Annotated in this window: 49 protein-coding genes and 2 pseudogenes (2 of these 51 running past the window's edge); 28 read left to right on the plus strand and 23 right to left on the minus strand. The window is 73.9% G+C overall.

Annotated elements, in window-relative coordinates:
• The 4 genes from CCE02nite_RS20860 to CCE02nite_RS02100 form a co-directional block, all read left to right on the plus strand.
• Window positions 1-615, plus strand: partial view of a hypothetical protein gene (locus CCE02nite_RS20860; RefSeq protein WP_170227181.1) — the 3' portion only. The gene continues 63 nt to the left of window position 1, outside the view; only the last 615 of its 678 coding nucleotides appear in the window; its start codon lies beyond the left edge, outside the window; it ends in the stop codon at window positions 613-615.
• Window positions 510-773, plus strand: coding sequence for a DUF1918 domain-containing protein (locus CCE02nite_RS20720; RefSeq protein ID WP_255318579.1), 264 nt, complete (start codon window positions 510-512; stop codon window positions 771-773). The genes CCE02nite_RS20860 and CCE02nite_RS20720 overlap by 106 nt, the downstream gene beginning before the upstream one ends.
• Window positions 774-844: 71 nt before the next feature.
• Complete coding sequence (locus CCE02nite_RS02095) at window positions 845-1519, plus strand: response regulator transcription factor (RefSeq protein WP_304363319.1); 675 nt, start codon at window positions 845-847, stop codon at window positions 1517-1519.
• Window positions 1516-2745 carry a sensor histidine kinase gene (locus CCE02nite_RS02100; protein ID WP_141387730.1) on the plus strand — a complete coding sequence of 410 codons (1230 nt, stop codon included), beginning with the start codon at window positions 1516-1518 and terminating at the stop codon, window positions 2743-2745. The genes CCE02nite_RS02095 and CCE02nite_RS02100 overlap by 4 nt, the downstream gene beginning before the upstream one ends.
• Here CCE02nite_RS02100 and CCE02nite_RS02105 read toward each other — a convergent pair.
• The 4 genes from CCE02nite_RS02105 to CCE02nite_RS02120 all read right to left on the minus strand — a co-directional run bounded on the left by CCE02nite_RS02105 (window position 2711) and on the right by CCE02nite_RS02120 (window position 7329).
• Window positions 2711-3430 (minus strand): FAD:protein FMN transferase, encoded by a 720-nt coding sequence (locus CCE02nite_RS02105; protein WP_141387732.1) that lies wholly within the window; start codon window positions 3428-3430, stop codon window positions 2711-2713. The two genes, CCE02nite_RS02100 and CCE02nite_RS02105, sit on opposite strands and share 35 nt — an antisense overlap.
• Before the next feature lie 23 nt (window positions 3431-3453).
• Window positions 3454-3978, minus strand: coding sequence for an FMN-binding protein (locus CCE02nite_RS02110; protein ID WP_141387734.1), 525 nt, complete (start codon window positions 3976-3978; stop codon window positions 3454-3456).
• Entirely contained in the window at window positions 3975-5366 is a 1392-nt protein-coding gene (locus tag CCE02nite_RS02115) for a ferredoxin reductase family protein (protein ID WP_141387736.1), read from the minus strand. Before CCE02nite_RS02115 ends, CCE02nite_RS02110 begins: the two co-directional genes overlap by 4 nt.
• Before the next feature lie 97 nt (window positions 5367-5463).
• Entirely contained in the window at window positions 5464-7329 is a 1866-nt protein-coding gene (locus tag CCE02nite_RS02120; protein WP_255318580.1) for a heavy metal translocating P-type ATPase, read from the minus strand.
• A 248-nt stretch (window positions 7330-7577) separates the two neighbouring features.
• Here CCE02nite_RS02120 and CCE02nite_RS02125 point away from each other — a divergent pair, with 248 nt between their 5' ends.
• Entirely contained in the window at window positions 7578-8651 is a 1074-nt protein-coding gene (locus CCE02nite_RS02125) for a universal stress protein (protein WP_141387740.1), read from the plus strand.
• Here CCE02nite_RS02125 and CCE02nite_RS02130 read toward each other — a convergent pair.
• Genes CCE02nite_RS02130 through CCE02nite_RS02140 form a run of 3 tightly spaced genes read right to left on the minus strand, consistent with a single transcriptional unit; the run spans window position 8567 to window position 11344 of the window.
• Window positions 8567-9556: a zinc-dependent alcohol dehydrogenase family protein gene (locus CCE02nite_RS02130; protein ID WP_141387742.1), complete on the minus strand. Its 990-nt coding sequence runs from the start codon at window positions 9554-9556 to the stop codon at window positions 8567-8569. The two genes, CCE02nite_RS02125 and CCE02nite_RS02130, sit on opposite strands and share 85 nt — an antisense overlap.
• Window positions 9557-9565: 9 nt before the next feature.
• On the minus strand, window positions 9566-10441 hold the full coding sequence (locus tag CCE02nite_RS02135; RefSeq protein WP_141387744.1) for a universal stress protein: 876 nt from the start codon (window positions 10439-10441) through the stop codon (window positions 9566-9568).
• A 12-nt stretch (window positions 10442-10453) separates the two neighbouring features.
• Complete coding sequence (locus CCE02nite_RS02140; RefSeq protein ID WP_141387746.1) at window positions 10454-11344, minus strand: universal stress protein; 891 nt, start codon at window positions 11342-11344, stop codon at window positions 10454-10456.
• Between the two features lie 170 nt (window positions 11345-11514).
• Here CCE02nite_RS02140 and CCE02nite_RS02145 point away from each other — a divergent pair, with 170 nt between their 5' ends.
• Window positions 11515-14151 (plus strand): cation-translocating P-type ATPase, encoded by a 2637-nt coding sequence (locus CCE02nite_RS02145; protein WP_141387748.1) that lies wholly within the window; start codon window positions 11515-11517, stop codon window positions 14149-14151.
• 40 nt (window positions 14152-14191) lie between these two features.
• Here CCE02nite_RS02145 and CCE02nite_RS02150 read toward each other — a convergent pair whose 3' ends face one another.
• A complete protein-coding gene (locus CCE02nite_RS02150; protein ID WP_443092599.1) occupies window positions 14192-15160 on the minus strand; it encodes an Acg family FMN-binding oxidoreductase in 969 nt (322 codons plus the stop codon).
• Window positions 15161-15469: 309 nt separating this feature from the next.
• Here CCE02nite_RS02150 and CCE02nite_RS02155 point away from each other — a divergent pair, with 309 nt between their 5' ends.
• Window positions 15470-16447: an Acg family FMN-binding oxidoreductase gene (locus CCE02nite_RS02155; RefSeq protein ID WP_141387752.1), complete on the plus strand. Its 978-nt coding sequence runs from the start codon at window positions 15470-15472 to the stop codon at window positions 16445-16447.
• 155 nt (window positions 16448-16602) lie between these two features.
• Here CCE02nite_RS02155 and CCE02nite_RS02160 read toward each other — a convergent pair whose 3' ends face one another.
• Window positions 16603-17685, minus strand: coding sequence for a zinc-dependent alcohol dehydrogenase family protein (locus CCE02nite_RS02160; RefSeq protein ID WP_371861892.1), 1083 nt, complete (start codon window positions 17683-17685; stop codon window positions 16603-16605).
• Between the two features lie 208 nt (window positions 17686-17893).
• On the opposite strand from CCE02nite_RS02160, the gene CCE02nite_RS02165 reads away from it, so the two are divergent.
• The 4 genes from CCE02nite_RS02165 (at window position 17894) to CCE02nite_RS02180 (ending at window position 21696) form a co-directional block, all read left to right on the plus strand.
• Window positions 17894-18859: a universal stress protein gene (locus CCE02nite_RS02165; RefSeq protein ID WP_170227182.1), complete on the plus strand. Its 966-nt coding sequence runs from the start codon at window positions 17894-17896 to the stop codon at window positions 18857-18859.
• A gap of 50 nt (window positions 18860-18909) precedes the next feature.
• On the plus strand, window positions 18910-19503 hold the full coding sequence (locus tag CCE02nite_RS02170) for a DoxX family membrane protein (RefSeq protein ID WP_141387756.1): 594 nt from the start codon (window positions 18910-18912) through the stop codon (window positions 19501-19503).
• 130 nt (window positions 19504-19633) lie between these two features.
• Window positions 19634-21211: a GAF domain-containing sensor histidine kinase gene (locus CCE02nite_RS02175; RefSeq protein ID WP_170227183.1), complete on the plus strand. Its 1578-nt coding sequence runs from the start codon at window positions 19634-19636 to the stop codon at window positions 21209-21211.
• The gene (locus tag CCE02nite_RS02180) at window positions 21208-21696 is read left to right on the plus strand and encodes a hypothetical protein (protein WP_141387760.1); all 489 of its coding nucleotides are present in this window, start codon (window positions 21208-21210) and stop codon (window positions 21694-21696) included. The genes CCE02nite_RS02175 and CCE02nite_RS02180 overlap by 4 nt, the downstream gene beginning before the upstream one ends.
• A 60-nt stretch (window positions 21697-21756) precedes the next feature.
• On the opposite strand, the gene CCE02nite_RS02185 is transcribed toward CCE02nite_RS02180, so the two are convergent.
• Window positions 21757-22392 (minus strand): response regulator, encoded by a 636-nt coding sequence (locus CCE02nite_RS02185; protein ID WP_141387762.1) that lies wholly within the window; start codon window positions 22390-22392, stop codon window positions 21757-21759.
• Window positions 22393-22629: 237 nt separating this feature from the next.
• Between CCE02nite_RS02185 and CCE02nite_RS02190 the strand changes: the two genes are divergently transcribed.
• Genes CCE02nite_RS02190 through CCE02nite_RS02200 form a run of 3 tightly spaced genes read left to right on the plus strand, consistent with a single transcriptional unit; the run spans window position 22630 to window position 23776 of the window.
• Window positions 22630-22911, plus strand: a complete 282-nt coding sequence (locus CCE02nite_RS02190) for a dsRBD fold-containing protein (RefSeq protein WP_141387764.1) — start codon at window positions 22630-22632, stop codon at window positions 22909-22911.
• A 30-nt stretch (window positions 22912-22941) separates the two neighbouring features.
• The gene (locus tag CCE02nite_RS02195; protein ID WP_047233320.1) at window positions 22942-23241 is read left to right on the plus strand and encodes a hypothetical protein; all 300 of its coding nucleotides are present in this window, start codon (window positions 22942-22944) and stop codon (window positions 23239-23241) included.
• A 43-nt stretch (window positions 23242-23284) separates the two neighbouring features.
• Window positions 23285-23776 carry a GyrI-like domain-containing protein gene (locus tag CCE02nite_RS02200; protein WP_141387766.1) on the plus strand — a complete coding sequence of 164 codons (492 nt, stop codon included), beginning with the start codon at window positions 23285-23287 and terminating at the stop codon, window positions 23774-23776.
• A gap of 112 nt (window positions 23777-23888) precedes the next feature.
• Here CCE02nite_RS02200 and CCE02nite_RS02205 read toward each other — a convergent pair whose 3' ends face one another.
• Window positions 23889-24902, minus strand: a complete 1014-nt coding sequence (locus CCE02nite_RS02205) for a lysylphosphatidylglycerol synthase transmembrane domain-containing protein (protein ID WP_170227184.1) — start codon at window positions 24900-24902, stop codon at window positions 23889-23891.
• 348 nt (window positions 24903-25250) lie between these two features.
• On the opposite strand from CCE02nite_RS02205, the gene CCE02nite_RS02210 reads away from it, so the two are divergent.
• Window positions 25251-26039, plus strand: coding sequence for an MHYT domain-containing protein (locus tag CCE02nite_RS02210; protein ID WP_170227185.1), 789 nt, complete (start codon window positions 25251-25253; stop codon window positions 26037-26039).
• A gap of 23 nt (window positions 26040-26062) precedes the next feature.
• Here CCE02nite_RS02210 and CCE02nite_RS02215 read toward each other — a convergent pair whose 3' ends face one another.
• Together CCE02nite_RS02215 and CCE02nite_RS02220 are read right to left on the minus strand one after the other, a co-directional pair.
• A complete protein-coding gene (locus CCE02nite_RS02215; RefSeq protein ID WP_170227186.1) occupies window positions 26063-26509 on the minus strand; it encodes an SRPBCC family protein in 447 nt (148 codons plus the stop codon).
• 36 nt (window positions 26510-26545) lie between these two features.
• The gene (locus CCE02nite_RS02220; RefSeq protein ID WP_141387774.1) at window positions 26546-27280 is read right to left on the minus strand and encodes a hemerythrin domain-containing protein; all 735 of its coding nucleotides are present in this window, start codon (window positions 27278-27280) and stop codon (window positions 26546-26548) included.
• Window positions 27281-27497: 217 nt separating this feature from the next.
• Here CCE02nite_RS02220 and CCE02nite_RS02225 point away from each other — a divergent pair, with 217 nt between their 5' ends.
• The 7 genes and pseudogenes from CCE02nite_RS02225 to CCE02nite_RS02255 all read left to right on the plus strand — a co-directional run bounded on the left by CCE02nite_RS02225 (window position 27498) and on the right by CCE02nite_RS02255 (window position 33300).
• Window positions 27498-28109 (plus strand): hypothetical protein, encoded by a 612-nt coding sequence (locus CCE02nite_RS02225; RefSeq protein ID WP_141387776.1) that lies wholly within the window; start codon window positions 27498-27500, stop codon window positions 28107-28109.
• 176 nt (window positions 28110-28285) lie between these two features.
• The gene (locus CCE02nite_RS02230) at window positions 28286-29044 is read left to right on the plus strand and encodes an ABC transporter ATP-binding protein (RefSeq protein ID WP_141387778.1); all 759 of its coding nucleotides are present in this window, start codon (window positions 28286-28288) and stop codon (window positions 29042-29044) included.
• Window positions 29041-29910 carry an ABC transporter permease subunit gene (locus CCE02nite_RS02235; RefSeq protein WP_141387780.1) on the plus strand — a complete coding sequence of 290 codons (870 nt, stop codon included), beginning with the start codon at window positions 29041-29043 and terminating at the stop codon, window positions 29908-29910. Before CCE02nite_RS02230 ends, CCE02nite_RS02235 begins: the two co-directional genes overlap by 4 nt.
• A gap of 1 nt (window position 29911) precedes the next feature.
• Window positions 29912-30736: a hypothetical protein gene (locus tag CCE02nite_RS02240; protein ID WP_141387782.1), complete on the plus strand. Its 825-nt coding sequence runs from the start codon at window positions 29912-29914 to the stop codon at window positions 30734-30736.
• Window positions 30737-30767: 31 nt separating this feature from the next.
• Window positions 30768-32228: a sensor histidine kinase gene (locus CCE02nite_RS02245; protein WP_170227187.1), complete on the plus strand. Its 1461-nt coding sequence runs from the start codon at window positions 30768-30770 to the stop codon at window positions 32226-32228.
• Window positions 32225-32899: pseudogene (locus tag CCE02nite_RS02250) on the plus strand (response regulator). Before CCE02nite_RS02245 ends, CCE02nite_RS02250 begins: the two are co-directional and overlap by 4 nt.
• A gap of 77 nt (window positions 32900-32976) precedes the next feature.
• Entirely contained in the window at window positions 32977-33300 is a 324-nt protein-coding gene (locus tag CCE02nite_RS02255) for a P-type ATPase actuator domain-containing protein (protein WP_141387786.1), read from the plus strand.
• Here CCE02nite_RS02255 and CCE02nite_RS02260 read toward each other — a convergent pair.
• The 3 genes from CCE02nite_RS02260 to CCE02nite_RS02275 form a co-directional block, all read right to left on the minus strand.
• On the minus strand, window positions 33228-35891 hold the full coding sequence (locus tag CCE02nite_RS02260; protein ID WP_141387788.1) for a winged helix-turn-helix domain-containing protein: 2664 nt from the start codon (window positions 35889-35891) through the stop codon (window positions 33228-33230). The genes CCE02nite_RS02255 and CCE02nite_RS02260 overlap by 73 nt on opposite strands.
• A gap of 61 nt (window positions 35892-35952) precedes the next feature.
• Window positions 35953-37395, minus strand: a complete 1443-nt coding sequence (locus tag CCE02nite_RS02265; RefSeq protein WP_170227188.1) for a hypothetical protein — start codon at window positions 37393-37395, stop codon at window positions 35953-35955.
• A gap of 10 nt (window positions 37396-37405) precedes the next feature.
• Window positions 37406-37789 (minus strand): SHOCT domain-containing protein, encoded by a 384-nt coding sequence (locus CCE02nite_RS02275; RefSeq protein WP_141387988.1) that lies wholly within the window; start codon window positions 37787-37789, stop codon window positions 37406-37408.
• A 185-nt stretch (window positions 37790-37974) separates the two neighbouring features.
• Between CCE02nite_RS02275 and CCE02nite_RS20865 the strand changes: the two genes are divergently transcribed.
• Window positions 37975-38529 carry an SHOCT domain-containing protein gene (locus CCE02nite_RS20865; protein WP_255318581.1) on the plus strand — a complete coding sequence of 185 codons (555 nt, stop codon included), beginning with the start codon at window positions 37975-37977 and terminating at the stop codon, window positions 38527-38529.
• A gap of 316 nt (window positions 38530-38845) precedes the next feature.
• Window positions 38846-42742, plus strand: coding sequence for a PQQ-dependent sugar dehydrogenase (locus tag CCE02nite_RS02285; protein WP_255318582.1), 3897 nt, complete (start codon window positions 38846-38848; stop codon window positions 42740-42742).
• A gap of 141 nt (window positions 42743-42883) precedes the next feature.
• Here the strand turns inward: CCE02nite_RS02285 and CCE02nite_RS02290 are convergent, their stop codons facing one another.
• Complete coding sequence (locus CCE02nite_RS02290; RefSeq protein ID WP_141387794.1) at window positions 42884-44011, minus strand: FUSC family protein; 1128 nt, start codon at window positions 44009-44011, stop codon at window positions 42884-42886.
• A 320-nt stretch (window positions 44012-44331) separates the two neighbouring features.
• On the opposite strand from CCE02nite_RS02290, the gene CCE02nite_RS02295 reads away from it, so the two are divergent.
• A complete protein-coding gene (locus CCE02nite_RS02295) occupies window positions 44332-45525 on the plus strand; it encodes a zinc-dependent alcohol dehydrogenase (protein ID WP_141387796.1) in 1194 nt (397 codons plus the stop codon).
• A gap of 167 nt (window positions 45526-45692) precedes the next feature.
• Here CCE02nite_RS02295 and CCE02nite_RS02300 read toward each other — a convergent pair whose 3' ends face one another.
• The 6 genes and pseudogenes from CCE02nite_RS02300 to CCE02nite_RS21265 all read right to left on the minus strand — a co-directional run.
• Complete coding sequence (locus CCE02nite_RS02300) at window positions 45693-46130, minus strand: SRPBCC family protein (RefSeq protein WP_141387798.1); 438 nt, start codon at window positions 46128-46130, stop codon at window positions 45693-45695.
• 701 nt (window positions 46131-46831) lie between these two features.
• Window positions 46832-47053, minus strand: coding sequence for a CDGSH iron-sulfur domain-containing protein (locus CCE02nite_RS02305; protein ID WP_308463673.1), 222 nt, complete (start codon window positions 47051-47053; stop codon window positions 46832-46834).
• Window positions 47054-47168: 115 nt separating this feature from the next.
• Complete coding sequence (locus CCE02nite_RS02310) at window positions 47169-48338, minus strand: iron-containing redox enzyme family protein (RefSeq protein WP_141387802.1); 1170 nt, start codon at window positions 48336-48338, stop codon at window positions 47169-47171.
• Between the two features lie 329 nt (window positions 48339-48667).
• Window positions 48668-53233 (minus strand): TIM barrel protein, encoded by a 4566-nt coding sequence (locus CCE02nite_RS02315; protein WP_141387804.1) that lies wholly within the window; start codon window positions 53231-53233, stop codon window positions 48668-48670.
• A 324-nt stretch (window positions 53234-53557) separates the two neighbouring features.
• A complete protein-coding gene (locus CCE02nite_RS02320) occupies window positions 53558-54466 on the minus strand; it encodes a LacI family DNA-binding transcriptional regulator (RefSeq protein WP_371861893.1) in 909 nt (302 codons plus the stop codon).
• Window positions 54458-54583 (minus strand): annotated as a pseudogene (locus CCE02nite_RS21265) (LacI family DNA-binding transcriptional regulator); the annotation flags it as partial. The pseudogene CCE02nite_RS21265 and the gene CCE02nite_RS02320, both read right to left, overlap by 9 nt.
• Window positions 54584-54756: 173 nt before the next feature.
• Here CCE02nite_RS21265 and CCE02nite_RS02325 point away from each other — a divergent pair.
• The 3 genes in view from CCE02nite_RS02325 to CCE02nite_RS02335 are tightly spaced (at most 36 nt apart) and all read left to right on the plus strand, a layout consistent with a single transcriptional unit that may run on beyond the window.
• Window positions 54757-55500 (plus strand): glutamine amidotransferase, encoded by a 744-nt coding sequence (locus CCE02nite_RS02325; RefSeq protein ID WP_141387807.1) that lies wholly within the window; start codon window positions 54757-54759, stop codon window positions 55498-55500.
• Window positions 55500-56420: a ribokinase gene (locus CCE02nite_RS02330; protein WP_141387809.1), complete on the plus strand. Its 921-nt coding sequence runs from the start codon at window positions 55500-55502 to the stop codon at window positions 56418-56420. The genes CCE02nite_RS02325 and CCE02nite_RS02330 overlap by 1 nt, the downstream gene beginning before the upstream one ends.
• A 36-nt stretch (window positions 56421-56456) precedes the next feature.
• Window positions 56457-56984, plus strand: the start of a protein-coding gene (locus tag CCE02nite_RS02335; RefSeq protein WP_141387811.1) for a DMT family transporter. The gene runs 579 nt beyond the window's last position; 528 of the gene's 1107 nt are visible here — the first part of the coding sequence; the start codon lies at window positions 56457-56459; its stop codon lies beyond the right edge, outside the window.

Below are 56984 nucleotides of genomic sequence, written 5' to 3' on the forward strand. Positions count from 1 at the left end.
GCCGCACGCGCCGCCACGGCGCTCGTCACGGCGGGCAGGAGCAGCGTGCTGGCGTGGACGGTCGTGGTTCTCGGAGGGCTCCTCGAAGGCACCGCTCTGGGACTCGCCCAGCGAGCCGCGCTCACCTCTGTCGCGCCCACGCTGAACCGGCACCGGTGGCTCCTGGTGACCGTCGTCGTCGCGGGGCTCGGGTGGGCGGCCGGCTCCGCGCCCTCGGTCCTCGCCACGGACGACGGCGCGACCGCACCGGGACCTGTCGCCGCGCTGGGTGGTGCCGCCGCTCTCGGCCTCGTCATGGGTGCGGTCCTCGGCGCGGCTCAGGCCTGGGTGATACGACCGGCCGCCCAGCACCCGTGGCGCTGGGTCGGGATCAGCGCGGCGGCGTGGACCCCCGCGATGGCCGTGATCTTCACCGGTGCGAGCATCGCCCCGGCCGACTGGCCATGGGGGGCGGTCGCGCTCTTCGGGACGGCGACCGGCGCGGTCGCCGGTGCCGTGCTCGGCGCGGTGTGCGGCGCCCTCGCTCCCGCGCTGACGGCGCCGCAGCCGTCCCCCGCCGTCATCCGGACGGAGCCGAAGGGCTCTACCGGACCCCGGCGCACCCGCTCACCCTGAGAGGACGACGACCCACGACAGAGAGCAGCCCGCCGTTCCTCGTGCGGTGGTCCGACGACGGCTACGTGACGCTCTTCTTCCCCGGGCCTGACACGGTCGTCCACGACGGGACCGGCGACGACGTGGCGGCAGACACCACCGCGCGCACTCCCGCGTGAGACCCTGGCGACGTGATCAGGCGTGGCAGCCTCACGGCGTCAGCACCGCCGCGGCACGGACGGAGTCTGGTGTGAAGGACGACACGCGGGTCTTGATCGTCGAGGACGACCGCCAGCTTGCGCGGATGCTCGCGGAGATCCTCGTCGGCGAGGGCTACGTGGTCGACGTCGCGCACGACGGACAGCGCGGCCTGCACCTGGGGCTGACCCAGGAGTACGACCTGCTCGTGCTCGACCGTGGCCTGCCCGCGATCGAGGGTCTCGACCTGTTGTCGCGGCTGCGCTCGCGCGGCGTCCTGACCCCGGTGCTCGTCCTGTCGGCGCTGGGCAATCCTGCCGACCGGGTGGTGGGCCTGGACGCCGGGGCGGAGGACTACGTGGGCAAACCGTTCGACGTCGAGGAGCTCTTGGCTCGTCTCCGCGCCCTGCGCCGCCGCACCGAGGCCTCCCCGTCCGGCTCGGGTGTCGTGCGCCTGCCCGGTGGCACGTTCGACGCGGCGTCTCGGCGGGTGACGACCGACGACGGGACCACGGTCGACCTCTCGTCCCGTGAGTCGGTGCTCGCTGAGCTCCTGGCTCGGCATCCCCGCCAGGTCTTCCGTCGCGAGGATCTGCTGCACCGGGTGTTCCCCGACGCGACCGACCCCGGGGTGGTGGACACCTACGTCTACTACCTGCGCCGCAAGCTCGGGCGTCAGGTGGTCGAGACCGTGCGGGGCCTCGGGTACCGGTGGGGCGAGCTGTGATCACGGGCGCCGAGCGCGACCTCCTGCGGCGCACGAGCAGGCGACTCGCGATCCAGACGGGCCTCCTCGTGCTCGTGAGCCTGCTCGTGGTGGCGGCCGTCGTGCTGGTCGTCGTGACGCGCGCGCTCGGCGAGGCGGACGACCGGCGGCTGGAGTCGGCCGCGGCGTCGATCGACGACGTCGCCGACGCGGGCCGGGGGGTCTGGGTCGCCGTGGCCTCGCCGCGCGGAGTCGAGGTCTCGCCCGGGATGCCGTCCGGCCTCCCCGACCTCGACCTCGTCGAGCAGGTGGCCCGCACCGGGACGAGCACGCACGAGCGGGTCACGACGTCCGCAGGCACGTTCGAGGTGCTCACGGTGGGCCGGAGGGAGGGCGTGGTCCAAGCGGTCCTCGACCCGTCCGAGACGCGCGAGGAGCTCGCGCGACTCCTCGCCGCGCTCGGCGTCGCGACGGCCGTCGGCGTCGTGCTCGCCACGGTGGGGGGCTGGTGGCTCGGGCGCCGCGCGGTCCTCCCGACGGCGCAGGCCCTCGCGATGCAGCGGCGCTTCGTGGCCGACGCGAGCCACGAGCTGCGGACCCCTCTGACCCTGCTCTCGACGCGCGCGCAGCTCCTGCGCCGTCGGCTCGAGCGACCGGGCCCAGGGATGCCGGAGCAGGTGGCGCGCGACGTCGAGGGGCTCCTCGAGGACACGGCCGCGCTGAGCGACGTGCTCGACGACCTGCTGACGGCCGCGGACACGCGGTCCGTGGACCTCGTCCCCGTCGACCTCCCCGCGCTGGCCGACGCCGTCGTGCGCTCCGCCGAGGCGCGCGCGGCGGCGCGCTCCGTCGCGCTGCGGCGCACGGGGACGGACGACCTCACGGTCGCGGGGGCGCCAGCCGCGCTGCGCCGCGCGCTCGTCGCGCTCGTGGACAACGCGGTCGACCACGCGGCGCACGAGGTCGTCGTCACGGTGCGGCGCGCCGGGTCGGCCGCACAGGCGCTCGTCGACGACGACGGCCCCGGTCTGCCCGCGGACGCCGGGGACCTGTTCGCGCGCTTCGCCTCACGACGCGGGCCGTCCGCCGACGAGGACGGGCGCCGCCACTACGGGCTCGGGCTCGCGCTCGTCGCGGAGGTCGCGGCCCAGCACGCCGGCACCGTGGAGGCGACGAACCGCCCCGACGCGCCGCACGGGGCCCGTCTCGTGCTCACGCTGCCGCTCGGCCCGCCGGCCCGCCGCTGACGACCGTCCCGTCCGGGAGGACGGCGAGCACGAGGGCGGCCCCCTGGTCCACCGCCCACTCGACCCCCTCCTCGCCCAGCGCGAGGACGCTCGTCGCGAGGACGTCGGCGGTCGTGAGGTCGGGCGCGACGACGGTCGCCGAGAGGAGTCCGCGCGCGGCGCCCCCCGTGCGCCCGTCCCACACGTGGAGACCGCGCTCGTACGTCCCCGACGTCGCCACCGCGCCGTCGTGCAGCTCGACCCGCGCCACGAGCTCGCCCGCGAGCGCCGGGGAGCGCACGCCCACCACCCAGGGTCGGCCGGGCTCCGGCCCGCCACGGACGGCGACGTCCCCGCCGGCGTTGAGGCACAGGTCGGAGAACCCTGCGGCGACCAGTCGGTCCACCGCGCGTTGCGCGGCCCAGCCCTTGACGACGCCGTCGGTGTCCAGGGTGCCGTCCTGCCGGTGCACGTCGAACGCGCCCCCGCTCGCGACGCGCGCCGCCTCCGCGAGGTCGAGCACCTCGCGCAGGTCCCGGGAGGGCCGCACGACGAGCCCGCGCCGGTAGCGGGACAGCTCGCTGTCCGAGCGTCGCCCGCTGAACCGCGCGTCCGCGGCGTGGAGCACCGCGAACGCCGCGCGGACCGCGGCCCGCGCGCGCTCGTCGTCGGGCGCGCGCAGGTCCAGCGACATCGGCAGGCCCATGACCGTCTCCGTCCGGCGCACCGTCAGCCCCGCGCGTCGATCGCGGCCTGGAGCGACTCGCGGTAGCCCTCGGAGGTGTAGGTCGCCCCGGACACGGTGTCGATGCGCGCGGACTGCGCCCGCACCGCCTCCTGCGCGAGCAGCGGCGTGGCGCGCGCGGAGATCTGGGAGCTCTCTCCCCCGCTGGGCGACCGCACGGTCTGCACCGCGTCGAGGTGCGTCCCGGTGAACGTCACCGCGACCTGCACCGGTCCGTACCGCGTCTGCACGACGGACCCCGTCACGGTCGCCCGCGTCGGGTCCGGCGTGCCGGTACCCGGCGTCGCCGGGGACGTGCCCGGGTCCGTCGAGCCCGCGGTGGAGGGAGCCGGCGTCGGGGTCGCGGGGGTCACGGGCTCCGACCCCGCGACGACGGCGGGACCACCCGACGCCGCGGACCCGTCCCCGGCGAGGCCCGGCACCCCGCCGTACCGCGCGAGCGCGGCGGCGCCGAGCGCGAGCACGCTGCCCGCGTAGACGATCGTCCCTCTCCAGCGGCGTCCGGTCATGACAGGCTCAGCTCCTCGTGGTGGACGGCGGACCGCGGCACGCCCGCGCGGCGTGCGGCGTCCTCGACGGTGGCGACCATCGCGGGCGGGCCGCACACGAACACGTCGCGCGACGCGATGTCGGGCACCAGGGCATCGAGCCGCCCCGGGCTCAGGGGGTCGTACCCGAGGTCGGCCCGGCGGCCCACGACGGGCAGGTACGTGAGGGGCGCGTCGGCGAGCTCGTGGCCGAGGCCGAGGTCCGCCCGGGACCGGGCGCGGTGCACGACGACGACGTCGTGCCCGCGCGCGACCAGGTCCTCCGCGAGCGCCCGCACGGGCCCGACGCCCGCTCCCCCGGCGACGAGCAGCACACCGCGGCGTCGGGCCCGCGCGGCGGTGAAACGGCCGAACGGCCCCTCGAGGAGCACGCGCGTCCCGGGCCGCAGGTGCGCCACCGCGCGCGAGTGGTCGCCCAGGCCGCCGACCGTGAAGCGCAGGTGCTCGCCGTCGGGCGCGACGGAGACCGAGTAGGGGTGGGCGGTGACGACGTGGCCCCGCGCGAGGAAGCGCACGAGGAAGAACTGGCCCGCTCGTGCCCCGACGTCCGCGAGCGCCGGACCCGACACCCACACGCTCGTCATCCCGCCGGCCTCCGGCACGACGGCGCTCACGCGCGGCGCGTCCCGGAGCACGCCGCGGAGGGGCAGCACCACGCGCCACGTGAGGAGGGCCGCAGCGGTGCCCGCGTAGAGGAGCACCCAGACGGCGCGGGCCGTCGGGTCGGCGACGAAGTGCGCGCCCGCCGTGACCTGGTGCGCGAACGTGAGGAACACCCCGGCGTACATCGTGAGGTGCACGAGGAACCATGCCTCGTACGACAGGTGTCGACGCACGAGGCGCGCGCCGGACGCCCCGACGACGACGAACAGGCCCGTGCCGACGAGCGCGGCCGTCATGTCCGGCTCCGCCAGCACGAGGGTCAGCGCCTGCCACCAGGACGCGGCCTGGGCCGGCAGTGCGGTCCCGGCGACCATGAGGAGCGTGTGCGTGAGGACGAGGAGCACGACGGTCGTCCCGAGGACGCGGTGCCACGCGACGAGCCGGTCCAGGCCCACCGCACGCTCGAACCAGGGGACGCGCCCGACGAGGAGGAGCTGCGCGCAGACCAGCACCGACGCGACGAGCCCCACCAGCTCCCCGGCCCCGGTGAGCGCACCGGCCGGCGTCGCGCCGGCGGACGGGGGCGTGCCCCGCCACCAGAACGCGACGACGAGCGCGAGGACACCGAGCAGGACCGCGCGCAGGGCGACCGCGCCCGGAGCGGGTGCGCCAGGGCCGCGCGGTGCACGGGCCTCGGCCCGGGGCGGGGTCTGGGCCGGTGTCCGGCGTGTCGTGAGGATGCTCATACGAGACAGCGTGGCCGCCGATTCTCAGAGCATTCTCGGAGGCGGTGCCCCGCGGTCGGACCTTCCGTCCGCGCGCGGGGCGGGTGGACGCCCGGTCTCAGCGGGACGACGCCGGCACGAGCGGCTCGGCGGCCCGGGCGGCGGACGCCGTCCGGGGCGGCCCGGGCGGTGTCTCGTCCCTGCCCGGGCGGGTGGCGAGCAGCGCCCACAGGATGCACGCGAGGTCGACGCCCTCCTGGAGCCACGCGCCCGCGAGCGCGGGGAGCCGCCCCGTCGCGGCCACGACCATGAGCATCCCGGACAGGGCGATCCCGATGCCGATGGCCTGCCACGCGACCCGCACGGTGCGGCGACCGATCCGCACGGCGCCGACCGTGCGCGCGAGGTCGTCGCGGACGACGACGGCGTCCGCGGTCTCGGTCGCCGCCGTCGAGCCCCGTGCGCCCATGGCCATGCCGACGTCGGCCACCGCGAGGACCGGGGCGTCGTTCACGCCGTCCCCGACCATCATCACGGGGCGCTCCGGCAGCCCGCGCACGGCGTCGACCTTGTCCTGCGGGAGGAGGCCGGCCCGCACGTCGTCGATGCCGACCGCGTCGGCGACGTACCGGGCGGTCGCCGCCGCGTCGCCGGTGAGCATCACCGTGGTGCGGACCCCCGACGCGTGGAGGGACGCGACCGTGGAGCGCGCCTCGGTCCGCAGCTCGTCCGCGAGGAACAGCGTCCCGGCGTACGCGCCGTCGACGCTCACGTGGACGGCGCTCCGGCCTGCTCCGGGGGTGGGCACCCCTGCTGGCTCCTCCGCGACGACGAAGCCGAGCCGGCCCACGGCCACGACGTGGCCGCAGACCGTCGCCCGCGCGCCCCGCGCGGTCTCCTCCACGGCGTCGCGCGCGGCGGGGAGGTCGAGGCCGCGTTCCTGGGCAGCGCGCACGACTGCAGCGGCGAGAGGGTGCACCGAGTACTGCTCGACGGCGGCCGCGAGGGCGAGGAAGCGGTCCGCGGGGAGGTCCCCCGCGGGACGGACCTCCACGACCACCGGCGCTCCGTGGGTCAGGGTTCCCGTCTTGTCGAACGCCACGGTCCGCACGCGGGAGAGCTGTTCGAGCGTGCCTGCCGACTTGACGATGATCCCCTTCCGGGCGGCGCGCGACATGCCGGACATGAAGGCGACCGGCGCCGCGATGATCAACGGGCACGGGGTGGCGACCACGAGCACCTCCGCGAAGCGCGCCGCCTCACCGCTCAGCGCCCACGCCGTGCCGGCGAGCACGAGGGCTACCGCCGTGAACGGCACCGCCACGCGGTCGGCGAGCCGGACGAACGGCGCTCTGGACGCCTGGGCCTGCTTCACGAGCTCGACGATCGCCTGGTACTGCGACCCCGCAGCCGTCGCGGTCGCCCGCACGCGCGCCGCAGCGCCGCCGTTGACCGAACCGGACAGGACCGTGTCCCCTCGTCGGTGCTCGACGGGGAGCGACTCGCCGGACAGCGACGACTCGTCGAGCACCGCCGCCTCGCTGAGCAGGACGCCGTCCACCGGGACGACCTCGCCCGGCCGTACCCACACCTCGTCGCCGGGGCCCACGTCGCCGACGGGGACGTCGGTGAGCGCGCCGTCCGGTGCGGACCGGTGGGCGACACGCGGCGCCGCGGCGAGCAGGTTCGACAGCTCGCGCCGGGCCCGCCCGTTCGCGTAGTCCTCGAGCGCCTCGCCACCCGAGAGCATGAGGCACACCACGAGTGCGGCCCAGTACTCCCCGACCAGCACCGTCGCGGAGACCGCCAGGACCGCCAGCATGTCCACGCCGTACAGGCCGGCACGGAGATCGGCCACCATGCCGCGCGCGGTGACCACGACGATCGCCGCCGCGAACGACGAGATCACGAGCTGCGCGGAGCCCGCCGGACCCGCTAGCTCGAGCAGCCCTGCGAGGCCGCCCACGGCCACCGTGGCCGTCACCCAGGGGTAGCGACGGACGGTCCGCGCCAGGTATCGGCGAGGACGAGTCATATCCCAGCAATAGCTCGAACCGGGGCGTCCGCCACAGGGGCGAACGACTCGTCGGCACAGGGCCTTGGACCGTGGGGGCGCGACGTCGACGCGGCGCCGCTCCGGCGGTCGCGCCCGGGCCGGATGGCGGCCGGAAGGGCAGAGCGGCCCTGGCGGTCGGGACGGCAGGTCCGCTTCCCTGGCGGTGGGAGGACCCGATGCCTGCAGAATGGAGCCGAGGGGTCGTCGTCGGGTTCGACGGCAGCCCTGGCAGCATCCACGCCCTGGAGTGGGCGGCCGACGCCGCCGACAGGCACAGGAGCGCGCTGCACGTGCAGTTCGTCCTCGAACCCGCGGGCCGCGGCGAGCGGCACGACCTGTTCGACGAGGGCTACCACGCGGGCCGCGTCCTGGACCTGGCCATGGACGTGCTGGCCGAGTTTCGTCCTGGCCTGCACGACGTGTCGGCGTCCGTGGTGCGCGGGATGCTCCTCCCGTCGCTGCTCGCGAGCTCGCGAGCGGCCGACCTGCTCGTCCTCGGCGGCAGCGGGACCACCCGGTCGTCCGGACCTCCGGGGTCGCGCCCCCGGGCGTCGGTGAGCGCGCGGGTCGCTCGCCGTGCCCACGGTGCCGTGGCGGTCGTACCGCGTGGCTGTCCCTCGCGCCCGGGTGGCCGCGTGGTCGTCGGCGTGGCCGGCGCCAACGACGCACCGGCGATCGAGGTGGCGTTCAGGGAGGCGCAGGAGTCGCACGCCGTGACGGTCGTGCACGTGCTCGAGCACGTGGGTGCGCTCCAGGCGGCGGACGGGTGCGGCTACCTGCGCTGGTGGAGATGGTCCGCCTTCTCCCAGCTGTGGTCGGTGTCCGAGCGGTGCGCCGACCGGTACGGGGTAGATCGTGGGATGCTCGTCCTCTCCGGGTGCGCCGCGTCCCAGCTCGCCGGCCAGGTCGGCCCCGAAGACGTCCTCGTCCTCGGGTCGCCGGCCGGGTCGGGGTCGAAGGGCGCGGCGCCGGTCCTGTCGACGGTTCTTCGGAGTGTGGGTTGTCCCGTGCTCGTGGCCGGCCGGGGCTCGGCGCGCGTCGAGCGCCGGGATTCCGCTGGCGTTGAAGCCGCGGCCGACGAGAGGCGAACGGTGCGTCCTTCTCTGTCGGTCCCCCTGGGGGACGCAGACAGGAACCTGCGCTCGCGTCGGTCGGGGACCAGAGCTCAACCGGGGACGAGGACGAGCGAGCCGCTCGCGCGCCCGGAGCGCAGCGCGTCGAGCGCGTCGGGTGCCTGGTCGAGGGGGTAGGTCGTGACCGTCGGGGTGATGCGCAGCGTCGCGGCGACGCGCAGCAGCGCCGCTCCGGCCGCCCTGGTGTTGGCCGTGACCGTACGCAGGTCGCGTTCGTCGAACAGGTGACGGCGGTGGTCGAGGATCGGTATGTCGCTCATGTGGATGCCGGCCAGGACGACGGTTCCGCCGCGCGTGGTGGCGGACAGCGCGACGGGGACGAGCTCGCCTGCGGGGGCGAAGACGATGGCAGCGTCGAGCGGCTCGGACGGTGCACCTGTCGCGTCGGTGACGAAGGTGGCTCCGAGGTGCCGCGCGAGGTCGCGGTTCGCTTCTCCGCGGGTCATGACGAAGACGCGTGCACCGGAGGCGATGGCGATCTGCGCGGTGACGTGGGCGCTGGACCCGAAGCCGTAGATGCCGAGGTTGCCGCCGGGTGGGAGGTTGGCTCGGGCGAGCCCCCGGTAGCCGATGATCCCGGCGCACAGCAGGGGCGCGGTCGTGGGCGCGTCTGCCTCGGCAGGGAGCGGGTAGACGTAGGCGGCCGGCGCGGTGACGTGCTCGCTGTAGCCTCCGTCGACGTCCCATCCGGTGTACCGGGAGTCGGGGCACAGGTTCTCCCGGCCGGTCCGGCACCAGCCGCACTGCCCGCACGTCTGGTGGAGCCAGGCGACGCCGACGCGATCGCCGGGGCGCAGGTGGTGGACTTCTGCCCCGGCCCGCGCGACGGTTCCGACCACCTGGTGCCCGGGGACCACGCCGGGCCGGTGGACGGGCAGCTCCTGGTCGATGACGTGCAGGTCGGTGCGACACACCCCGCAGGCTTCGACCGAGACGGACACCTCGTGCGACGCGGGGACCGGGGCAGGCTCGTCGACCAGGCGCAGCTCGCCCGGGTGCTCCCAGGCTCTCCATGCCCTCATGGCGTGCTTCTAGCGGTCGCGACGGGAGGGGTGCACCACGATGACCGTCCCGGGGGACCGTCGCAGCAGCCGGTCGGCGACCGATCCCAGCGCACGGGCGGTGGCGGGATGGTGGTGGCGCCCGCCGACGACGAGGACGTCCTTGGTCGAGACCTGAGACAGGACCTTGTCGGCGACGGGTCCCTCGGCGACGTAGAGGAAGGTATGGACGCCCGCGCGAGCCGCGACGGGGGTCACCATGGCGCTGATGCGCGAGGACGCGACGGACTTCCAGGGCTCCCCCGCCCCCCAGTCCTCGTAGAGCGCGTGGACGAGGGCTGGCGTCTGGACGGCGTGGACGACACGCAGCGGGCAGCCCGCGAGCCGGGCTTCCTCGACCGCGTACCGGACGAGGTCGTCCTGATGGTCCTCGTCGGACAGCGCGAGCACGACGTGGTGAGGCGTGTCCGTGATGGCTATGGCGGGCACCACGACCGTGACGCCGCGGCCCGCGAGAGCCAGCCTGGTCGCGGTCGCGCCCAGGGTGGAGCGCTCGATGTGCTGGACGTTGCGTCCGACCACGACCATCGGGGCGGCCCCGACGCGGTCTCGGACCGCTGCGACGAGGTCGCCCGGCGCGATCTCGCTGCGCAGGGACGGGTGACCGGGGTAGACGTGGTCGAGGTGCGCGGTCGTGGTGCGCAGCACGTCGCGGGCGTGCGCCGTCCGGGACACGAGCTCTTCCTCGCGCCGTGACGGACGGACGTCGCTGTCGTCGACAGCACTGAGCAGGGTGACGTCCTGTCCGTGGCGTGTCGCGGTCCGTGCGGCCCACAGTGCTGCGTGCAGGCTCGCTGGTGAACCGTCGACCCCGACGACGATGTCGTTGCCTGACATCGTGCTCATCTCCCTCGTGTCCTAGTCGAGCTGCCCGTGACGGTCGGTGTCGGCGAGCTTGCGGGTGTGGGCGATGACCAGAGCGCACGGTGCGTTGACGACGACCTTGTCCGGTACCGAGCCGAGCAGCCGCCCGACAGCACGGGGGTGGTGGCGTCCGCCGAGCACGAGCAGGTCGAAGGCGGTGACCTGGTCGAGCAGGACGGTCGCGGGGTCGCCGGGGCGGGCCGTGGCATGGCAGGTGACGTCGGGATAGCGGTCGGACCAGCGGGCGGTCAGCTCCTTGAGCTCGGTGTGGATCTCGGGTTCCTCGCCGGCACCGGCCGCCCGTGCGACCTGTGTCGCCGGCTCGATCGCGTGCACGATCTCGACGGGACGGGTGCAGCTGCGCGCCTCGGCGAACGCCACCTCGAGCGCTGGGGTGGGGTCGTCGTCGAGGTCGACGCCGACCACGATCCGGTCCGGGGCGAGCCCGCGAGCCGTGGTCGGGATGATCGCGACCGGGCCGTGGGCGCGCGCGGCGGTCGCTGCCGAGACCGACCCCAGACCGCCCTGGTCCTCGCCCGAGCCGCGCTGCCCGACGACGACGAGGTCGGCATCGCGCGAGAACTCCACGAGCACGGCGGCGGCAGGACCGATGCTCACCGTGGCTTCGATGTCCGTCGCGCCGGGTGGGCGAGGATTGGCTCTGCCCAGGGCCCGGCGCAGGATGGCGTCGACCTCGGCGTCGAGCGCCTCGGGGATGTACGCCGGGACGGGCACGATCGGGCCGACGGGGACCGACTGGGCGTGCACGGCGCGCAGGCGGGCATGGTGTCGGTCCGCGACCGCGACCGCCCAGTCGAACGCGTGAAACGCCTCGGGCGACCCGTCGATGCCGACGACCACCCCTCGTGACCATGTGTCGCTCATCGTTGATCATCTCCTCACCTCTCAGCGCACCACCCGTGCGCGGGAGCGACCAGGTGCGGGATACCCGGTACCACCGGTGACCTTGGGCCCTGGTGTCGTCCGCGGTCCGCCGCCGGGTGCCGGGCCGTTCGGCACTTGGCCTGCGAGCGGCAGGAGACCTGTGATGGAGCATGGGCAGTTGTGAGGACCGCCCGGCCGGCTCGAGCGCCCTCGAAGCACGTGAACCCGTCGCCCGCGGCCTGTCGGACGAGCAGGCGGCGCGCGAGCTGGCGCGCCACGGGCCCAACGCGTTGCCTCAGGTCCGGGGCCCCTCCGCGCCGCGCCGCCTGCTCGCCCAGCTGAGCAGCGTGTTCGCCGTCGTGCTGTGGTGCGCGGCGGCGCTGGCCTGGCTCGCAGGCATCGTCGAGCTCGCCGTCGCGATCGCGATCGTCGTGGTGCTCAACGCGGTGTTCGCCTTCTTGCAGGAAGCGCGGGCGGGTCGCGCGGCCGAGCGCCTGCGTGCGCTGCTGCCCTCGCGGATCATCGTCCGCCGTGCCGGACGCGAGCTCGGTGTGGTGACGAGCGAGGTCGTCGTCGGCGACATCGTGTGCCTGCGTGCGGGCGACCGCGTCCCCGCCGACGCCACCGTCACGGGGGCCGGGGAGCTCCTGGTCGACATGTCGTTGGTCACCGGCGAGAGCGAGCCGGTCACCCGGTCGGCCGGGAGCCCGGTCGTCGCCGGGTCGTTCGTCGTGGAGGGTGCCGCCGACGCGCGCGTGGACGCCGTCGGGGCGCAGACCGCGATCGCGCGGATCTCCCACCTGACGGCGGACGTACCCGACCCTGTCACACCGCTGGCCCACGAGCTGCACCGCACGGTGCGTACGCTCGCCGTCGCGGCCCTGTGCGCCGGAGCGTGCTTCGCCGTGGTGTCCTGGGCGGTCGGTCGAGAGCTCTCCGACGCCTACGTCCTGGGGATCGGCGTCGTGGTGGCCCTGGTGCCCGAGGGGCTGCTGCCGACCGTGACCCTGGCGCTCGCGTGGGGTGCCGAGCGCATGGCCGACCGCAAGGTCCTCGTACGCCACCTCGAAGCGGTGGAGACTCTCGGGTCGGTCACCCTGGTGTGCACCGACAAGACGGGCACGCTCACCCAGAACGAGATGACCGTCGTCCGCGTCTGGACCCCCGAGGGTGCGGCGACCTGTGCGGCGCCCGGATACAGCCCCGACGGGCAGGTCACGTGTCCCTCCCAGGCTCGGGAGGCCGTCGTCGAGGCAGCCCGGTCGGCGGCTGCGGCCTCGGTCGGGTTCGCCCAGCACTCCGGAGGGCGATGGATCCCGCACGGGGACCGTATCGACGTCGCCATCGACGTCCTCGCGCGGCGCCTCGGGGTGGACGTGGACCAGGACCGAGCCGCACTGCAGGCCGCGACCAGGTTCGCGTTCGACGCTCGACGGCGCCGAACCTCCACCTACCTCGACAGCCCCGGCGGGGGCCGTGTCTTCGTCAAGGGCGCGCCCGAGTCGGTGCTACCGCTGTGCACCGACCCACCAGGGCTGCTGGCCGCCGCCCGCCAGGAGGCGGAGCGGGGCGCTGCCGACGGGCTGCGGGTCCTGGCGGTCGCTTCTCGCCCGGCGGCCCGGCCTCCCGAGGGGCCTGGGGAGGCCGAGTCCCGACTGACCTTGGAGGGCGTCCTGTCGCTCGAGGATCCTCCGCGCGAGGACGCCGCCCACGCGCTGCGCGAGTGTCGGCGGGCCGGGGTCAAGGTCGCGATGCTCACCGGCGACCACCCGCAGACGGCGAAGAGCATCGCCGACCAGGTCGGGCTCCGGGGCGCGCAGGATCCCGTGCTGGTCGGCGCCGAGCTGCCCCAGGACGACGCCGACCTCGCGGCAGTGTTCACCCGCTCCGGCGTGGTCGTGGCGCGCCTGGCGCCCGAGGACAAGCTGCGCGTGGCGCGCGCCCTGCGCGCCCAGGGCGAGGTCGTCGCGATGACGGGAGACGGGGTCAACGACGCCCCTGCCCTGCACGAGGCCGACGTCGGTGTCGCCATGGGGCTCTCCGGCACGGACGTGGCCCGTGAGGCCGCGGACGTCGTCCTGCTCGACGACCGGTTCGCCTCCATCGTGGGGGGCATCGAACAGGGGCGTGCGACCTACGTCAACATCCGGCGCTTCATCACCTACCACCTCACCGACAACGTCGCCGAGCTCATGCCGTTCGTGGTCTGGGCACTCACCGGAGGACAGTTCCCGCTCGCGCTCGGAATCCTGCAGATCCTCGCGATCGACATCGGTACCGACACCGTCTCCGCCGTCGCGCTGGGCGCCGAGCCGCCCGCCCGGCACCTGCTGACCGACCCTCCCGCCGCCGGGCGGCTGCTCAACGGCACCGTCCTTCGCCGTGCGTTCGCGCTGTTGGGCCCGGTGTCCGCAGCGGCAGCCCTGCTCACGTTCACCGTGTGCCTGTGGTCCCACGGGTGGAGCTACGGCGAGCCGGTCGACGCTGCCGTCCTCGCCGCCGCCTCGGGTGCGGCGTTCCTCAGCGTCGTGCTGTCCCAGGCGGCGAACGCCTTCGCGTGCCGCAGCTCGACCAGGTGGCCGGGATCGCTGGGATGGACGACCAACCGGCTGCTCGTCGTCGCCGTACCGATCTCGCTCGCCGTCTCCCTGACGCTCGTTCTCGTGCCGCCCGTCGCGCAGGTCCTGGGTCAGGCCGCCCCCGGACCGCTGGGGTGGGCGTTGGCGCTCGCCTCGGCCGGAGCCCTGCTCGGCGTCGACGCGCTCGACAAGACATGGCGGGCACGTCGTCGGCTCCGGCGCGGTTGACCGCTGATGCCTGCAGCCGGCCCCGAGGTGTGACGCCGGTCTATGACGTCGAGATCCTCGCGACGACGTCGTCGACGTCCCTGCGGGGAGTGTGTGGTCCGGGCGCGCTGCGGGCCAGCCGCAGGAACATCTGAGCGCTGGCGTCCGGGCAGTAGGCGGTCTCGATCTCGTGCCGCGTCGCGGGGTTCTCCAGGGCCCGGGTGGCGAACGCGGCCTGCACGTCGTGCGTCGCCGCGACCAGGAGCATGCGCTCGAGCGCCTGCCCGGCGACGAGCCAGTTGTACGGCCCGTCGCCCACCGTGGTGAGGATCGCCAGATGCTGCCGACCCTCGAACGTCCGGGCCCCGCTCGTCTCGTCGCGCGTCGCAGGGTGGACGTCGGTGATCGGGTCGGCGTAGCCGGCGCGCATCACGTCCATGGGCACCCCGTCAGGACGCCCGTAGTGCACACCCATCCAGCTCCGGTCGGTCTCCAGCGCGACCGAGGACGTCGAAGCAGCGGCTTCCGCACGACGCATCTCGCTCACGAGGTGTCCCGAGCTGATGCCGCCGGCTCCGAGGAAGACGACGTCCGCCTGCTCACGGCGCACCGCCCGACGCAGCTTCTGCAGCACCTCGACCTCCGGAACGCGTCCCCGGGCGTCGCCTCGCAGGGTGTGGCGGGTGAGGATCGCGGCGAACATCCCGGGCTCGTCGATCGTCGCGACGACCCCAGGGCCCAGGGCCACGGTCGCGACGAGCAGCTCGTCGTCCCGGTCGGGCAGCAGCCGGACGGCTGCGTCGAACCCCTCGTGCTCGGCGGCGACGCGGACGTTCATCAAGAAGGCTCCGCAGCTGATGAACATCTCTCGCCCGCTCGGATCGATCCCGTCGAGCCTGCGGGCAGGGTCGGCCCGGACCTGCAGGACTGCGCCGTCGCTGGCCACGGACCACGGCTGGCTGTTGAGCAGGCTCGGGGCACGCGTCCCAGCCGTCAGGACCCGATCGATCCTCCTGCCGCGACTGTCCATGTCCTCACCCCGCTCGTCGGGCCAGGCGGCGCGCCCGCACGACGACGCCACCTCCCACGCTCGGCGCCGCCGCTGCGCGGCGGTAGGGCCGAACGACCCGTCACCGGGCGCCGGACGGTTCGACACGCCGGGCGCCCGCTCGACTCACGCACCCCGCTGCCGGGCCGAACGGCCACGGGCCCCGATCCGTTCCACCCTGGTGCCGGGTCACTTCGTCGTCGTCTGCTGGAGGTACGAGCAGCTCGCGCGGCGGACGATCCGCCGAGGAGCTCATCACGCCGCATCGGCGAGCACCGGGAGGAGCCGGTCATGGACGTCTTGGACTCACGGGTCGAGAGGATCCTCGCCGCGGCGGTACGCGCCCCCAGCGTGCACAACACCCAACCCTGGCAGGTGCGCACGACCGGCGACACGATCACGGTCCACGCGGACCCCTCCCGCTGGCTGCGTCACACCGATCCTCGACGTCGGGAGATGTTCATCAGCTGCGGCGCCTTCGTGCTCAACGCACGCGTCGCAGCCCGTCGCGAGTCTCTGACAGCCCAGGTCCGTGTCCTACCAGATCCGGACGACGAGCTGCTGGTCGCGACCATGGCCCTGATCCCCGCACTGGGTCCCGACATGGACGAGCTCGAGCTGTCCCTGGCCATCGGACGCCGTTCGACCTCACGTGAACCGTTCGAGGACCAGCCGCTGGACGCCGACGTGCTGCAGGAGATCCAGACGGCGGCCCACGAGGAGGGGTGCGCGCTTCGTCTCGTCCAGCCCTCGGACCCGGCACGCGGACACGTGCTCGACCTCGTGCGCCGCGCCGAGGACCTCGTGGCCGAGGACGACGTGGCCCGCGAGGAGGAGCTCGCGTGGACGGCTACCGGCCCCGAGCGCGAGGACGGCATCCCCCGTGAGCTGCTCGGCCCCTCGGGGACCGGTGAGGACCAGGCGCCGGTGCGCCGCTTCTCCCTCAGCACGGGGCACGGCGCGTTCGAGAGTCGCTCCACCCTGGCGGTGCTCTCGTCCCCGGGCGACGACCCGTGCGACTGGATCGCCGCGGGCCAGGCGACCGAGCGCATGCTCCTGGTCGCGACGACCTACTTCGTGCGGGCGTCGTTCGCCACGACCGTGCTCGAGAACCCGACGACACGTCACGAGCTCCGCGAGGTCCTGAGCCTCGACGGCTTCCCGCAGATGCTCGCCCGGCTGGGATACAGCACGCTGCGCCGGTACAGCCCGCGGCGTTCGGTCGAGCAGATCCTCGCCCCCACGAGCGACGGCCCGTCCCCCGCCTGACGACCTGACGGGTGGGTAGCCGTCGCAGGAGAGCGTCCCGTGCTCGCGCCCCGCCCTCCGCACGGACGACGCGGCCCTCGCCCCGTCCTCGGCGAGGGTCACCTCGGTGCCGGTGCGACGGAGGCCACGTCCGCGACGGCTGGCGGCGAGGCAGGTCAGGCGGTGAGGACGACCTTGAGCGCGCCGGTGTCAGCGGCGTGCCCGAACACGTCGTAGGCGCGGTCGACGTCGTCGAGCGCGAAGCGGTGCGTGACGAGCTGCTCGACGGGCAGCTGTCCGTTCTTCACCATCGCGAGCAAGGTCGGGGTGGTGAACGTGTCCACGAGGCCGGTGGTGATGGTCAGGTCGCGGATCCAGTCGCGTTCCAGGTGCAGCGTCGCGGGTGCCCCGTGCACGCCGACGTTCGCGACGTGCCCGCCCGGGCGCACGGTCTCGACGCAGAGCTCGAACGTGCCGGGCGTCCCGACGGCCTCGATGGCGACGTCGGCGCCCAGGCCGCCGGTGAGGTCGCGCACCTGTGCGACCACGTCGGCGCGCGCGTCGAGGGTGTGGGTGGCGCCGGCGCGCTGCGCCGCGGCCAGGCGTTCGGACGCGAGGTCGACCACGATGATGGCGCTCGGGGAGAAGAGCCTGGCAGTCAGGGTCGCGGCGAGACCGATGGGTCCGGCGCCCACGACGACGACGCTGTCGCCGGGGCGGACCGCACCGGCGAGGACGCCGACCTCGTAGGCGGTGGGGAGGATGTCGGCGAGCATCAGTGCCTGCTCGTCGTCGATCGTGTCGTCCAGCCGGTGCGTGGACAGCTCCGCGAAGGGCACGCGGACCGTCTCGGCCTGGGTCCCGTCGATCCTGTGCCCCAGGATCCAGCCACCGCCGCCCAAGCACTGGCCGAAGCGGCCCTGACGGCAGTAGGAGCAGCGGCCGCATGCGGTGATGCAGGAGACCAGCACGCGGTCCCCTTCTCGCAGGGTGCTCACGGCGCCCCCGACCGCGGTGACCGTGCCCACGGCCTCGTGCCCGAGCACGCGTCCGACGTCGACCGTCGGGACATCTCCCTTGAGGATGTGCAGGTCGGTGCCGCAGATCGTCACCGCGTCCACGTGCACCAGGGCGTCGTGCGGGTCCTGCACGACCGGGTCGGGCACGTCCCGCCACGCGCGGCGGCCTGGGCCGTCGAACACCAGAGCCTTCATGATCTCCGCCTCCTCGATCTTGCCCTCGCTCGCTGCCTCCTCCACGTCAGCACCTCGCCCCGCGTGCTGGTAGGACCACATGTCCCGTGACGGATGGGGCCGTTCGGCACCCCTGTCCGCTCCCGCAGTCCGCAGGGCCCGCGCCCCACGAGCCGAAGTGCTCACCCGCCCGAGAGCACCACGGCACTGGTTCCTGGTCGGTGCCGCGACGAACGTGGGAGCAAGCGCGAACCACCGTGTCGGGAGGGTCATCATGAGAACCACGTCGGACTGGCCGATCGTCGTCGGGATCGACGGGTCCCCGGAGGCCTCGCACGCCCTGCGATACGCCGTACGCGAGGCCGAACGCGAAGGCTGCTACCTGTGGCTGGTCAACGCCATCCACGAGATCGTGCCGCTGGCACCGATGTGGCCGCTGCTGACCAGCGACACCCTCGTCGACGTCGGCCACGAGCTTCTTGCCGAGGCGCAGACGGTCGTCGAGGAGCTGTCCGGCGGCCGCGTATCCGTCCGGGTCCAGGCGGCCCTGGGCCCGGCGGTCGACGTCCTTGCCGCCGCCGGGGAGCACGCGCGTCTCGTCGTCCTGGGCCACCGGTCGCCGGCGCTGATGGAGCGGATCTTCACCGGCAGCACCACCTTCGGTGTGGCCGCACGCGCCTCGTGCCCGGTGCTGAGCGTGCCGCGCGACTTCGACGCGGACCGAGAGCACGGCATCGTCGTCGCAGCCGTCGACGGGACGGAGATCTCCCCGCACGTCCTCGACCGCGCCTTCGCCGTGGCGGCCGAGCGCTCCGCACGTCTGGAGATCGTGCACTGCTGGCGCCTCGACCCGTTCTACAGCTACCTGGTCGACGAGTGGTCGGTCCAGGACGAGTGGCGAGGTCACACCTCGGAGGTGATCGACCGCCTGGTCGAGGAGGCCTCCTCGGCCCACCCGTCCGTGTCGTTCGAGACATGGTTGGAGTACGCCGACGTCACCGACACCCTCGTCCGCCACTCCAAGGACGCGGACGTGCTGATCCTGGGCCGTCACGGCCACGGCACCCGCCCCTCGGCTCTCGTCGCCGCCGTGCTCGGGAGCGTGACCCGGGCCGTGCTGCACCACGCGCACTGCCCGGTCGAGGTCGTCCCCGCACCCCGCCCCGCCGCAGCGCGCGACGAGGCCCCGCTGCCGTCCCCGGCCCGCGTGCCGGAACCTGCCGACGTCGTCGACACCTGACCCTCACCCACGCCGCCCGGCCAGGACGGCACGCACCAAGGAGAAGAACGATGAGCACCATCCACGAGCCGCGCCGAGCCTCTCAGCCGAGCTCGGCCCCCACCGCTGCACCGAGCACCGCGGTCGAACGCGAGACGGTCGTCGTCGAGACGCAGTCACAGGTCGCGCTGAGGTATGTCGGCGCCGTCATCCGTATCGCCCTCGGCTGGGTGTTCCTGTGGGCGTTCCTCGACAAGGCCTTCGGCCTCGGCCACGAGACCCTCTCGGAGGACGCCTGGGTCAACGGCGGCCAGCCCACTGCGGGGTTCCTCGGCAACGCCACCAGCGGCCCCTTTGCCGACTTCTACCAGGGGCTCGCCGGACAGGCGTGGGTCGACTGGATCTTCATGGTCGGGTTGCTGGGCATCGGGCTCGCACTCATCCTCGGCATCGGGATGCGGATCGCGGCCGTCGCCGGCGCGATCATGCTGGTCCTGATGTGGACGGCCGTCCTGCCGCCCGCGAACAACCCCTTCATGGACGACCACCTGATCTACGCCCTCGTGCTCGTCGCCCTGGCCCTGGGCAACTCCGGGCGAACGCTCGGGCTGGGGGCGTGGTGGCAGAGCACCCGCCTGGTCCGGCGTTGGCCCGCCCTCACCTAGTGAGTGCGCCGCACATCGCCTCGCGCCGACCGACGTGCACCGTCCGTCACGAGGCCCGACGAGCTCCCTGCCCGCCGGGCCTCCCCCTGCCCTCTCGTCAACGCCGCAGCGCCGCAATATCCTCGGAGGCGTGGATCGGACCTCGGTCGAGGTGCAGGAAGCGATACTGCGGGCTGTCAGTGGCATCTCGACCGACTTCGACCTGCGCGACCTGCTCGCCGGCGTGGTGCGCGCAGCCTGCACGCTGTCCGGCGCACGCTACGGGGCGCTCGGGGTCATCGGACGCTCACGCCGTCAGCTCATCGAGTTCATCGCCGAAGGCATGAGTCAGTCCGAGCGCGAACGCATCGGCCACCTACCCACCGGGCGCGGGCTCCTGGGTCACCTCGTCACCCACCACGAAGCCTTGCGTCTCGACGACCTCACCAGCCACCCCTCCTCGTCCGGCTTCCCACCCGGCCATCCACCGATGACGACGTTCCTCGGAGTGCCCGTCAAGGTCCGCGGCCGCGTCTTCGGCAACCTCTATCTCACCGACAAGACCACCGGTCCCGCGTTCACCGCCGCCGACGAGGAAGCCGTGACCGCGCTAGCGGGCCTGGCCGGTCTCGCTATCGAGAACGCCAAGCTCCTCATGACGACCGAGCGCCGGGCCCGATGGCTCGAAGCCACGGCAGCGATGCAGCCCGACGTCCTTCGCGCCACCGAACCGCGCCAAGCGCTCGAAGCCGTGCTGCGACGAGCGCTGCAAGGCGCCGACGCCACCACGGCCCTCGCGATCGCGCCCGGCGCAGACGGCCGGTTCACCGTCCGCGCTGCAGTCGGGGGCCACGCCGACGACCCGGACCAGATCCTGCAAGAGATCCACCAGCCCGCCATGCTCGCCATGGCGACCGACCGCACCCGCTGGGCCGACCTGCCCGACGGGGGCGCCATCATGACACGGCTGGCGATCGACTCCGTCACCCGAGGTGCGCTCGTGGTCGCGCTGCCCCGGAGCCGCTACGCCGAGAACCTCAGCGCCGACACCGACTTCATCACCAACTTCGCCAACCAGGCCTCACTCGTGCTCGAACGACACCACACCCGCGCCGTCCAGCAGCAGCTCGCCGTCATGGCCGAACGCAACCGGATCGCCCGCGACCTGCACGACGTCATCATCCAGCGCTTGTTCGCGCTCGGACTCCAGGTCCAGGCCATCACCCGGAGGAGCCCGGACACCGTCCGCGAACCTCTGACCACCGTCCTGGAGGACATCGACTCCACCATCCGCGAGATCCGCCGCTCCATCGTCGATCTGCGACCGGACCAGGAGCGCCGGTACTCCCTGCGCTCCAAGGTGCACGACCTCGTCGACGAGTACGCCCACGTCCTCGGCAGGCCTCCGGCGCTCAAGGTGGACGGGCCGCTCGACACCCTGGTCGATGTCGAGATCCACCACCACGTCCTGGCGGTGCTGCGGGAAGGGCTGTCCAACGCAGCACGCCACGCTGTCGCAGACCACGTCTGGGTCGACGTGACGGTCCGCACCGAGGAGCTCGTGTGCACCGTCAGCGACGACGGCATCGGACCCCAGGGCGGTGCGGCCCACGGCGGCTTGCTCAACCTCGCCGACCGAGCCGACGAGCTGGGCGGGCGGGTGGACGTCCGCCCACGCGAGCCGCGGGGGAGCATCCTGACCTGGCGCGTCCCACTCCACGCGTCATGAGCCGATCGAGGAGCGACGACGGCGCCGCGCCGCGGCCAGAGGCCCGACCCTCCCTCACCGCGCGTCGCCGCGGCTACGTCGCCACCGCGCTGGTCGACGCGGCACTGCTGGTCTTCATCCACGTCTGGCCAGGATGGCAGGTGGTGCCGTTCCTCACGACCGAGACCGTCGAGGTGCTCCCGGCCGTCAACGCCACCCTGGTCGCGGGCATCGCCGCCAACACGGTGTACCTCCTGGCCGACCCGCCGTGGCTGCGCGCGCTCGGTGACGTCGTCGTCACCGGCGTCGGGGTCGTCGCCCTCGTGACGTTGTGGCGCGTCTTCCCGTTCAGCCTTCCCGGGGAGGGCTTCGACTGGATGCTCGTCGTTCGCGTCCTGCTCGCGCTCGGCGTCCTGGGGAGCGTGATCGCCATGATCGTCTCGACGGTGCAGCTCCTGCGGCCCACGTCGACCGATGCCGACGGACCAGGGCCGGTGCTCCGCTGAAGAGGGCGCCCAGGTGGCTCGCCCCGACGTCGAAGGGGGCGGGGCCGCTCACCCGGGACGCTACCCGAGGAGCTTCGTGGCCAGCACCGCCGCCTGGGTCCGGGACTCGAGATCGAGCTTCGTCAGGATGTTGGAGACGTAGTTCTTCACCGTCTTCTCGGACAAGAACAGCTTGCTCGCGATCTGGCGGTTCGTCAGTCCCTCGGCGATCGCCGTCAGGACGTTGAGCTCCTGCTCGCTCAGCGCCGCCAAGGCCGGCTCCTGAACCGGGCCGGCGCGCAGCCGCTCGAGGACGCGCGACGTCAGGGCGGGGTCGATCAGCGACTGACCCGCGGCCACCCTCCGCAGCGCGTCCACCACGTCAGACCCGGTGATGACCTTGAGCAGGTATCCCGACGCACCCGCCATGATCGCCGAGAAGAGTGCCTCGTCGTCGTCGTACGACGTCAGGATCAAGGACCGGACGTCCGGCGCCGTAGCGTGCAGCTCTCGACAGACCTCGATCCCCGAACCATCGGGCAGGCGCACGTCGAGCACCGCGACGTCAGGACGCAGACGGGGGATCTCTTGGAGAGCCGTTCGTGCCGTGCCCGACTCGCCGACGACCTCGAGCCCGTCTTCGGTCACGAGCAGACCCTTGAGGCCGCGCCGCACGACCTCGTGATCGTCAAGAAGGTACACGCGCACCTGCTCCATCGTTCTGTTGTACTCCCGCTCCTGAGGTCCTTCCACTCCTGGGACGGCGAGGAGGGTAGGCGTCGCGGGGGTGGGCGACTCCCCTCGCTCGGAGCAACCACGTCCCGTGCCGCCGAGGCGCCGGAGGACTACCGCCAGGTGTGACCTTCTCCCCTACGGCGCGATCGCGACCGGCGTGAGCCTGAGAACGAGACAGCGAACCGGTCCACGGACGATCACAGAGGGGTAGAGACGGCCATGAGCCACACCTGGAGCATCACCGTCGAGCTGTTCGACGCCGACGACATCGACCCAGAAGGCGCGATCACGACGGCTCACGCCGTACTGACGACGTCGAGCGGAACCACGCTCACGGGGCACGGTCGAGCCCGGCGCAGTCCCGGCGACACCCCGGTCAGGGAGATCGGGGAGGAGCTCGCCACGGCACGCGCACTGCGAGATCTCGCAGACCGGCTGCTACGAGCGACCTCGAACGACATCGCGGCGATCGAGCATCAACCGGTCCGGCTGATGGGTTGACTGCACGCCAGGAACGGAGAGGTGACCATCATGACCGCCCGCACCACCCGGTGGCACGGCCTCGCCGTAGCCCTCCTTGTCGCAGCGGCGCTCCTTCTCGGAGCCTGCGCAGCCGGTCCCAACGTCGTGGCGAACCCCGGTGGCTACGGCTTCTGGTGGGGCCTGTGGCAAGGCATCATCCTGCCGGTCACGTTCATCGTCTCGCTCTTCACCGACACGGTGAGCATCTACGAGGTCGACAACAACGGTGGCTGGTACGACTTCGGCTTCGTGCTGGGGATCGCGATGTTCTCCGGACCTGCGATCGCGATCGGCGGCCGCAGGTCCTGACGGCGGCGCTACTCCTGGGGAAGGGCCCGTGACGGAGCCGAGCATGACCGACGACATCAGACTGACGCAGTGGTCCGACGACGTCGAGCACACGGTCGGGCTGCGCCAGCTCCTCCCGTGGGATCACCTCGGCGACGTGTGCGCCCGCACGTTCCCGGCCCTCTCCCGGGCCCTGGAGGACGCGGGCGTGCGGATCACCGGGCCGCCCTACGCGCGCTACCGCGACAGCTCGGACGAGCGGTTCGACGTCGAGCTGGGATTCCCCGTGAAGGAGGCGGTGGCCCCGGGCCGAGTCACGGTTGCGGTCCCCGTGGGCGGCTCGCTGGAGACCGGCGGTCTGCCGAGAGGCCGTGCCGTCGAGGCCGTGCACGTGGGGCCGCACGGCACCTTGCCTCTGACGTACGCCCACATGGAGGAATGGGCACGGGCCCGCGGGCTGGAGCCGTCGGACCAGCTCTGGGAGTACTACGAGATCGGACCGGACTCCGATCCGGACCCGAGGACATGGCGCACCCGGGTCTTCATGCCCGTCTAAGCGTCGGTGCGCGAGACCTGCGAACGCGACACTCGCCGAGCGACCGCGCGACTCGGCACCCGTGACACAGCTCCGCTCTCCGAGCCGATGCGCACGGTGGGTGATCTGCGTGTCAACCCAGGCGGTGAGCACCCAGGGTCACGGGCGGCGCCTCGGCCCCGCCGGGACGTGGACGTCGACCAGCGCGAGACGAGACGACCAGGCTGGCATAGCAGGCAGCGCCGACAGGGATCGGCAGCCAGAACTGCAGCAGCCGCCAGGCCACGACGCCGAGAACGACCGGGCCCGACGGCTCGCCGAGACCGGTCAAGACGGAGATGACACCGGCTTCGACCACACCGAGGCCGCCGGGGGCGATGGGAACACCGGCCATGACGTTGGCGACACCGTAGGCGACACAGAGCGCGACAGGATTCGACCGGACGCCGAAGGCTGCCAAGAAGACCCACAAGGCAGCCGCGTCCAGACACCAGTTGAGCGATCCCCAGACCGCAAATCTGCCCAGGAGGCGCCGCTCGGACAACAGGTCGACCACCCTGACCATGGTCGGTCGCACCCATCCCTGCAGTCGTTCACGCCATCGGGAGGACGACCACCGGGTGATGCGCTCCGCAGCAGCAGGAAGCCCGTCCGGGTGATGCTCCACAGCCCGCACGACGGCGAGCTCGGCGATCAGGACACCGATGACTGCCGCTGCCACTCCCACGTAGAGTCCCGGCGCGATACCGAGCAGCACGCCGGTCAGAGCAGCCACGCCGAGAATCAGCTGCAGAGTGGCTGCCGAGCCGAGCCCCTGGACGGCAACGGCCGCGACGGCCTCCTCCACGCGCACGCCCCCTCGGTGCAGCAGGCCGACACGGACGACGTTGCTCGTCGCCGCCCCCGCCGGAGTCACGTGCGCGACGCTCAAGGCCGAGAGGTCCGTCCGGAACAGCCAGCTGAAGGCGGGTCTGCCCTCGCGTGGCAGAACGACCGAGGTCAGTACTGAATAGGTGGCCAGACTCAGTGCCTCGAGGAGCACACCCAGCGCCAAGAGGGTCGGCTCGACGTGGGAGAGCACCTCCAGGGCCCGTTCTGCAGCAGGCACCGACGGGACCAGGAGGAACCGCACGACGAGGATGATCACTGCCGGACGAACCCCACGGCGAAGCCACACGTGCCGCGCACGATCGAGATGCCGAGGCACGTGACGTCGAGCAGCCGAGCATCGCCGCACGAGATGCGCCATGGCCTCCACGCTAGGCATCCGCGAGCACCACCGAACGAGGAAGAGTCCTCTGGTTCCCTGGGTCGAGCGGGACAGCCCCAGCCAGGGCCGGTCGGCGGCAGAGTGCGTGCCCATCGTGTCTCGGCGCTTCTGGTCCTCCCGCAGGGACTCGCCGTTCGGCTGCTCGACGCCACGTCCGGCGTGCGGCATCACGGATATCGCTTGAGGGTGCCATGTCCCTTCTGATGCTTTTGAGGCGGTATGCACATGCTCGATGTCCATCACTTCACCTACGGAGCGGTGACGCCGCTCATCTCCTACGCGGCGGCGGTCTCCGGGTCGGCCTGCGGCCTGTCCGCGGTCTCCCGGTCCCGAGTCGACGCGCCGTGGCACGTGCGCTCGGCGTGGCTCTGGCTGGGGGCCGCGGCCATCGGGGGCACGGGCATCTGGGTGATGCACTTCGTGGCGATGCTCGGGTTCACGGTCACCGGCATGCCGATCCACTACGACGTGCCGCTCACCATCGTCTCCGCGCTGGTCGCCGTGGTGGTCGTGTCGGTCGGCCTGCACCTGGTCATGATGTTCGGCTACCGACCCCTGCTGCTGGTCGCGGGAGGCGCCGTGGCCGGGCTCGGGGTCGCCGGGATGCACTACATGGGCATGGCGGCGATGCGCCTGCACGGCACCATGCACTACAGCGCGATCTCCGTCGCCCTGGCGCTGCTCGTCGCGGTCGCCGCCGCGACGGCGGCGCTCTGGCTCTGCGTGCACGCGCGGGGCGGGCTGTCCATGACCGTGTCGGCCCTCGTCATGGGGGTCGCGGTCGCGGGGATGCACTACACCGGCATGTGGGGCGTCTCGGTGACCGGCCAGCCGGGCGCACCGGACGGCGGCGTACCGATGCTGGACCTGTTGGGTGCCCTCCTCGTCGGGGGAGGCGGCTCCATCCTGCTGCTGGTGTTCGTCGTCGTCGGCTCCCGGACGGAGAGCGAGAGGCAGCGGCACGAGGCCTTCCGGGAGCGCATGGCGCAGGAGAACGTCTCGGTCGGCAGCTAGCGGCCCGCGGGGGAACCCGCCGCTCACGACCGGCGCGCGCGTGCTCGGTCCTCCGCCTCGAGCACCCGGCGCAGGCCCGCGAAGTCGCGCAGGAGGATCCGCGCCAGGACCGCGGTCGGGAGCAGCGCCACCAGCCGGAGACCGGCGGCGACGTCGCCGTGGTAGTCGGCGCGCACGCGCGTCCCGCCGCCGTCAGGCGACGTGACGTACTCGACGCGCGAGTTCCAGGGCGCCGTGGAGTGCCACACGACCCGCCGGTCGGGCTCGACGACCTCGAGCACGTCGGTGAACCGCACCCGGAACGGCCCGATGCGGTCCACGGCGGCCCACCGGTCGCCGACCTGGACCGGGGCGCCGTCCAACGGGCGACGGGAGTCGACCGCAGGCGCGAAATCGGGCCACCGACCGGGGTCGGCGAGGTACGGGAAGATGCGCGACGGCGGGTGGTCGAGGTGGACGTCGAGCGTCACGCGTCGCCACACGGTTCGGTCCCCTCAGTCTCGGCGTCAGACCATCGCCGGCACGGGGCGGTCCGGGTAGAGCTCCCGCATCGCGGCGTCGTACCGCCGCTTGAGCAGGAGCAGGTACAGCACCCGGACGGGCAGGGGCACGTTCGCGCGGAACCAGTCCTCCCGCTCGGCCTCGGGGACGCTCGCGAGCAGCAGGCCGAGCTGGAGCGCCACGACGTCCTTGCCGAGCTCCTTGCGGTGCTTCATGAGGCTGGCGCGCGTGTGCTCCTCCATGGAGTCCCACTCCTGCTGCGACATCACGCCCCCGGCCACGGGGAGGATCTCGTCCTCCTCCTGCCCGAGGTGCGCCGTCAGGACGTCACGCAGGCCCTCGACGTCGGTCGCGAAGGCGTCGCGGAGCCGGGGGTCGGCCGTGGCCACCCAAGGCTCGAGCTGCGGCTCGATCCGTGCGAGCCTCACCGCGACCTCGGCGTGCTGCGCCCGCATCTGACCGACGTGCAGCGCGCACGCGGGCTCGCGCGTCTCGAGCCGGTCCCACAGCACGAGGTCCTCGGTCTCGTGGTGCAGGTGCAGCGCGAAGAAGTCGAGGTGGGCGTAGCGGCCGACGACCGCCGAGCGCTCGGTGTCGCCCGGCCGGACGTCGCGGACCAGCTCGGGGAGCTCGCGGTAGAGCCAGCGGAAGATCCGGTGGACGAGGTACATGCCCGACGTGTCGCACCCGGGGTGCTGCCCCGCGGGCAGCGGCCCGGGGAGAGGGAGCTTGTCGGTCATCGCGTCCTCCGCCCGATCGGTCGACCTCGGTGTCGTCGTGGCGTACTCCGAACGCTACTCCCGCCCGCGAACGGGCCACAATGCTCCTCGGGCACGTTCACCCGCGCAGCAAGAAGCCCCGCCGTGTGGAGCGACGGGGCTTCTCGATCCGCTGTCTCATCGGATCCCGCCGGCGTTCTCACGCCGGAAGCATGCGCCCAGCCTATAGCGTCGTCGGGTGACGACGAGCGTCTGTGGCACCGACGACCGGGTCGAGCTGCTCTGGCTGCCGGTCGGCGCCGGCGGTCATGTGGTGCGGCGCACGAGCGCGTGGTGGGAGCGCGCGTGCGCCCTCCTCGAGCGCCGCCGACCGGGCCCGCTGTTCCACGCCGCGCTCGAGGTGCACCGGAACGGCGTCCCCTACACCGTGGAGATGACTCCCGCGTGGGGTCACGCCCCGGCCGCGCGCGGGGTGGTCGCCACCGGACCGGTCGGCGCCCGCCTGCTCGGCCGCTCACGCCTGTTCCGGTACGAGGTCCGCTGCTGGCCCAACGGGCTGATCCCCGACCGCTCCCACGCCGTGGGACCGGCCGTCGTCGTGACCCGTGACACCGCCGCGACCGCGCGGCTCCTGCACGCGGCCCCTGCCGTCCCGACCCTCACCTGGGGCCGCAGGCCGTCGGGCGCCCGCGACATGTGGAACTCCAACTCGCTCGTCGCCTGGCTGCTGGTGCGGGCGGGCCTCCCCGTCGACCAGGAGCCGCCCCAGGGAGGTCGCGCCCCAGGGTGGCGGGCCGGCGTCCTGGTGGCGGAGCGCGCGGCGGACGCGTCCCGCCCCGACGCGCCGTGACCCCGGGCCCGGACCGCGCCGGGCTCCGCCCCCGGCACGACCGCCTCCTCCTCGAGGAGGAGCGCGCTCCCCCGCGAATCTCGGCCGACGGCGGGAGCCGGCGGCCCCGCCCCCGTCCGTAGCGTCGACGACGGCGGCATCCGAGGACCGGGCGCCCCGCGACGACAGGAGGACGCATGATCCAGGTGGAGGCGCTCACCAAGCGCTACGGGTCGACGACGGCGGTGGACGGGCTGACGTTCACGGCGCGGCCCGGCACGGTGACGGGCTTCCTCGGCCCGAACGGGGCGGGGAAGTCGACGACGATGCGCGTCGTGGTCGGGCTCGAGCGGCCGACGTCGGGCACGGCGACGGTCGACGGCCGCCGGTACGCCGACCTCCCGGCGCCGCTCCACGCCGTCGGGTGCATGCTCGACGCGCGGTCCGTGCACCCGGGGCGCACGGCGTTCCGGCACCTGCGGGCCCTCGCGCGGACCCACGGGATCGGCCGCGCCCGCGTGGACGAGGTCATCGGGATGACCGGGCTCGAGAGCGTCGCCGGACGGCGTGCCGGGACCTTCTCGCTGGGGATGGGGCAGCGCCTCGGCATCGCCGGGGCGCTGCTCGGCGACCCCGGGACGCTCATCCTCGACGAGCCCGTGAACGGCCTCGACCCCGACGGCGTCCTGTGGGTGCGGGGGCTCGTCCGGGGCCTCGCGGCCGAGGGACGGACCGTGCTCCTCTCCTCGCACCTCATGCACGAGCTCGCGCTCTGCGCCGACCGGGTCGTGATCATCGGCCGAGGCCGCCTCCTCGCCGACGCACCGGTCCAGGAGCTCGCCGCCGACGCGGGCTCCCTCGAGGACGCGTACCTGCGGCTCACGGCCGGAGCGGTCCAGTACCGGGGCCGTGCCTCCGGCGGGTCCGACCGCGCCGCGGCGGGCGGTGCCCGATGACCGCCGCGACCCCCGCCGCGGTGCGCACTTCCCCGGCCGTGGCGCGGACGACGCACCGGGGCCCGACGTTCGCACGCGTCGTCGGCTCCGAGTGGACCAAGCTCACGAGCCTCCGGTCCTCCTGGTGGGCCGCCGGGCTCACGGTCGCGGTCTCGGCCGCACTGACCTACCTCTCGGCCCAGGCGTCGTCCGTGGACCCGGGGTTCGACCCGATGGGCTCTCTCACGTCGGGCCTGCTGCTCGCCCAGGTGCCCCCGCTCGTCCTGGGCGTCCTCGTCGGCACGGGCGAGCACAGCACCGGCACGTTCCGTACGACGTTCGTCGCCGTCCCCCGGCGCTGGCCGGTGCTCGCCGCGCAGACGGTCGTCACCGCCGCGTTCGCGCTCCTCACGGCGGTGCTCGCGGTCGGCGCCGCCGCCCTTGCCCTGGTCCCCTCGGCGCAGGCCCGCGGCATCGACCTCGACCTCGCGAGCGACGGCACACCCCGGGTGCTCGGTGGGATGGTGCTCCTGCTCGTCGCGACGGCCCTGCTCGGCCTCGCGCTCGGTGCGCTGCTCCGACGGCCGGTGCCTGCCCTGACGGTCGCGGTCCTCGTCGTCCTCGTCCTGCCCGTCGCGCTCGTGCTCGCGGCCGACCTGGCGAGCGACCCGCTCGCCGCGTCCGCGGACGTGCCGCCCGCCCAGGCCGCCGTCAACACCGCCGTGACGTTCCTCCCCGCCGGCGCGGGGTCGCTGCTGACCACCGAGGGCCCCGTCGAGGGAGCGCCCGACCTCGGTGCGTGGGGCGGTGGGATCGTCCTGGCGGCGTGGGTCGCCGTCCCCCTGGCTCTGGCCGCCCTTCGCCTCCGCACGCGGGACGTGGTGTGACGTGGCCGCGACGACGCCGACCCCCGCCGTCCGGCTCGCAGACCGCTCGCCGGTGACCCTCCGCCGGGTGCTCGCGGCCGAGTGGGACAAGCTCACGAGCCTGCGTGCGACGGGCTGGCTCGCTCTCGCCACGGTCGCGGCGGCGGCCGCGAGCGCCTGGGCGCTCGGCCTGTTCGCCCGGCCCGACGGCGGCGCGTCCGGCGCGCCCGCCGCCGTCGCCGGGTACGTGCTCGCCCAGCTAGGGTTCCTCGTGCTGGGCGCGACGACCGGCGCGGGCGAGTTCCGCACCGGTGCGGCGCGCGTCACCTTCGTCGCGGTCCCCCGGCGGATCCCCGTGCTCGTCGCCCAGGTGCTCGTCACGACGACGGTCGCGGCCCTCACGGCCGCGGTCGCGCTGGGCGCGGCGCTCGCGGCGACCGCCGGGCAGCGCGCGGCGACCGGGCTCGTGCTGGACGCGGCGGACCCGGAGACGGCGCGCCTCCTCGGGGGGTTCGTGCTCTACCAGACCGGGGTCGCGCTCGTCGGGCTGGGGCTGGGGGCGCTGCTGCGCCGGCCCGACGCCGCGCTCGTCGCCGGCGTGGTCCTGGTCGTCGTGCTCGACCACCTCCTCGCCACGAACCCCGGCCGGGTCGCCGACACCACGCGTGCCCTCCTCCCGGGCGCCGGGGCGCGGCTCCTCCAGGGCGACGAGCGGCTCGCCGCACTCGACGCGACGACGCTGGGCCTGCACGTCGGTCCGTGGGCGGGCGCTCTCGTGCTCGCCGCGTGGGCCGTCGTCCTGCTCGTCGCGGCGGGGATCCGGCTGCGTCGCCATGACGTCGCCTGACCCGGCCGCGGACGGATGGGAGAGTGGGGTCATGCCCCCGCCGTCCCCCGCCGCTGCCGTCCGCACGGCGACCGACGACATCGCCCTCGCCACGCCCGACCTCCAGCGGCGCGGGCCGCTCGGCCGCCTGGTCGGGCAGCACCCGCGGGCCGCGGACGCGGCGCTCGTCGCCGGCCTCGTCTCGCTCGGGCTCGTCACCGCGGTCCTCGGGCTCGCGACCGTCGAGGGGTCCACCGGGCTCGGCCTCTTCCGGCCCGACGAGCCCGTCGCCCAGGTGGTCGTCACCGCCTGGCTCGTCGGGGCCGTCGTCGGGGCAGCGCTCCTCCTCGCCCGCCGCACCCGGCCCCTGGCGGTCACGGCCGCGCTCACGGCGCTCGCCGTCGTGTCCCTCGCCGCCGCGGGCGTGCTGGGCGTCCTCGGGGTGTGCCTCGCGTGCGCGGTGCACGCCGTGGCGGCCTCCCGCCCGCCGCGCACGGCGTGGCTGACGTGCGCGGCGGTGCTCGCCGTCGTCACGGTGGCGCTGTGGTGGTGGCAGGACATCGGCCTCGCCGAGATCCTGCTCTGGAGCGACCCGGTCGTGACGCCCGACGGCGACCCGGTGCGCGACCTCGCCGAGCCGCCCTTCTCCCCCGGCCGCCGCTCCGCGTCCGTGTCCCTCCTGCTCGCGCTCCTGCTCCTCGGCATGGCCACGGGCTCCGGCGTGCGCGCCCGCCGGCTGCACGCCGAGGACCTGGCGGAGCGCTACCGGGCCATGGCCCGGGACCGGGACCAGAGCGCGGCGCTCGCCCGCGCGGCCGAGCGCGCCCGCATCGCCCGGGAGATGCACGACGTCGTCGCGCACAGCGTCTCGGTGATGGTCGCCCTGTCCGACGGCGCGGGCGCCGCGCTCGACCGTGCACCCGACCGCTCGCGCGAGGCCCTGCGGGAGCTCTCCCGGACGGGGCGCGAGGCGCTGACCGACATGCAGCGCGTCCTCGGCGCGCTCGACCCCGGCGACGAGGAGCCGGAGGCGAACGACGGGCGGCCCGAGCCGACCGGGACGGACCTCGCGGCCGTCGTCGCGCGCTTCCGGGCCGCGGGCGTGCCCGTGACGGCGACCGGCCTCGACGTCCCGCTCCCGGACGACACCCCCCTCCGGCTCGCGGTCGTGCGGGTGGTGCAGGAGTCGCTGACGAACGTGCTGCGGCACGCGCCCGGGACCTCGACGGCCGAGGTCGAGGTCCGGCGCGGCGTGGACGTGGTCGAGGTCGAGGTCCGCGACGCCGGCGGCACCCGTCCCGGCGCGGGCGGCGGGACCGGCCGCGGCATCCTCGGCATGCGCGAGCGCGCGGCCCTGCTCGGCGGCAGCGTCGAGGCGGGACCGCGCCCCGAGGGCGGGTGGGTCGTGCGCGTCGTGCTCCCGTGGGACCGGACGGACGACCGGCGACGGGACCTGCGGGAGAACCGGCGGGAGGGTCCGCCGGAGGACGAGGACGACGGAGGGGCCCCGTGACGACCGTGCTGCTCGTGGACGACCAGGCGCTCCTGCGCATGGGCTTCCGGCTCGTGATCGAGTCGGAGACCGATCTCGAGGTGGTCGGCGAGGCGTCCGACGGCCGGGTCGCGCTGGACTAGGTCGCGGCGCTCTCGCCCGACGTCGTCGTCATGGACGTCCGGATGCCCGGCATGGACGGCATCGAGGCGACCCGGCGCGTCGTCGCGGAGCACCCCGGGACGCGCGTGCTCGTGCTGACCACGTTCGACGTCGACGAGTACGCGTTCGCGGCGCTGCGCTCCGGCGCGAGCGGCTTCCTGCTGAAGAACGCCCGCCCGCACGACCTCGTCGAAGCGATCCGCACCGTGGCGGCGGGGAGCGCGGTGGTCGCGCCCCGGGTGCTGCGCAGGATGCTCGACCTCTTCGCCCCGCACCTGCCCGCCGACGGCCGCCCCACGGACGGCGACGGCCTCGATCCCCGGCTTCGGTCGCTCACGCCGCGCGAGCTCGACGTGCTCCGATACGTGGCGGAGGGGCTCTCCAACGCCGAGATCGCCGAGCGCCTCGTGCTGTCCTTGACGACGGTCAAGACGCACGTGGGCAACCTCCTCGCCAAGCTGGGCGTGCGGGACCGGGTCCAGGCCGTGATCGTCGCGTACGAGAGCGGGCTCGTCCGGTCACGACCCTGACCGGCGCTCCCGGCCGTGGCCGGTGCGCCGCGCTCACCCCCGACGGGTGAGGCCCCGCCCCCGGGTCCGCTGCGACCGTGGTGGGTCCCTCCCGCTACGGGCGCCAGGAGCTGGTGCCCGCGGAGGAGCTCGTGCCGGGCGACGTCGTCCGCCTCGAGGCCGGGAGCACGATCCCGGCGGACGAGCGGCTCCAGCGGATCGTCGGGACGGTCGACCTCGACGGCCGCCGGTGGGGCGTGCGCGCGCTCGTGCTGCGACAGGTCGACCGGCACCGGGGCGCGCCCTATGTCCCGGCCGAGGTCTCGTCCGCCCAGGTCCGAGCGGCGGCTCAGGGCACGACGCCGAGCTCGCGGCCCCGTCGCACGGCGTCGCGGCGCGAGCTCACGCCGAGCTTGCGGTAGACGGACTTGAGGTGCGCCTTCACGGTGTTCACCGAGACGAAGAAGTCCTCGGCGATCTCGACGTTGCTCGCCATCGACGGCAGGACGGCGAGGATCGCCAGCTCCCGCTCGGTGAGGGGCTCGACGAGCGGAGCCGGCTCCGGCGCGCGCTCCGCGGGGTCGAGGTGGGCGCGCAGCCGCGCGGCGAGCGCGTCGCCGCGCGCGGCGACGGCACGCGCGAGGGCCGGACGGAGCTCGCGCACGACGACGGTGAGGAACGGGCGAGCGACCCGCTCGACGGCCGCGAGGTCCAGGGCGCGGGCCAGCGGGACCTCCACGCGGCGGGTGCCGGCCCGGGCCAGGGCCGACGCCTCGACGAGCGCCGCCTCGACCCGGACGACGACGTCGACCTCGCCCTCCCCCGCGTCCATGAGACCCGACACGGCGCGCAGCGCGGCCCCGGTCCGCCCGGTCGCGAGCAGCTCGCGCGCGCCGCACACCGCGACGACGCCGGCCGTGCCCAGCCCTTCCCGCCGGACGCGCACCGGCAGCGCGGGCTGCGTCCCGTCGTCGAGCAGCCGGACGGCGGCCGTCGCCCGGACCCACAGGTCGGCGAGGACCGGGGGCGTCGCGACGGGCCCGAGCGCGCGGTCGGCCGCGACCAGCGCGTGCCGCGCGGCCCCGGCGTGCCCGCGGTCCGCCGCCGCGAGGGCCTGGAGGAGCCGGACGGCCGCCTCGGACGCCGGCTCTCGGCCCCCGGCGTCGGCCGCCAGCGCGTGCGCGAGCTCCCGGTCGAGGGCGTCGTCCGACGCGCGCAGATACAGCACCCACGCCCGGGCCGCGTGCGCCGGGCGCACGTGGGCGTACCCGTCCCACCCCCGGGGCTCGGCCTCCGCGACGACCTCTCGCGCGGCCGAGTCGCCCTCGTCGAGCCGGCCCTCCGCGACCGCGAGGAGGGACGCCGCGGCCCGTGCGCCCAGGACGAACAGCTGGGGAGCCAGCCAGTCGCGACCAGGAGGCGGCGCGAGCGCGGACGAGGCCGTCGCCGGCTCCGGGCCCACCGAGCACCAGGCGAGGCCCGCGGCGCGGTGGGCGCGCGCGAGGCCGCGGTAGGTGTCGAGCGCGGGGAACGGGTAGGGCGCGGCGTCCGCGGTCGCGAGGGCGGCGCCGGCGGCCGTCGCGAGGCGGCGCACGTCCCCCGTCGCGCGCGCGATCGAGGCGTCGAGCAGCTCCAGGAGCACGGCCGCGGCGGGCTGCTCAGCGGGGTCGAGGAGGTCGCGGGCGGTCGCCACGTGCCGGCGGGCGGCGTCGAACCGCTCGTCGACGTACGCCAGCGCGCCTGCGCACAGGTGCAGCCGTGCGTCCACCCCGATCGTCGCGTACGGCACGTGTCGCAGGGTGTCCGCGACGGTCTCACGGTGCGGGCCCGCGAGCTGCGCGGCAGCCCCCTCGACGAAGACCTCACCCACGAGGGGCCAGTCCTCCGCGGCGGCAGCGTGCTCGAGCGCCCGCACCGCGTCGCCGTCCCGCGCGAACCAGCGCGCCGCCGCGCGGTGCGCGTCACGCAGCCGGGCCGGGTCCTCGACCCGGAGCTGGCTCAGGAGCATCTCTCGCAGGAGCGGGTGGTACCGGTACCAGGTGCGATGCTCGCCCGCCGCCATGACGAAGCCGTCGGACGCGGCGAAGGCAGGGAGCAGCCGCTCCGCCGGCGCCCCCGGGTCCAGCGCGGACGCGAGGTCGGGGCACACGGCCGACGTCACGCTCGTGCGCAGGAGGAAGCCGCGCGTCGCCGGGGCCTGGCCGTCGAGGACCTCCGCCAGGAGGAACTCCGCCGCCGAGCGGTCGGCGCGAGCCCGGCTCGCGGCGTCGTCGGCCTCGACCCGGAGGCGGACGCCCACCGCCCAACCGCCCGTCTCGTCGAGGACGCGCCGCGCGTCGTCCGCCGAGAGCGGCTTCCCGTGCACCGCGGCGAGCGTCGTGACGGCCGGGGCGTCGAACGCGAGGTCGGCCGCACCGACCTCGGCGACCTCACCCTGCGCGCGCAGCCGCTGGAGCCGGACCAGCGGGTCGACGCGCGTGAGCACGACGAGGTGGAGGGGCAACGGGTAGCGCAGCAGGTCGTCGACGGTCGCCGCGACGTCGGCGCGCGCCGCGTGGTGGAAGTCGTCCAGCACGAGCACGACCGGCTCGGGCAGCTGCTCGACGGCGGCGAGCACCCGCCGCAGGAGCGCGGGCGAGAGCCGCGGCGGGACGACGAGCGTCTCGAGCGGGTGCCCCGGGGGGACGGCGCCGGCGGCACGCAGCGCGGACAGGACGTCGGCCCAGAACGCGGCGGGCTTGTCGTCGAACGGCTCCAGCGTCAGCCAGGCGACCCGCAGGCCGGTGGCAGCGCGCGCCCACCGTGCCACGGCAGTCGTCTTGCCCCAGCCCGGGCCGGCCGACACGAGCGTCAGACGCCGCGTCACGGCAGAGGTGACGAGGGTCTCGACCGCGGGGCGCGCGACCGTCGTGGCGGGGAGCTCCGGGACCGACGTCCGGGCACCCAGGACCTCGGGGGCGTCGGCGCTGCGCACGACCACCGTCCGCTCGGCACGTGGCTTGACCGAGGCCATGAGTGCAGGCTAGGCCCGGGGTCCCAGGACCGCACGGCGGGAACGTCGGATCGTGCGCGCGTCAGGCCGGCCCCGCGCCGGACGGCGACGCGACGGCGCCCTGGCGGTCGGCGTCGACCGGCGGTCGGGCGAGGATCTCGACGACGACGAGCACGACGCCCGCGACGAGCGCGACACCCACCACGAGGCCCGGTGTCAGGGAACCCGCCAGGAGGAGGACGAGAGCGGCGACGCCGATGACGACGACGCGCACGAAGGCCTTGTGCCGCCCGAGCCAGTCGCCGACCGGGCCGGCGGAGACTCCGCGGCCCTCGCCCCACCCGCGCACCGCGGCGCCCGCGCGGCCCAGCCCCGCACGCAGGCTGCGCGCGGATGCGCTGGACCCGCCGAGGTACGCGGCGAGCGCGACCACGAGGCCGAGCACGCCCACGGTGCGCAGCGTGAGACGGAGGTACCCCACGGCCTGGTCGAACACGACCTCCGCAGCGTCGAGCCGTAGCACCTGCCCCGAGAGCGCTCCGAGGTAGAGCCCGCGCGCCACGGCGAGGCCGACGCCGAGCGCGACCATCGCCCCGGTCAGCGCCAGCCCCGCCACGACGAGCGCGCGCGACCGACGGTTCGCGACGAGGACCCCGGCGGCGAGCAGGGCGATCACCACCCACGGCAGCCACGTCGTGAGCGTCACGATCTGCGCGTACCGGTTCTGGAGCATGACGAGCTCCGCCGACTGGGCGATGGTGAACGTCGCGTCGACCGACGGGATGCGGGCGGCGACGCCCAGGCCGCGGTCGACGAGCCGCTCCTTGAGCAGGTCGATCAGACCGGAGAGCTGGATGCTGAGGCGGCCGTCGTCCACCTGGAGGATGTCGCCGTCCTCGCCGCGCATGACGGCGACGAGCTGCTGGTGCGCCACGCGGTTCGCCTGGAGCCAGGCACCCTCGAACGCGTCGCTCTCGACGAGCCGGGTCGCGGTCTCGTGCACCAGGGACTCGACGCCGCTCTGGAGCGGCGCCTCGAGCGCGGCGAGCGCCTGGGTGGCGCGCGGCGGGACGTCCCGCTCCTCCAGTCCTCCGACGAGGTCGTCGACGAGCGCCCCGACGTCGATGCGGGACATGACGACCTCGGTGAGCCGCCCCGCCACCGCGGACTGCACGACCGGGTCCGCGGCGAGCGGGCCGACCGTCGCGACGTACCGGTCGGTGTCCGTCAGCTCGCGCTGGGCCCACGCCGAGACCGCGCCCAGCGGGGCGAGCAGCGCCCCCAGCGTGATGAGCACGGCGCACGCCACGGCCCGCAGCCGGCGCCGGGGACGGCGGACGGCGGACGGCGGAGCCGTACTCGCCCCCGTCCCCGTCCCCGCCCCGCCGCCGACCGCCGTCGGCCGTTCCTCGAGCCAACGCCGCAGCTCCGCGTTCTCGCGCTCGAGCGCGGCGAGCCGTGCCGCCACGTCGTCGGTCTCGGCACCGGTCCCGGCTCTGGTCGCGGGCTCGCTCTCGTCGGCCATCACGGGTTCCTCAGGCGAGCGCCCGCGCCTTGAGCCGGGCGAACTCGTCGGCGTCGATGGTCCCGGCGTCGTAGAGCGCCTTCGCGTCCGCGATCTCGCTCGCCGGCGAACGTCCGGTGCTCGCGGTCGCCCGGACGTAGTCGTCCATGACCTGGCGCCGTGCGCGGTCCTCCTCGGCGTGGCGCTCGGCCATGCCGCGCCCGCGGGCGATGACGTAGACCAGCGCCGAGAGGTAGGGGACGAAGATCAGCGCGATGATCCACAGCGCCTTCCACCAGCCGCTGAGCGCCTTGTCGCGGAACAGGTCGGCGACGATCTGGAACAGCACGACGAGGTACGCGATGAAGAAGAACCACCACACCATGAGCCAGAACCAGTCCCAGAAGCCGTCCATCGAGCACCCCTCCTGTCGGGTCACGGACGTCCCGTGACGGTCCCACTGTGGGTCGTCCGCCCGTCCGCGTGCTCACCCGCCGGGGGTAGTCGCCGTCGCACCGCCCCGGGGCACCCGCGCCGGGTGATCCGCGCCTCGCGGCGCGCCCGCATCCTGGTCCGACGTGGGCGATCCGGGAGAGGCGCATGGACGGCACGACGATGGTCGAGGTGACGGTGCTGGGACCCGTGGCGCTCCCCGCGGCCGACCTGGCCGAGCTCGGCGTCCACCGGACGGCGGAGTGCACGCTGCTCGAGGCGACCGTGCGCGACCAGGCCGCGCTGTACGGGTTGCTCCAGCGACTCGCCGCGCTCGGCCTCGACCTGCTCGAGCTGCGCACCGCGGCGCCGGGGCAGCGGGCCGACGTCGAGGTCGTCGTCCGCGGCCCCGTGGGCGCGCTGGTGCAGGAGATGCTGCGCGACGTCGGCCGCGCCCTCCCGGGGTCGCCCACGTCCTACCGGCTCCGGGACGCGGACCTCGCCCGGCTGCTCGCCGTCGCCTCCGGCCTGCGCGAGCCCGCGTCCGGCGACGATCCGCAGGCCGCCGCTCCCCCGGGCTCCCCCGCCGCCTCGGAGCCGCTCCCGGCCGACGCGATGGACGTGCGCATCGCGCAGCTGCGCGAGCTCGCCGCGCTGCGCGACCAGGGGGTCCTCACGGACGCGGAGCTCGCGACGCAGAAGGCGCGCATCCTCGGGCAGTAGCCGGCGTCCATGGAGGCCCGTGCGGCCCGGACGCGCCGCCCGCGCGTGTCTCTTGACACTCGGAAAGCGCCTTCCCTACGCTGCGAGGGTCGCGCACACGGACGTGCAGCTCGAGCCGGACGGGAGAGCAGGACACGGCGGCCGAGGGCTGCCACCGACCGTGCGCGCGGCCCGTGCGGACCCCGGCGCAACGACGCGGCCGAGGAGAACCGGCGGAGTGCAGGAACCCGACCCGGCGACGGACGGCCGGCGGGTCGGAGACATGACAGCGCTCACCGTTGTCGTGCCGGCACCACCCGACGAAACGGAGCAGACGATGACGTCTACGCATTCGAGCCGACGAGGGAGAGCGGCCATCGCCCTCTCCCTCGCGGCCGTCCTGGGGGGCACCCTCCTCGGACCACCGGCGGCCGCGGAGGAGGCCGCGGACGAGTTCAGCGAGATCCTCAGCTTCGAGGCCTACCAGCGCACCGCCCTGAACGGTCAGGACGGCTGGTCCGCCTCGTCCGCGGCGCGGGTCATCGCCGACCCGCTCAACGGCAACAACCAGGTCCTCGAGATGGTCGGGGGCACGCAGCGCGCCCACCGTGCCGTCCCCGGGATCGCCGACGGCACGACCGGGACCGTGTTCTTCCGCTTCATGCGGACGGGGAGCGTCGACACGTCGTTCGGCATCACCGACCTCGACGCGCCGTCCGACTACGCGCACAGCCGCGCGTACGTGAACAACCAGAACAACGACGTCATGCTCGTGCGCGACGGCGGCGCCTTCAAGCCCGCGGGCGTCTGGTCGCGCGACACGTGGCAGTGCGTCTGGATCGTCGCCGACAACGCGACGGACAAGGTCAGCGTCTACAGCCAGGGCGGACCCTACGAGGAGATCACCCGGCTGCCCGAGGGCACGGAGCAGCAGTTCGGCTTCCGCCAGGGCGTGACGTCGGCGCTCGACCGGTTCTTCTGGATCAACGGCGCCAGCAGCGCCGGGCGCCTCATGCTCGACGACGTCGCGGTCGACACGGCCGGGCAGAACCTCGCGATCCCCACGGGCAACCCGGCCGACTGCGCCGCGGGCGGCACGACGCCGAACGAGCCGCTGCTCAACCCCCTGCCCGACCCGACGCCGTCGACGCTCGGGATCGAGGTCACGGAGCTCGCCCAGCTCCCCGAGTCGCAGACGACCCCGGCCACCCAGGACCAGCGCCTCGTCCGGCACAACCGCATCACGCACCTCGACGAGATCCCGGACGGCTCGGGCCGCCTCATGGTGCCCGACAACAACGCGGTCCTCTACACGGTCGACAAGGACACCGGCGCGTACGTGCCGTACCTGGACGTGCGCCAGCAGTTCCTCGACAACTTCCACAACAGCGCGGGCCTCGGCACCGGCCTCGGCTCCGCCGAGTTCCACCCCGACTTCGCCGAGAACGGCCTGTTCTACACGGTGCACACCGAGGGCGGCACGGCGCTGACGCAGGACACCCCGGACTACCCGGCGTACGGCAACACGCAGTTCCACAGCGTCGTCACGGAGTGGAAGGCGACCGACCCGTCCGCACCGGTCTTCGCGGGCACGAGCCGCGAGGTCCTGCGCGTGCCGTTCGCCGGCCGCGTGCACACGGTGCAGCAGATCGCGTTCAACCCCACGGTGACCGAGGGCGACGCCGACTACGGGAACCTCTACGTCCTCGTGGGCGACGGCGGCAACGGCGTCGGCAACGGCAACCCGCAGAACCTCGCGACGCCGCAGGGCAAGGTCTTCCGCATCGACCCGCTGGGCACGAACGCCGCCAACGGGCGGTACGGCATCCCCGCCGACAACCCGTTCGTCGGCACGCCGGGCGCGCTGCCGGAGATCTACGCGGTCGGCCTGCGCGACCCGCACCGCATCAGCTGGGACCCCGAGGGCGACCACACGATGTACCTGGGGCACATCGGCGAGTGGCAGGTCGAGTCGGTCTATGCCGTCGAGCCGGGCGACAACTTCGGCTGGTCCGTGCGCGAGGGGTCGTTCCTCGCCGACAACCGCCAGATCTACCCGCTGCCCGCGAACGACGCGGAGAACGGGTTCACCTACCCCGTGGCCGCGTACGACCACAACCGCGACCCCGGCCAGACCGGCGACGCGGGCGTCGCGCTCAACGGCGGGTTCGTGTACCGCGGCGACATCCCCGAGCTGCGCGGGCGCTACCTCTTCACCGACCTCGTGCGCGGCTGGGTGCTCGCCACCGAGCAGGACGAGATGGTGCGCAACGACGGCGACCCCGCGGACCTGGCCGAGATCGAGCACCTGCGGGTGTTCGCCGACGGGGAGGAGACCACGTTCCAGGAGCTCGTCGGCGACCAGCGCGTCGACCTGCGCTTCGGGTCCGACGCCGACGGCGAGCTGTACCTCATCTCGAAGGCCAACGGGAAGATCTGGCAGGTCACCGGCGCGCGGCGCGTCGGGGCGTCCTCACCCGTCGTGCTCCCCGAGCTCGCCGGGAACGTCGCGGCGCACTACGACTTCGACCACCCGGTCGCGGGCGCGACGACGTGGGAGGCCGATCAGGGCTGGTCCGGCACGAACATCCAGCTCGTCAACGGCGGCGTCGAGATGCGCGTGGCCGACCGTGCCTACCCCGGCGCGGGCGAGGCGCTGCAGACGCAGCAGATGAGCCCGCTCACGGCGTCGAACGACGACTGGAAGGCCGGCGTCTACGACCCCGCGGGCGTGGACTCGCTCGGCGCCTTCGCGGGCGCGGACGAGATCTCGGTCATGGGCTGGTTCAAGCCGACCGGCGAGCACCCGGCCCCCAACTCGGGCACCGCGAACCCCGACGACCGCTACAACGCGATCGGGCTCGCGGGCGTCCTCACCGGGACCTCGGACGGCCACGCGGTGCGCGCGCTGCTCGAGGTCATCACGGTCGGGAACGAGCTCAAGCTCGTCGCGCTCGGCCGCCGGGTCGACGGCGCCGGGTCCTGGACGTTCGCCGCCGACCTGCCGTGGGACCAGATCCTCGAGCGCAACCGCTGGGTCCACCTCGCCGCGACGTTCGACTTCGCGGGCGGCGAGATGAAGCTCTACATGAACGGCGAGGAGCTCGAGGGCCGGTACACGGCCTCGAACCCGTGGGGCGCCGGGGCCACGTCCCCGACCGACCCGGCCGGGCTCAAGATCGGCGGCAGCTTCCCGCAGGACACGCGGGAGGCCAACCCGTTCCACGGCCGCATGGACGACCTCATGTTCCTCGACGTCGTCCCCACGCCGGAGCAGGTCGCGGCGCAGTACGCCCGGTTCGGCGCCCAGCCGGTCGAGCCCCCGACGCCGCCGTCGTGCGCGCCGGCGGGCGAGCCGATCACGGACGTCATGGCCGGTGAGAGCTGGGCGCCGCGCACGCCGTCGAAGTGGCAGTTCCCGGGCGACCGGATCGTGCTCGCGCAGGCCGGCACCGACCCGGCGGACGGCATCCGCCGCCCGTTCGAGTACGCCGTCCTCACCGAGGGTCCCGAGCTCGGCTCGTTCGCGCTCGACGCCGAGGTCAAGCTCGACGCCCCGGCATCGGTGAACAACCGGGACGTGATCGTGGTGTTCGGCTGGCAGTCGGACACGGAGTACTACTACGCCCATCTCTCGCAGGACAACACGATCTACGCCCACAACGGCATCTTCAAGGTCGACGGCAAGGACCGGGAGCGGATCGACGACCAGTGGGACGGTGCCGTCGGCGCTCCCCCGGCGGTCACCGACGAGGAGTGGCACGACGTGCGCGTCGTGCGCTGCGCGGACAGCGGCGACATCGCCGTGTACCTCGACGGCCTCGACACCCCGCTCCTCACGGCGAACGACACGACGTTCACCGCGGGACGCGTCGGCTTCGGCTCGTTCGACAACACCGGCAGCCTGCGCGACCTCGTGGTCACGCCGGCCGAGGAGCCGGCCCGGGTCGAGCTCGACGTGGCCGTCTCGCCGCGCTGCCTCGCCGGCAAGGCGTACCTCGCCGTCGCGGCGACGAACGCGTCCGACGTGCCGGCCGACGTGACCCTCACGACCGCTTTCGGGTCGCGCACGGTCGCGGACGTCCAGCCCGGCAAGGCCGCCTACCAGTCGTTCGCGACGCGCACGACGTCGGTCGAGGCCGGTGAGGTCAAGGTCTCCGCGACCGCGACGGTCGACGGCGAGGAGGTGACGAGCGAGGTCGTGGTCGAGCACGACGCGCACACGTGCGGGTGACCTCCCGCGCGTGAGCGCCAGCTCCTGACCGCGTGAGCCGCCCCGGCCCCGCGACGGCTGCGTCCGACCAGCCGGCGGGACCGGGGCGGCTCGCGCGTCCCGGTCCCGCCGTGGTGCGGGAGCGACGGAGCGAGACCGGGATCACGCGGCGGCGAGGACCGCCGCACCCCGCCGGAGGGCGAGCACGACCGCGCCCGCGACGAAGTAGTCCTCGTCGAGCTCCCGCCGCGCCTCCCGGACCGCCCTGCGCAGGTCCTCCGTACGAGCGGCGAGGGCGCGCAGCCCCTCCTCGTCGGCGGGCTCGGTGCCGACGGAGCGCAGGGCGGCCGCGTAGGCGCCGAGCGCACGGGCCGCGAGCGGGCGCAGGCGGGCTCCCAGCGCGAGGTCGTCGCGCCCCTCGCGCTCCCACTCGACGAGGAGCCGGACGAGCGACCCCACGACGTCCGCCGACACCTCCAGCTCCCGCGCGCGCCGCACCTGGGAGACCGCCCAGTCCCGGTGCCGGCGCAGGCGGATGTTCGCCCGCGCGGCCTCACGCGTGCGAGAGACGGCGTCACGCGCACGTGCGAGCGTCGGCTCCACCTCGTGGCGGCGCTCCTCCCACTCCTCCGCGGACGGCGGCCGCTCCCCGTCGAGCCCGTCCGCGAGCGCCTCGACCTGGTCGACGAGCGTGTCGCGCAGCCCGTCGAGCGCCTCCTCGGTCGGCGTGAGCGGCAGCGGCGGGACCAGGAGGTTGATCCCGACGCCGATGGCCGCGCCCACGACGACGAGCCCGGCGTACGCGCCGACGAACTCGACCTTGGCCGCGTTGCCGATGATGAGGACGAACAGCGCGGACGTCACCGCCCACGTGCCCATCTCGCCGAAGCGACGCCACCCCGAGCACAGGAGCGCGAGCCCGACGACGAGCGCGACGGACAGCGCGCTCGGGAAGAGGACGAGGTCGACGCCGCGGGCGATGGCCGCGCCGACGAGGATCGCGAGGATCGCCTGGGTGGACTCGCGGACCGAGCGGGCGAGCGTGCTCGTCGTCGCGACGACGGCGCCCAGCGGCGCGTAGTAGGGGTAGTCGGAGAAGGGCTCGGGCGCGAGCACGCCCACGAACCACGCGACGGCGGCGGCGACCGCTCCCTTGATCGCGAGCGACCACCGCGGGTGGCGCACCCACTGCCGCTGCGCGGCCGCCACGGCACGACGCGCGCGCGCCCCGGCCTCGGCCGCCCGCCCGCCGCGACGGCTCCCGCCCGCGGTCCCGTCCTCGCTCACCACGGGAACGAGGGTGCCGCGCACCACCGGTGCCCGCACGCCCACGGAGGACGCTCGACGCCTCCCGATGCTCCCGAGGCGTCCGGCTCCGCCGCGTCCGGTGCGCCGGAGAACCGGCTCGGCGTGTGAGCGGGCAGGGCCGGTGCTTCACTGGCGGCGTCGGTGCAGCCAGCCGCCGACGCCGTCGAGCACCACGGTGGCGTCGAGCACCCTGTCGCCCGCCCGTGGCCCCACGAGGTGGCACTTCGCCGAGGGGTAGCGACGACGGTGGGCAAGGGCCGAGCCCGAGGTACGCACCACCCCCACGGAAGGACGGCAGCACCATGCGAGCACTGACCTGGCAGGGACGCGAGAAGGTGAGCGTCGAGGACGTGCCCGATCCTCGGATCGAGCAGCCCACGGACGCGGTCGTGCGCGTCACGTCGACCGCGATCTGCGGCTCCGACCTGCACCTGTACGGGGTGCTCGGGATGTTCCTCGACGCGGGCGACGTCCTGGGCCACGAGGCGATGGGCGTCGTCGAGGAGGTGGGGCCGGAGGCCGGGAACCTCCGGGTCGGCGACCGCGTCGTCATCCCGTTCAACATCGCGTGCGGGCACTGCTGGATGTGCGAGCGCGGCCTCCAGACGCAGTGCGAGACGACGCAGGTCCGCTCTCAGGACAAGGGCGCCGCGCTCTTCGGGTACACCAAGCTCTACGGCCAGGTCCCCGGCGGCCAGGCCCAGTACCTGCGCGTGCCGCAGGCCCAGTACGGGCCCGTCGTCGTGCCCGACGACGGCTCCCCGGACGAGCGCTACCTCTACCTGTCGGACGTCCTGCCCACCGCGTGGCAGGCCGTCGAGTACGCCGACGTCCCGCCCGGCGGCACGGTCGTGGTCCTCGGCCTCGGTCCCATCGGGCAGATGTCCGCCCGGATCGCGCTCCACCGCGGGGCGTCCCGCGTCGTGGGCGTCGACCTCGTGCCGGAGCGGCGCGCGATGGCCGAGCGGCACGGCGTCGAGACCCTCGACCCGTCCGCCGTCGACGACCTCGCCTCGGCGGTGCGCGACCTCACGTCCGGCCGCGGCGCCGACTCCGTCATCGACGCGGTCGGCATGGAGGCCCACGGCTCCCCTCTCGCCGAGGCCACGCAGAAGGTCGTCGGCGTCCTGCCCGACGCGATCGCAGCGCCGCTCACCGAGCGCGCGGCGACCGACCGCCTCGCGGCCCTCTACACCGCGTTCGACCTCGTGCGCCGCGGCGGGACGGTGTCCATCTCGGGCGTCTACGGCGGCGCCAAGGACCCCCTGCCGATGATGCAGCTCTTCGACAAGCAGGTGACGCTGCGCATGGGCCAGGCGAACGTGCGACGGTGGACCGACGACGTCCTCCCTCTCGCCGCCGACGTCTCCGACCCGCTCGGCGTCCTGGACCTGCGCACGCACCGGCTCCCGCTCGAGTCCGCACCGGACGCGTACCGCACGTTCCAGCGCAAGGAGGACGGCTGCATCAAGGTCGTGCTCGACCCGTGGGCCTGACCACCATCGACGCGGTCGTCGTCGGCGCGGGCAGCGGGGTGCTCGGGTGGCTGCTCGCCATGCTGGGACAGGACGTGGGCTTCCCCGTCCCGACCGGGGGCGCCGGGCGCCTCCCGGACGCGCTGGTCGCCCGCCTGCGGCGACCGCGGACCCGGGCGCGGGCCCCGCTACGGGTTCCGGCGCTCGGCGAGGAACGCGAGCCGGCGCAGCGTCTCGACGTTGCGCGGGCCGATCAGCGCGCTGCGCACGGGCCGCGGGACGAGCGTCCCCGGCCCCTTCTCCGCGTCCTCGACGATGCGCACGACGCACCCGTCAGCCGTGGGCGCCACCTCGATCCGGACCCGCGCCTCCCCGGCGGGCCAGCCCCGCGCCACCAGGTCGATCCCACGGCCCGGCTTCCACGCGCGCACGACCGTCTCGTCGTCGAGGAGCGCGGGCCAGAGCCCGACCGAGTGGAGGATCCGCGACCCCGGCGCGGGCCACGCGTCGTCGACGGCGCGCACGCGCGCCGTCCCGACGACCCACGTCGAGTACGACCACCCGTCCGCGAGCACGCCGAGCACCGCGTCCGGGGGGCGTCCGACGGCTCGTGTGACGGTCACCATGAAGCGACGCTAGTCCCGGGCCCGGCACTGGCAACCGCTCGCGGTCGGGGCGAGTGCGCGCTTGCTCGCGCCGTCCGACGTCGCGTGAGAGGTCCTCGCGACGACGCGCGGAGGCCTCAGGAAGGGCTCCGTACCATGGGCATCGCCAGCATTCCGCAGGGGGCACGTGAGGGCCCGCGTCACGTCCCGTCGTGCCCGAGTCGAACCCCTCGCCGTCGAGGCGTGCCGCCTCCGATCCCGCCAGGCCACGAAGGCCTGGTGGCGCAAGCACCGGGCGTCTGCGAGCGTCGGGTCGCCGTGAGACGGCGGCAGGACCGCGCCGCCCGGGCGCGGTCCGAGCATCGACACCGACTCCGACGCCGAGCAGGGGGACGTCGACCCACGCGCCGCTCGGAAGTTCACCCGCCGCCGGGCGGCGACGTGCGGCCCGAGAACCTCGCGTGGTGCCCGTCGCGCGGCAGCCGGTGAAGAAGATCGCCGCACGCCTGCCCCGCGGCGACCGCCCTCGTCCCGGCCCGCCCGGACGAGGGCGACGCACGTCCCGGGTTCGTGTGCTCGCGCGCGAGCACTGGCGATCGTGCCCACGGTGCTCTTGCCGGGCCCGACGCGCACGCCGCTCTTCCGCGAGGCGGGGATGGAGCGCACCCATGTCGGCCGGCCGCCCAAGCCCCGGCCCGCGGCCGCGTTCCACGGGTGTGGTTCTACGCGCCGGTCCCGGCTTCGCTCGCCGTGGAGCGCCCCTCGTCGTCCCCGCTCCGGTAGCCGTTGACCTTGTGCGTCCCGTCGCACCACGGTGGGATCGCGGTGCCGCCGCAGCGGCACAGCGCGACGGTCGCACGGTGCCGCTCGATCTCCTTCCCCTCCTGGTCGACGAGGCGGGCGGGGCCGCGGACGAGCAGCGGGCCGTCGGGGCAGGCCGTCACGACGACCTCCTCCACGTAGTTGTGCGACTCCCCCGTCGTCGTGGCCCCTCCCCGTTCGTCCCGCGCGGCTCTGCCATCGACTGGACGGCGCGACGGATCCGCGTCCCGCAGCAGGTCAGACACGCTGGTGGTCACCGTCCTCGGCGGGTCCCCCCGGCGCAGGGCCCGCCGCGACGGGCTCGAGCGGCGCGCGCAGCGCCGACTCCCCCGCCTGCCAGCGCTCGAGCACGTGCGCGGCGACGTCGCCCTCGACGGCGAGGCACGCGGCCGCGCCCAGCAGGACGTCGTCGCGCAGCGCCGGCTCCTGCTCGACGAGGCGGCCGGCGAGGTCGCGCGCCGCGATCTGCTCGTGGACCGCGTCCGCCTCCACGTGCTCGTCGAAGTACCAGGTCGTGTCCGCGTCGTGGCCCAGGCGCCGGAACCCGTTCCCGTAGAGGCGGCTCGGCACCGACGACGTCATCTCGAAGGCGGCGAGGTGCCCGACGATCGCGCCCCGCAGCCTGCGGTGCAGGCCGAACAGGGACATCGTGTTGACCGCCGCGAGGGCCACCGCGGGCACCAGGTCGACGTAGCGGCCGTAGGTGTCGTCGAGGCCGACGCCGCGCATCGCGCGCGCGAACAGCTCCGCGTGCATCCGCCCGGGCCGCCCGCCGCCGTACTCGTCGGCCTGGATCTCCACGAGCGCGGCCTTGGGCGTCCCGGCGAGCCGGGGCACGGCCCACGTGTGCGGGTCGGCCTCCTTGAGCTGGTACAGCGACTTGAGCGCCAGGAGCTCGCGCGCCTGCCCGGCGTCCGCGCGCTTGGCGACGTAGCGCGACAGGCTCGGGCCGTCGTCGGCGGCGGCGAGCTCGAAGAGCCGGCGGGCCACTCCCGCCGCGTCCGTCTCCGCGCACGCCGGCCGGCCCGCGCGCTCGCGCACGGCGGCCTCGAACGGAGCCTCGAGCCTCGCGCGGACGGCGAGCAGCGCAGGCTCCCACTCCCACGCGTCGTCGACCCCGTCGACCCCGCGGTAGTGCAGCTCGTAGAGGACCGCGAGCGCGAGCTGGACGTCGTCGTCGCGCAGGACGCGTTCGCCGGCCTCGTCCAGCGCGGGGCCGGCGATGTCCCGGACGGGTCGCAGCCGCTCGGCCGCCTCGTCCCCGGGCGGCCCGGCGACGAGCGCTCCCAGGAGCGCCGCAGTCAGCGGTCCACGGGCTCGCGGCAGCGGCAGGCGACCCGCTGCACAGTCGGTCGGGGACTCCGGTCCGGCGCCCGGGACCCGGGCAGGGACGGCGGTGGAGGTCATGCTGGGGCTCCTCGCGCTCGCGCGGACGGCGCCCCTGCTCGACACCACCGCCATGCTCCCCACAGTCGGCTCCGCTCGCGAGCCGAGACGCTGCTCGCGGTCGGCGCGTCGCCGCGTCAGCCCTGCTGGGAGCCATGCGGCGACGTGGGGGACGTCCGCGACCAGGTCGAGGAGAGCTGAGGACCGACGCGCACCGCGACGGCCCGGGAGACGAGGTCTCGTCCCCCGGGCCGTCGTCCGCGCGGGGCCGGCGAGCGAGGTCGGGTGAGGCGGCGTCGGACGTCCGCCTCACCCGGCCTCAGCCGTGCCTCAGACCTGCGTCGGTGGCGTCAGCCGCACGACAGGGGGTCGTACTCGGACGTGACCGTGCCCGTCCCCCCCTCGGCGTCCGTCGCCGTGACGGTGACGCTGCCTGCGCCGAGCTCGTCCGACCGGGTGCTGAACGACTGGTAGGCGTTCTTGCCCGGTGCGACGTCCTCGAAGGTCTTGCTGCCGTAGGGCGTCTCGATCGTGATGTCGAGCGGGACGTCCTCGTCGTTGAGCGCACGGACGGCGAGGTAGGCCTTCCCGGCGAGGCACCGCGCCTGCGAGGTCACCGTGACGGTGCGCTCGTTCTCACCGGCCTCGAGGCCGGTGATGTACTCGAACCCGGTGGTGGCGAAGTCCTCGCCGTCCGCCGCGAGGTCGTACTCGAGCACGTAGTACCGGACACCGGCCTCCTGGGCCGCCGCGAGGATCTCCTGCAGCGGCACCTCGCCGTCACCGAGGTTGGTGAAGGTCGGACGACCCGCACCCGCCACGTTCGTGGCGTCCTTGATGTGCGTGAGCTCGATGCGGTCGCCGTACTCCTCGATCAGCGCGACGACGTCGACCCCTGCGTGGGCGGCCCACGCGACGTCGAGCTGGAACGTCACGTACTCGGGGTTCGTCTCGCGGACCAGGATCTCCCAGGCCGAGAGGGTCTCGCCCTCGTGCTCGTACGTCGTGCGGAACTCGCCGTCGTGGTTGTGCCCGAACAGCTTGCCGACGCCCGCGTCCACGGAGCGCTCCCCGAGGCGGTTCATCGTCTCGGCCGTCGCCAGCGTGTTCTCGTACGAGCCGATGCCCGGCGCGGGGAACCCGCCGGAGCCCACGTACTCCTGGCCCAGCGTGGAGACGTAGTCGAGCGTGTCGTCGAACGTGCCCTCGTTGACGTTGTAGTGCGAGGACTTCACGCTCAGGCCGTACGAGTCGGCCAGCGCGCGGAACTCCTCGGCCGTGTAGCCCGCGAAGTTGCCGCCGAACGGCTCGATGTTCTGGAACCCGATCTCGGACAGGCGCTCGAGGACGGCCGGGAGGCCCACCGCGTTCACCCACGGGATCAGCGAGAACATCTGGATCGAGACCTGGTCCACCGGGACGGTGACCGGCTCGGTCGGACCGTCCGAGCCGCCCGCCGGCTCACCGGTGAGGTACTCGTACCCGGTGGTGGCGAAGTCCTCGCCGTCCGGGGCCTGGTCGTACTCCATGACGTAGTACACGACACCGGCCTCGGCCGCGGCAGCCAGGATGTCCTGCAGCGGCACGTCGCCGTCGCCGAGGTTGGTGAACGTCGGACGGCCACCGGCGTTGAGGTTGACCGCATCCTTGATGTGCAGGAGCTCGATGCGGTCGCCGTGCTGCTCGAGCAGCGCCGCGACGTCGACACCGGCGTGCGCCGCCCAGGCGACGTCCACCTCGAAGGTCACGTACTCCGGGTTCGTCTCCGCGACGAGGATCTCCCAGGCGGACATCTCGACACCGTCGTGCATGTACTTCGTCGTGAACTCGCGGTCGTGGTTGTGGCCGAAGAACTTCTCGAAGCCGGCGTCCACGGCCCGCTCCCCGAGACGGTTCATCGCCTCGGCGGTGGCCAGCGTGTTCTCGTAGGTCCCGATCCCCGGGGAGGGGAAGCCGCCCGAGCCCACGTACTGCTGCCCGACCTCGCCCACGTACTCGAGCGTCGTGTCGAAGTCCGCCTCGCCCACGTTGTAGTGCGACGACGGCGCCTTCAGCCCCGCTGCGTCGGCCTGGGCACGGAACTCCTCGGCGGTCAGGCCGGCGTAGTTGCCGCCGTACGGCTCGACGTTCTGGAACCCGATCTCGCCCAGACGGTCGAGCACGGCCTCCTGGCCGTCTGCCCGGACCCACGGGATCAGCGAGTAGAGCTGGATGGACACCTGGTCGGCCGGGACGACGACGTTCCGCCCGAACGTCAGGTTGTCGACGTCCACACCACCGGTGCTCGTCACGACGAGCGTCCCGGTGCCCTCCGGCACCTCGGTGAGGGTGCGGGTGGCGTCCTTCCAGGTGTCACCGGCGAAGCGGAACTCGGCGAGCGAGTCGACGGTCTCGCCGTCGGCTCCCACCCAGCCCAGGGAGACGGTGCCCTCGCCGCGACCGATCATGGTCACGGCGTTGATGGCGTCACCGGTCGGGGCGTGGGAGAACGCGATCGGCTGGTACGAGAACGAGTCGCCCTCGTCGAACGAGGTCACGTACTTCCCCGCGTCGGCCTCGGCGTCGTCCGCGACCTCGATGCCCTCGGCCGCGTCGTACCACTCGGCCTGCTGCTCCTGGGGCTTGAGGACGTGCGTGGCCTCGCCGCGGATGGCCGGGACGTCGCCCTGCGCCTGGTCCGTGTAGGTCACGACGAGGGTCCCGTAGATCTTCTCGCCCTCCCCGTGCTCGACGGCGTCGGGGCTGGTCTGGATCGTGAACCCGCACCCGTCCGCGGTGTCCGCGGCCCGACCGCTCACCTCGGGGTGCGCGTGCGTGTTGTGGCCGAGTCCGAACGTGTACTGGATGTTGCGGCACGTCGGCTGGTTGCCGTCCTCGGCGTCCTCGACCGAGACCGTGTACGGGACGGCGTCGCCCCAGTCGAAGATGGCGCCGTCCGGCTGGTCCAGCGTGATGACGGGGGCGGTGTTGCCGACCGTGACCTGCTGGATCGCGAGGCCGAAGTTGCCGCCCGCGTCGGTGACGCGCAGCTGCACGTCGTACTGGCCGAGCTCGGTGAACGTGTGCGTGACGTTCACGCCCTGGGCGTCGTAGACGCCGTCGGAGTCGAAGTCCCAGTCGTAGACGAGCTCGTCGGCAGGGGTCTCGGCGTCGGTCGAGGCCGACGCGTCGAAGGTCACCTCGAGCGGGGCGGTGCTGCCCGAGACGGGGTCTGCCGAGATGAAGGCGCGCGGGTGCGTGTTCGACGACCCGTAGACGACCTTGTACAGGCCGGCGTCCGGGTTCTGGCGGAAGAAGCCGTCACCGTACTCGAGCACGTACAGGGCACCGTCGGGACCGAACTCCATGTCCATGACGTTGTCCCAGATCGGCTGGTTCACCGTCTCCAGGTGGTCGTTCGGCAGGAAGTCCTCCACCGCGGTGACCTCGCCGTCCGAGGTCAGCTCGTCCAGCGTGAACGCCGCGACGTAGTCCTGGGAGAACTCCGCCATGAGCGGGTGACCGTCCCAGTACTCGGGGAACTTGACGTCCGAGTCGAGGTTCTCGTCGTAGCGGTAGATCGGTCCGCCCATCGGGGCCTGGCCGCCGCCGCCCCACTCGGTCAGCGGGTCGAGCAGCTCGGGCTGGTCGCCGGCCTTGTCGCCGTAGTAGACCTGCGGCGCGGTCGCCGGCGGCAGCACGTCCAGGCCGGTGTTCCACGTCGAGTTGTTGACGGCACCGGCCTCGCAGTCGAAGAAGTCGCCCGGCGTCTGGGTCGCGTAGTCCCACTCGTTGTAGTTCGCGTTGGGGCCGTGGCAGTAGGGCCAGCCACCGTTCATCGGCTCGGTCGTGAGCTGCCACTCGACGTAGCCCATCGGGCCACGGTCGGGGTTCGCGGCGGCCGCGTCCGGGCCGTAGTCGCCCCACACGAGCGCGCCGGACTCGACGTCGTAGTCGATCCGGAACGGGTTGCGCAGACCCATGACGTAGGTCTCCTCGCGCACCAGGTCGCGCACGTCGTCGTACTGCGGGTCGTCGAAGAGGTTGCCCTCGGGGATCGTGTACGTGCTCCCCGGACCCACCTCGGCGCCGGCCGCGAGGTCCTCGATCGGGTTGATCCGCAGGATCTTGCCCCGCAGGTCGTTCGTGCTGCCCGCACCGCGACGGTCGTCGAAGCCCGGGTTCATGCCCGGAGCGTTGTTGTTCGGCGCGTACCCGTTCGCGCCCGGGGTGCTGGCCGGGGTGTTGTCACCGGTGGACAGGAACAGGTTCCCCTCCGCGTCCCACGCCATGTCCGCACCCACGTGGCAGCACTGCCCGCGCTGCGCGTCGACCTTGAGGATCTCGCGCTCGGTGGACAGGTCGATCGCGGCCGTGGCCGGGTCCCACGTGAACCGCGACAGCACGTTGTACCCCAGCCACCGGTCCCAGTAGCTCTCGTCCTCGCCCGCGGGCAGCGAGTTCGGCGCGCTCCCCGACGGGGTCGTCTCCGGGTACTCCACACCAGAGGGCGACGTGCCCTCCATCACGCGGGGCGCGTAGACCATGTAGACGAAGTGGTTCTCCTCGAAGTCCGGGTCCAGGGAGATGCCCTGGAGCCCGTCCTCCGAGTTGGAGTAGACGTCGAGGTCCGCGATCTGGGTGGTCAGACCCGTCGCGGAGTCGGTGAGGCGCACGACGCCGTCGCGCGCGGTGTGCAGGACGCGCGAGTCGGGCAGGACGGCGAGGTCGATCGGCTCGCCGGTGTTCTTGCTGAGCAGCACCTTCTCGTAGCTGTCCCAGTCGGTCGCCTCGTCGGCGGCCGGTGTCGCTTCCTCGTGCCCGGGGTGCGCGCCGGCTGCGCTGATCGACAGCGGTACCAGCACCGCCGCGGACAGGACCGCGGCGACACCTCTTCTGGCGAGCCTGCGGGGGCCCATGGTCGTTCGTCTGTGCACGACGTCCTCCTTGACGCGTCACGCGACGACGGTGACCGCCGGACCAGCAGCGCCAGGCACGCGCGCTCCCGATGCGGCCGCACGACGATCACCGTCGATCGGTCGGCTCCGGATGGCTGGGCCTCGAACGCGAGGCCCGGTGCGACGGACGATGCGATGCCCCTCCGTCGCACTGGGACCGACCCTACGGCGGGCTTTCGTCCGTGCCAAGTCAAAAGTCGATACTTGTTGGCAATTGTTGCGACGAGTAATCCTTGGAAGTCGGTCGGTCGATACCGCCGAACGCGAGGATCGCGCGCCCGGGCGCGACGTCCGACCCGGCGGTCAGGCGGTCACGACGCGCGTGACGGACCCCCGCACGACGAGGTGCAGCGGCAGCACGGTGCGCGCGGGCGGGTCCGTGGGGCGGGTGCCGATCATCGAGCGCTCGATCGCGTCCATCGCGGCGAGCGCGAGCGCCGCGACGGGCTGCTCGAGCGTCGTGAGCTTGGGGCGGAGCCACTGGCCGACGCGGATGCCGTCGCACCCCACGACCGAGAGGTCCTCGGGGATGGAGATGCCGTGCAGCTCGGCCGCGCCCAGCATCCCGACGGCGACGATGTCGCTGCCGACGAACACGGCCGTCGGCGCGTTCCCGGGCCGCGTGAGGTAGGGGAACGTCGAGGCGCCGAACTGCTCGGTGTACGGGCCGTGGCGCACGAGGTCCGGGTCGACGTCGAGCCCGGCGTCGTGCATCGCGTCGACGTAGCCCCGCAGGCGGTCCTGGGTCGTCGAGAGCCCGGCGGGCCCGGCGACGTGCGCGATGCGCCGGTGCCCCTGCTGCACGAGGTAGCTCGTGGCCTGGTAGGCGCCGCCGTAGTTGTCCACGGTGATCGTCTCGACCGGCAGGTCGAGGTCGACCTCCTCGTCGATGACGACGACGGGCAGGCCGTCCGCGACGGCACGCGCGAGCCGGTCGTCGGTCCGGGACATCCCCACGTAGACGATGCCGCCGAGCGACCCGTCGCTCGCGAGGAGCTGACCGAGTCCCGACTCGGCGTCGCCGTGCCGCGTCGACAGCGCGACGACGAGCGGGACGCGGCGGTCGCCCGCGAGGCGCGCGACCTCCTCGGCGAGGGCGGTGAAGAACGGGTTGACGAAGTCGGGCACGACGAGCGCGACGACGCCGGTCCTGCGCTCGTCCTCGCGCGCGACCGGGTCCGGGGCGGGCACGACGTACCCCACCTCGCGCACCGCGGCGTCGATCCGTGCGGCGGTGTCCGGCTGCACGTTGAGCTGCCCGCGCAGGTAGCGCGAGGCGGTCGAGGTCGATACGCCGGCACGTTGCGCAACACGCGTGAGCGTCATGGCTCTCCTCCCACGGCTTGCGTCTCAGATCCCCTGCACCCTACCGGCACCGCGTCACGCAAGCGGTGTTGACAGGCCGAGCACCTCCACCCTACGGTCTTGCGCAACGCCACACAACGTTGCGCAACGTCGTCGTCGCAGACGTCGCCGCGCGACCTGATCGCAAGGAGGCCGGGATGAGCCGGGTTCTGCTCGCCGGGGAGTCGTGGATCAACGCGACCACCGACTACAAGGGGTACGACGCGTTCCCCCACGCCCAGCTCGAGATCGGGTGCGCGCGCCTGCTCGAGGCGCTGGCCGCCGAGGTCCACGAGGTCACGCACCTGCCCTCGCACCTCGTCGCCGAGGACTTCCCCTCCACGCTCGACGAGCTCGACGCCTACGACGTCGTGATCCTGTCCGACATCGGCGCCAACTCGCTCCTGCTGCCCCCGGTCGTGTTCTCCCAGGGACGCCCGTTCCCGAACCGGCTCAAGCTCCTCGCCGAGTGGGTCCGCCGCGGCGGCGGCCTCATGATGGCCGGCGGGTACCTCAGCTTCCAGGGCTTCCAGGCCAAGGCGAACTACCACGGCACCGCCGTCGAGGCCGTCCTGCCCGTCGACATCCTCCCGTACGACGACCGCGAGGAGACCCCGGAGGGCATCGGCGGCACCCTGACCGACGTCGAGCACCCCGTCACCGCCGGCCTCGACCGCGAGTGGCCGATCCTCCTCGGCTACCAGCGCCTCACCGCCAAGGCCGACGCGACCGTCCTCGCCACCATCGAGGGCCGTCCGCTCGTCGCCGTCCGGACCGAGGGCGAGGGGCGCACGCTCGCGTTCGCCTCCGACATCTCCCCGCACTGGGCCCCGCGCGAGTTCATGGACTGGGCCGGCTACGGCCCGCTGTTCGGCCAGGCCGTCACCTGGCTCGCGGGCTGATGACGCCCGAGGTGGTGGTCGTCGGGAGCCTGAACATGGACCTCAGGCTGACCGTCGACCGCCTGCCCCGCTCGGGCGAGACCGTCTCCGCGACGGGCCTCGTCCGCTCCCCCGGCGGCAAGGGCGCCAACCAGGCGGTCGCCGCCGCCCGGCTCGGCCGCCGCGTCGCCATGGTCGGCGCCGTCGGGGACGACGACGACGGCCGCGCGATCCGCCGCCGCCTCGCCGTCGAGGGCCTCGTCCTCGACGGCCTCGCGACGGCGGACCGCCCCACCGGCGTCGCCGTCGTGCTGTGGGAGCAGCCCGAGTCGACGATCGTCATCGAGCCCGGCGCGAACGCCGTCGTCGACGAGGCGTTCGTCGCCGAGCGCGCCGACCTCGTGCGCGACGCGGCCGCCGTCCTGTGCCAGTGCGAGACGCCGCTCGGCGCCCTGCGCGCCGTCGCCGCCACGGCGACGGGCATCACGGTCCTCAACCCCGCGCCAGCCGTCCCGCTGCCCGCCGCCGTGCGCGCCGCGTTCCGCGTGCTCGTGCCCAACCGGTTCGAGCTCGCGACCCTCGTCGGGTCGGCCACCGAGCCGGCCGACGAGGACGAGGTCCTCGCCATGGTGCGCGCGCTCGACCACCCCGGGGACGTCGTCGTCACCCTCGGGGCGGACGGCGCGCTCGTCGTCCCCGCAGGAGGCGCACCCGTCACCGTCCCGGCCCTGCGCGTCGACGCCGTCGACACGACCGCCGCCGGCGACTCGTTCTGCGCGGCGCTCGCCGACGGCGTCCTCCACGGCGGCGATCTCGTCGAGTCCGCCCGCTGGGCGGCGCGCGTCGCCGCCTCCACCACCACCCGCCACGGCGCCGTCGACTCCCTGCCGCGCGCCACCGACCTGGCCCCCGAGGGCACCAGGATTCCGCTCCACAGCTAAGTCCGACGTACCGTCGGAGGAAGGCACGGTCACGCAATGAAGCACACCACGCCGGCGACCACCGGTTCCCCGTCCGGCACTCAGGGAGGTGCTCTGAACTCGTCAGCCCGCCGCAGCAGGGTCAAGGACACCGCGACCGCCCTGCTCGTCGTCGCGACCGTCCTCGCGGGGGCCCTCGGCCCCCTGCAGGCGGCCGTCAACGGCCAGCTCGGCAAGACGATCGGCGACGGTCACGCCGCCGCCCTCATCTCGTTCGGGACCGGCCTGGTCCTCATGTTCGTCGTCGTGTTCGCGCGCCCCGCGACCCGACGCGAGGCGCTCGCGATCCCCGGCCTGATCCGCTCGCGCACCATCCCGTGGTGGAACTACCTCGCGGGACTGTGCGGCGCCGTCATCGTCCTGTCCGAGGGCGTGACCGTCGGCGTCCTCGGCGTCGCGACGTTCCAGATCTCGCTCATCTCCGGCCTCGTGATCTCGGGCGTCATCTGCGACCGCCTCGGCGTCACGGCGTCGGTCAAGCAGCCCCTCACCACGACGCGCCTCCTCGGCGCGGCGCTCGCCATC

The sequence above is a fragment of the Cellulosimicrobium cellulans genome (genome assembly GCF_006539945.1).
GTDB classification, from domain to species: domain Bacteria; phylum Actinomycetota; class Actinomycetes; order Actinomycetales; family Cellulomonadaceae; genus Cellulosimicrobium; species Cellulosimicrobium cellulans.

Coding starts and splice junctions, on each gene's coding strand:
- CCE02nite_RS02265 (WP_170227188.1), bottom strand. CDS start 37,395: ATGGCCGACGAGAGCGAGCCCGCGACCAGAGCCGGGACCGGTGCCGAG.
- CCE02nite_RS02295 (WP_141387796.1), top strand. CDS start 44,332: ATGCGAGCACTGACCTGGCAGGGACGCGAGAAGGTGAGCGTCGAGGAC.
- CCE02nite_RS02235 (WP_141387780.1), top strand. CDS start 29,041: ATGACCGCCGCGACCCCCGCCGCGGTGCGCACTTCCCCGGCCGTGGCG.
- CCE02nite_RS02185 (WP_141387762.1), bottom strand. CDS start 22,392: ATGGAGCAGGTGCGCGTGTACCTTCTTGACGATCACGAGGTCGTGCGG.
- CCE02nite_RS02170 (WP_141387756.1), top strand. CDS start 18,910: ATGAGCACCATCCACGAGCCGCGCCGAGCCTCTCAGCCGAGCTCGGCC.
- CCE02nite_RS02300 (WP_141387798.1), bottom strand. CDS start 46,130: ATGGTGACCGTCACACGAGCCGTCGGACGCCCCCCGGACGCGGTGCTC.
- CCE02nite_RS02200 (WP_141387766.1), top strand. CDS start 23,285: ATGACCGACGACATCAGACTGACGCAGTGGTCCGACGACGTCGAGCAC.
- CCE02nite_RS02210 (WP_170227185.1), top strand. CDS start 25,251: ATGCTCGATGTCCATCACTTCACCTACGGAGCGGTGACGCCGCTCATC.
- CCE02nite_RS02310 (WP_141387802.1), bottom strand. CDS start 48,338: ATGACCTCCACCGCCGTCCCTGCCCGGGTCCCGGGCGCCGGACCGGAG.
- CCE02nite_RS02125 (WP_141387740.1), top strand. CDS start 7,578: ATGCCTGCAGAATGGAGCCGAGGGGTCGTCGTCGGGTTCGACGGCAGC.
- CCE02nite_RS02110 (WP_141387734.1), bottom strand. CDS start 3,978: ATGACCGGACGCCGCTGGAGAGGGACGATCGTCTACGCGGGCAGCGTG.
- CCE02nite_RS02190 (WP_141387764.1), top strand. CDS start 22,630: ATGAGCCACACCTGGAGCATCACCGTCGAGCTGTTCGACGCCGACGAC.
- CCE02nite_RS02325 (WP_141387807.1), top strand. CDS start 54,757: ATGAGCCGGGTTCTGCTCGCCGGGGAGTCGTGGATCAACGCGACCACC.
- CCE02nite_RS02115 (WP_141387736.1), bottom strand. CDS start 5,366: ATGAGCATCCTCACGACACGCCGGACACCGGCCCAGACCCCGCCCCGG.
- CCE02nite_RS02220 (WP_141387774.1), bottom strand. CDS start 27,280: ATGACCGACAAGCTCCCTCTCCCCGGGCCGCTGCCCGCGGGGCAGCAC.
- CCE02nite_RS02165 (WP_170227182.1), top strand. CDS start 17,894: ATGAGAACCACGTCGGACTGGCCGATCGTCGTCGGGATCGACGGGTCC.
- CCE02nite_RS02130 (WP_141387742.1), bottom strand. CDS start 9,556: ATGAGGGCATGGAGAGCCTGGGAGCACCCGGGCGAGCTGCGCCTGGTC.
- CCE02nite_RS02195 (WP_047233320.1), top strand. CDS start 22,942: ATGACCGCCCGCACCACCCGGTGGCACGGCCTCGCCGTAGCCCTCCTT.
- CCE02nite_RS02275 (WP_141387988.1), bottom strand. CDS start 37,789: ATGGACGGCTTCTGGGACTGGTTCTGGCTCATGGTGTGGTGGTTCTTC.
- CCE02nite_RS02135 (WP_141387744.1), bottom strand. CDS start 10,441: ATGAGCACGATGTCAGGCAACGACATCGTCGTCGGGGTCGACGGTTCA.
- CCE02nite_RS02260 (WP_141387788.1), bottom strand. CDS start 35,891: ATGGCCTCGGTCAAGCCACGTGCCGAGCGGACGGTGGTCGTGCGCAGC.
- CCE02nite_RS02105 (WP_141387732.1), bottom strand. CDS start 3,430: ATGGGCCTGCCGATGTCGCTGGACCTGCGCGCGCCCGACGACGAGCGC.
- CCE02nite_RS02330 (WP_141387809.1), top strand. CDS start 55,500: ATGACGCCCGAGGTGGTGGTCGTCGGGAGCCTGAACATGGACCTCAGG.
- CCE02nite_RS02140 (WP_141387746.1), bottom strand. CDS start 11,344: ATGAGCGACACATGGTCACGAGGGGTGGTCGTCGGCATCGACGGGTCG.
- CCE02nite_RS20865 (WP_255318581.1), top strand. CDS start 37,975: ATGGACGGCACGACGATGGTCGAGGTGACGGTGCTGGGACCCGTGGCG.
- CCE02nite_RS02285 (WP_255318582.1), top strand. CDS start 38,846: ATGACGTCTACGCATTCGAGCCGACGAGGGAGAGCGGCCATCGCCCTC.
- CCE02nite_RS02230 (WP_141387778.1), top strand. CDS start 28,286: ATGATCCAGGTGGAGGCGCTCACCAAGCGCTACGGGTCGACGACGGCG.
- CCE02nite_RS02155 (WP_141387752.1), top strand. CDS start 15,470: ATGGACGTCTTGGACTCACGGGTCGAGAGGATCCTCGCCGCGGCGGTA.
- CCE02nite_RS02145 (WP_141387748.1), top strand. CDS start 11,515: ATGGGCAGTTGTGAGGACCGCCCGGCCGGCTCGAGCGCCCTCGAAGCA.
- CCE02nite_RS02245 (WP_170227187.1), top strand. CDS start 30,768: ATGCCCCCGCCGTCCCCCGCCGCTGCCGTCCGCACGGCGACCGACGAC.
- CCE02nite_RS02180 (WP_141387760.1), top strand. CDS start 21,208: ATGAGCCGATCGAGGAGCGACGACGGCGCCGCGCCGCGGCCAGAGGCC.
- CCE02nite_RS02150 (WP_443092599.1), bottom strand. CDS start 15,160: ATGGACAGTCGCGGCAGGAGGATCGATCGGGTCCTGACGGCTGGGACG.